Below are 57471 nucleotides of genomic sequence, written 5' to 3'. Positions count from 1 at the left end.
CCGTTCGCCGGATGCCGGGCGCACGCAAGCCTGGCTCGAACGGCAACTGCGCTGCGCCGAGCGCCTGGCCTGGCGCCGCCCTGGCGACAAGGGAGCCCGGTCCGGATGGACACGATCACGCATGCCTTGATGGGAGCGCAGGCCGCGCTTGCCATCCCCATGGCCGAGGTCCCCGGCCGGCGACTCAGCACGCGCGAGCGCCTGCTGCTTGGCGCTGCCGCCGGTGCCTTTCCGGATATTGATTTCCTGGGCTTCCTGGTCCATCCGCTGCGTTTCCTGGCGCAGTGGCACCAGGGGCCGACCCATTCGCTGCTGCTGCTCCCTGCCTGGGGCGCGCTGCTTGCCGGCCTGTTCTGCCTGCTGGCGCGCCGGCGCGAGGCCTGGAGGGAAGCGCTCGCCGTCAGTTGCCTCGGCGTGGCCAGCCATATCGCGCTGGACCTGATCACCGTCTATGGCACCCGCATCTTCTATCCCGGCTCCGAGCGGCGCTTCAGCCTTGGCACCAGCTTCTTGGTCGATCCGCTGCTGAGCGGCATCGTCGTGTCCGGCCTGGTCCTGGCACTGTTCCTGGCGCTGCAGTGGCGCAGTCGGGCAGCACTGGCGGGCATGGCGCTGCTCTGCGCCTATGTCGGCGTCCAGGCCGTGCTCAAGCAACGGGCGCTGGAACTGGGCAATGCATCCTTGCGCGCCGCCGGCATCCAGGCGCAGGGCGTGGACGCGCTGCCCCAGCCGTTTTCTCCGTTCAACTGGAAACTGATCGCCCGCGCGGAGACGGACTACCGCGTCGCCCACGTCAACCTGGCCGGGCATCCGGCCTGGGTGCCGCAATGGCAGGTGCTGGGGCGCCTGCCAGCCATGGCCAGGGCCTACGAGCCGCCCGGGCGCATGGCCTGGACACAGCGGCCGCGGCTGCCGGAGGCGCCGGCTGAGCAGGCGCTGGCATGGCAGCTCTGGGTGCGGCCGGACTTTGCCGATTTCAGGCAATTCGCGGTCTATCCGGCCTTGTCCGCCATCACGGCGATACGGGCAACGCCATCCGTGCCGCCGGGCGAAGCGGTCGCATGCGTCTGGTTCACCGACCTGCGCTACGACCTGCCCGCGATGGAAGACACCTTCCGCTATGGCTATTGCCGCGACAGTGCGCAGGCACCGTGGCAGTTGTACCGGCTTGCCTATTTCAGCCAGGACCAGCGCCAGCGCCTCGACTAGCGTGGCGCCACCAGCAGCGCGGCGCTTGGCCACGCATCGATTTGCCTGTTCCGCGATAGACCTTTAAGGTGTCGGCTTTGGCCGGCGCACACCGGGATTCCGGGGCCCGGCCGGACCGGAGCCCGCCACATGACCACACCCCAGCCCGACGACCGCACCCGCCGCATCATGCTGTGGGTGGTGGCGGTCGGCTTCTTCATGCAGACGCTGGATTCGACCATCGTCAACACCGCGCTGCCGTCGATGGCGCGCAGCCTGGGCGAGAGTCCGCTGCGGATGCAGTCGGTGGTGATTGCCTACTCGCTGACCATGGCGGTGGTCATCCCGGCCTCGGGCTGGCTGGCGGACCGCTTCGGCACCCGCACCATCTTCCAGACCGCCATCGGGCTGTTCGTGGTGGGCTCGCTGCTGTGCGCCTATGCGCCGACGCTGAACTTCCTGATCGGCGCGCGCGTGGTGCAGGGCGTGGGCGGGGCCATGCTGCTGCCGGTGGGGCGGCTCTCGGTGCTGCGCACCTTCCCGCGCGAGCAGTACCTGCAGGCGCTGAGCTTCGTCGCCATCCCCGGCATGATCGGCCCGCTGATCGGGCCGACGCTGGGCGGCTGGCTGACGCAGGTGCTGTCGTGGCACTGGATCTTCCTGATCAACGTGCCGGTCGGCCTGCTGGGCGCACTGGCTACGGTGCGCTATATGCCTAACGCGCGGCTGACCGGCATCGGGCCCTTTGACATCGCCGGCTACCTGCTGCTGGCCATCGCCATGCTGGCGCTGTCATTCTCGCTCGACGGGCTGGCCGGGCTGGGCTTCCAGCACGCCACCGTGCTGATGCTGCTGATCGCCAGCATGGCCGCGCTGACCGCCTACGGGCTGCACGCCAACCGGAGCAAGCAGCCGCTGTTCCCGCTGCGGCTGTTCCGCATCCACAGCTTCAGCGTAGGGCTGCTGGGCAACCTGTTCGCACGGATCGGCAACGGCTCGATGCCGTTCCTGATCCCGCTGACGCTGCAGATCAGCCTGGGCTATTCGCCGTTCAATGCGGGCCTGATGATGCTGCCCGTCACCGCGGCCGGCATGGCCTCCAAGCGCCTGGCCACGCGCCTGATCCAGCGCCACGGCTACCGCCGCGTGCTGGTGGCCAATACCTTCGTGGTGGGGCTGGTGATGGCAGCCTTTGCGCTGATCACGCCGCAACTGCCGCTGTGGCTGCTGGTCCCGCTGCTGGCCGTGTTCGGCATGGTCAATTCGATCCAGTTCACGGCCATGAACACGGTCACGCTGAAGGACCTGAGCGGGGCCGGCGCCAGCAGCGGCAACAGCATGTTGTCGATGGTGCAGATGCTGTCGATGAGCCTGGCGGTGACCTCGGCGGGCGCCTTGCTGGCGACCTTCCAGCACCGCTTTGGCGGCGATACCGCGGCGGTGCTGCCGGCGTTTCATGCCACCTTTATCTGCATGGGGCTGATCACGTGTGCGTCGGCCTGGATCTTCATGCAGCTGGGCGTGCGGGAGGTGGCTTCGGCGGTGCCGGTGCAGCATGGGGAGAAGGAGGTGTGAACGCCTGCGTGACACATGGGCCGCTTTGGGGGGCGGCCGCGAACTTACCCGGCACTTCCCGGCTCCTATCCACATGAGCCGGCAGCGCCCGGTGCAAGGAGGCGCCCATGCAGCCGACAGGCAAGGCCGAGTCCGAACAGGCCATCCCGCCGTCGCCAGGCCCGACTGCCGGCGGCAGCACGGTGCCGCGCACGGCCCCGGCCACCCCTGACGGCGCCGGCGCGGTGCCGGGGCCATCGGCGGCGCCCGGCAAGGTCCATGCGGCGGCGCGGCCAGCGCTGGTGTGTATCGCGGGTTGCTCACGCTGCCCGTCGTGTAACGCGACCTTCCACTTCGCGGTTGCCAGTTCGAGCGACACCGCCAACACCCCCGTGTATGCCTGATCTGTACGCATGATGCTCTCCTATGAGTCAAGCTCGGCAGACTGATTCTAAGCCTTGGCTTGGCAACGGCCTGAATGCTTCATAGGATCTACTTCACCATGGAGGGCCTGGCCGGCAGCGGGTGCGGCGACCTGATGGTGGAGATGGCGCGGAACTTCGCCTACTTGATCGACACGTATGGCCTGGTGCCGAATGGCACGCGCAACTACTACCTGAGCCGCTCGCAGCCGCCGGTGTTTGCGCTGATGGTGGACCTGCTCGAGCGCGAGCAGCTGGCCAGCGCCATCGACTTCCTGCCGCAGCTGCGCCGGGAATACGCCTTCTGGATGGACGGTGCCGACTGCGTGCGGCCTGGCCACGCGCACCGGCGGGTGGTCTGCCTGCCCGACGGCGCGGTGCTGAACCGCTACAGGGACGACCGCCCGTGGCCGCGCGAGGAAGCCTTCCTGGAAGACATGGAGACCGCGATGCGCAGCGGCCGGCCGCATCATCTGGTGTTCCGCGACCTGCGCGCCGCGGCGGAATCGGGCTGGGACTTCAGTTCACGCTGGCTCGATTCGCCATCCACGCCCACCGGCCAGCCCGCGGACCTTGCCACCATCCGGACCACGGCGATGTTGCCGGTCGACCTCAACGCACTGCTCTGGCACCTGGAAACGCGCCTCGCCGCGCTGTGCGAGCAGGTGGGCGATGCCGCGGCAGAGGCTTACCGCGCAGCGGCGCAGCGGCGCGAGGCAGCCATCCTGCAATACATGTGGGACGACCGCGCGGGCGCCTTTGTCGACTACGACTGGTGCCGCGGCGCGCCGCGCCTGTGCCTGACTGCGGCAACGGTGATGCCGCTCTATCTCGGTCTTGCGCGGCCGCCGCAGGCGCAAGCCGTGGCGCAGGCGGTGAAGGAGCGGCTGCTGGTTGACGGCGGGCTGGCCACCACGGAATGCGCTTCCGGGCAGCAATGGGACCATCCCAATGGCTGGGCGCCGCTGCAATGGCTGGCCGTGCGCGGGCTGGCGCGCTATGGCCATGACGACCTGGCGCGCGAGATCGCGCAGCGCTGGCTGGCGACCGTGGCCAGTCTCTACACCCATGAATGCAAGCTGGTGGAGAAATACCGCATCCGGAGTATCGATGGGCGGGCCTTGGGTGGGGGCGGGGGCGAGTATCCGTTGCAGGATGGCTTTGGCTGGACCAATGCGATTGCGGGCGCGTTGATGGCTCTCTATGGAGAGGTGCGGGCAACGTGCCGGGCGGATGATGTGGCGAGCTGAGGTGGGCACACCGCGCTCGCATCGCGCGTACCGTTCGCTTATCGTTGGGGGGGGTGGCATTGCTGCTCAATGCGGTCGGGCGTCGCTCTTGACTAGTGTGGGCTGTTTCGCCGGCGTAGCCGGCGACTTACTTCTTGTCCAAGCGACAAGAAGTAAGCAAGAAACGCGTCGCCTATGCGGCTGGCAATAAATTGCACGGTGTTGGTGGTTCACACGGTGGTGCTTGCCGCTTGGGCGTGGGTGCCCGTTCGACCCTGCTACGCCATGTGAGTCAGGGACAGTGCCTCCGATCACCCACTATTGAACGATCCCCATGCAGGGCGTAGGCCGCCTGCTGCGAGCGGCATTGCGGGGACGCCTACGGCTGCTGCGCAGGCTCAAAATGCGCTGACGGTCATTGGGCGCTTGCGCGGAGCGCAGCCGAAGGCGTTGATGCAGCCACAATTCAAAATTTCACCGCCACACTCATCCAGTACCGGCGCCCATCCTCGACATGCCCATAGTCGGTGTAGTTCACCTGCTTGTCGAAGAGGTTGTAGATGCCGGCAAACACCGACACATTCTTGGTAACCGCATAGGTCGCCCCCAGGTCGACAACGGTGTACGACGGCGCCACCACAGTGCTGGACGACGGCCCCGTGATCGGCTGGCTCTCCTTGCCGCGGTAGTTGACGCGCGCCCAGGCGTTGACCTTCTCGCTCGGCCGCCAGTTCAGCGTGGCCACCAACAGGTGCATCGGCAACTGGTTCAGCGGCTGGCCCTGGTACTGGCCGCTCTTCTGCTCCGACTTGGTATAGGTATAGCTGCCGGTCAGCGACCACGCTTGCGCGATCGGCCAGCGCAGGCTGGCTTCCACCCCGCGCGAGTAGGCGCGGTCCACGTTCATGTAGGTGGTCGGGTTGGCGCCGAACCGGTTGGGGCCGTCGGTGCACTGCGTGGTCGGGCAGGCGACGCGCGTGATCTTGTCCTTGAAGTCGTTGTTGAACAGCGTCACGCCCGCCTGCAGGCCGTTGCCCTTGTCATAGAGCAGGCCCAGTTCCTGCGACACCATGGTCTCAGGCTTCAGGCCCGGGTTGCCGTACATATTGCCGCCGCGGCTGGTCTGGCCCCAGCCGGCCACGGTCTGGCGCAGGTCCGGTGCTCGGAAGCCGGTTGACACTCCGCCCTTGACCGTCCAGCGCTCGGCCGCATGCCACACGCCGTACAAGCGCGGGCTGTAGTGCTGGCCGAAGTTCTGGTCGTGATCCATGCGCACGCCGCCGGTCAGGGCAAAGCTCTGCGCCAGGCGCCACTCGTCCTCGGCAAACAGCGCCCACTGGTAGCGCTCGACCTGGTTTGGGCCGCCGGCGATCTGGTTTCCGGTCTGGTCGCATGCGGTGCTGCGCCGCTTCCACAGCGCCGCGCCCGCCGCGCCCGCACAGACCCCGTGGCTGGAGGCTGGTGCGCTGCGCCTGAACCTGGCGTCCGGCGTAGCCATCCACGGCAACGCCGAGGCGCCTCTGACCGGGGCCGAGCGGCGCGTGCTGGAAATCCTGATGCGGGCGCCGGGCCGGGTGGTCGCGCGCGCCGAGATCGGCCGGTTCGCGCTGGGCCGCGCGCCGGAACGCTACGACCGCAGCCTCGACACGCATATCAGCGCGCTGCGCCGCAAGCTGGCGCTGGACGGCATCACTTCGCCGCTGCTGATCCGCAACCTGCGCGGCCAGGGCTATATGCTGGTGCAGGCGCCGTGAACTGGCGGCGCCGCGTGCGTGCGCTGTTTCCGCTGCCGCTGTTCTGGCGCAACTTCCTGACCTTCTGGCTGGGCATGGCCGCGATCGTCGGCATCGGCATGGCGCTGACGGCCGCGGTGGCCTGGTACCGCTTCGACGCGCTCGATGGCCTGAGCCCCGCGGCGCTGACCGAGGATGCGCTGGAGATCGCCCAGGCCCAGGGGCGCCCCGGGCTCAAGCGCTGGCTGCGGGCGATGGATTCGCACGCCTCGGCGCTGGACATCTACATTGTCGACGACACGCTGCAGGAACTGCTGGGCCGCCCGTTGCCGGCGCGGCTGCGCAACCGCCTGGCCGACCGGCTGGTGCCGATGTGGCGCGCGGGGTTGATCGGCCATGCTGTCGCGCATGTGCCCGGGCCCGGGGCGCGCGTGTCATGGTGGGACCCGCAACCCATCGCGCTGCCGCAAGGCGGCGAGCTGCTGATGCTGTTCCTGCCGTTCGATTCGTCGCGTTGGGAGGTGCTGCACCTGTCGCCTGTGGTGCTCGCCCTCGGCCTGTTCGCGCTGGCCGTCTCGGCGCCGCTGTGCTGGGCGCTGACGCTGCATGTAACCGGCCCCGTGCGGCGCCTGCGCGAAGCCACGCAGGCGCTTGCCGACGGCGAGCTGGCCACGCGCACGCCGCCTGTGCTGGCCCGCCGCGCCGACGAGCTGGGTCAGCTCGCGCGCGATTTCGATGCCATGGCCGACCGCCTGCAGCGCCTGATGGACTGGCGCGAGCAGCTGCTGCGCAATATCGCGCATGAACTGCGTTCGCCGCTGGGGCGGCTGCGCCTGTCGCTGGAGCTGGCGCGGCGGCGCGACGCCACGCTCGACCTGCAGTTCGAGCGCATCGAGCGCGAGTCGGAACGGCTCGATGCGCTGGTCGAACGCACGCTGCAGCTGGCGCGGCTGCATGCGATGGCGCCGGCGCGCGGCCCGATCGACCTGGCGGAACTGGTCGACGTCATCGTCACCGATGCCCGCTTCGAAGCCGCGGCGCGGGGCGTGGCGATCCGCTGGACTCCCCCGGATGAACTGATCGTCGAGGCCGATGCCGCGGCGCTGGGCAGCGCCATCGAGAACATCCTGCGCAATGCGGTCCGGTACACCGATCCCGCTGCGCCCGTGACCGTGACGCTGCAGGCTGATGAGACGGCGATCCGGATCGATATCGTCGACGGCGGGCCCGGCGTTCCGCAAGACGCGCTGGCGAGCCTGTTCGAACCCTTCTATCGCGTGCGCAGCGGTCCGGGGCATCCGACCGGGGCGGGACTGGGGCTCAGCATCGCGCAAGCGGGCATTGCCGCGCATGGCGGCACGGTGTCGGCGCGCAACGTGGCGCCGCGCGGGCTGGCGCTGCAGATTTGCCTGCCGCGCAGGACGTGTGGCGGCGCTGTTTGCACGGCTGAGACTTCGACAAACTAAGAGCGCACGGATGCGGCGGAGATGGCCTTTGCGCCACGTAGACGCTGCAAGTGGCGTGTATGCCTTGGCCGGATCCTGCGCTTCAAGGTGGCAGCCATGATGCAGATTGATCCGGCGCCTGTCTCCTCACCGGCCAAGCGCTTCGCAGGCACATTTGCCCTGCGCCGGCAAGCCGGACTCATGCGTCATGACGCATAAGAACCACTGCGACGCCTGTTCGCCGCAACGGAAAAAATTCTGAGCAAGATCTAAGGCTTGCCTGATTGGTGGCATTAAGTGCCATACATATAGTTCAGCTGTCCCCGGGTCAACCGGCAACTGCAACACAAATCCGGCGGTTCAATGGCGGCACGGGGCGGGGCGGGATCCGTTGGATCCGAAAGCCATCTACCTATCAACCTATTTGAATCACCCATCATGACCCATACCAAGCTCTTCGCTGCTCTGATCGTCGCCGGTGCCGCCATGGGCGCACAGTTTGCACACGCTGCCAATGCCGACGGCCAAATCACCTTCAAGGGCCAGATCACCGCCCAGACCTGCACGATCAACGGCAACGGCACGGGCAGCAAGGACTTTACCGTGACGCTGCCGACCGTTTCGGCCTCCACCCTGGCCCAAGCTGGTGACACCGCTGGCCAAACGGCGTTCTATATCGCCCTGACCAACTGCACGCCGAACACAGCAACGTGCATACCTTCTTCGAGGCAGGCCCGACCACCGACAGCACCACCGGTAACCTGATCGTGGACGCCGGCGGCGCCACCAACGTGCAGATCCGCCTGCTGAACGGCGGCAGCGGTCCCGCCAACCCCATCAAGGCCGGCTTTGCCGACGCTGCGCAGAATTCCGGCGTCGTCGCCATCAACAGCGGCTCGGCCACGCTGCCGTACTACGCACAGTACTACGCAACTGGCGCAGCAACGGCCGGTGCCGCCAACTCGACCGTGATGTACTCGATTTCTTACCAGTAAGCCCTGGTACCACAGGGCGCGGAGCGTGTTACCGGCGCGCTCCGCGCCTTCCGAACATTCAAGTGTGTGCCGGTTTACCTGATCAAGTCCCCCGGTACCACCATGAAAACGACCATCAAGTCCCTGATTTCCGCCGGCGTGATCGCGCTGGGGCTCATGAGCGCGCTGCACGCGCAAGCTTCCGTGGTCATTGCGGGCACGCGGGTCATCTATAACGCAAAAGACACCGAGACCACGATCAAGCTGACCAACGAAGGCCAGTCGCCGGCGTTGACGCAGGTGTGGATCGACAAGGGCGACCCGAAGGCTGCGCCGTCGTCCATCGAAGTACCGTTCACCGTGACGCCGCCGGTGTCGCGCATCGACCCGAAAAAGGGCCAGACGCTGCGCATCCTCTACACCGGCGAGCCACTGCCGCAGGACCGCGAATCCGTGTTCTGGCTCAATGTGCTGGAGGTCCCGCCAAAGCCCACCGCCGAAGAGGCTGATGTCAACAAGCTGCAGCTGGCTTTCCGCTCGCGCATCAAGCTGTTCTTCCGCCCCGCGGGCCTGAAGGGCAACGCCGACGACGCCCCTGGCAGCATCAGCTGGCGCGTTACCCAGGCAGGCGGCAAGCCGGCGCTTGAAGCGAGCAACCCCAGCAAGTATCACGTTTCATTCGCCAAGCTCGAACTGGTTGGCGGCGGCAAGACCGCGAAGTTTGAAGAAGGCGGCATGGTCGGCCCGGGCGAAACCAGGATGTTCCCGCTGACCGGCGATGTTGCGCAAGGCACCGAAGCCAGGGTTCGCTACAACGCCATCAATGACTACGGCGGTGCCGTAAGCGGCGAAGCCGCACTGGGCAACAGCGCCCCCCAGGCCGCTTCGCGCTGACCACACGCCGGGCCGCGCCCGGCGTTCTTCCAAGCTGATTTCTCCGATTGACGATGCCGCAACAAGCGGCAGGGGCAAGTCTTGCCCGCGCATGGCCAGATATGCGGCATAAACCCATGAAAACCCAAAAGACCTCGTCGTTCCCGTCCCGGCTGCGTCCGGCCAGTGCGGTGGTGTTGTCCTTGTTCGCAAGCGTTGGTGCGTGGGCAGCACCTGGCGGTACCGGCGGGTCGCCGCTGCTGGCGGAAGTGGAGTTCAACGACACCTTTCTGCAGCAGCCCGGCGGCAGCCGCATCGATGTGAGCCGCTTCAACAAAGGCAACGTGGCCTTGCCGGGCAACTATCGCGCAGAGCTGTACGTCAATGAAGTCTGGTTGGGCCGTGCCGAAGTGACGCTGCGCCAGGTGGGCGAAGACAGCCGCAACGTGCAGCCGTGCTTTGACCGTACCGCGATCCAGCGCATGGGCGTGGACCTGACCAAGTTGTCACCGGAGGCGTCGGCGCGGCTGGACACGGGCTGCGTATCGCTGCCCGACCTGATCCCCGATGCCACGGCCGCCTTCGACAACGGCGAGCAGCGCCTGGACGTCTCGGTGCCGCAGATCGCCATGTCGCGCTCGGCGCGCGGCTATGTCGATCCCAAGTACTGGGACGAAGGCGTGACCGCGGCGCGCGTGCAGTACAACGCCAACGTCTATCACTCCGATTCGAGCGGGATGTCGACCACGCAGAGCTACGTCGGGGTGAACGCCGGACTCAACTTCGGTGGCTGGCGCTTCCGCCATCTGGGCAACCTGACGCACGGCGACGTCGAGGGCACGCGCTACCAGAGCGTGCAGACCAGCCTGCAGCGCTCGATTGCGCCGATCAGGAGCCAGCTGATCATCGGTGATGCCTTCACCGACGGCACCATGTTCGACAGTTTCGGCTTCCGTGGCGTGCAGATTGCCAGCGACGACCGGATGTACCCGGAATCTCAGCGCGGCTATGCGCCGGTGGTCCATGGCATTGCCAACAGCAACGCCCGCGTGCAGATCCGCCAGGGCGGCAACATCATCTACGAAACCACGGTTGCCCCCGGCGCATTCGAGATCAATGACCTGTATCCGACCGGCTACGGCGGCGATCTCGAGGCGGTGGTCACCGAAGCCGATGGCAGCGTGCATACCTCGCGCGTGCCCTACGCCGCAGCCGTCAATGCGCTGCGCCCGGGCGTCACGCGCTACAGCATGACCGTCGGCCAGTACCGCAATACGTCGATCCAGAGCAAGCCGATGATGATGCAGGCGACCGTGCAGCACGGCATCAGCAATATGGTGACCGGCTACGGCGGCTTCATCGCGGCGCAGGATTACACGGCGGTAATGGGCGGCGGGGCGCTGAACACGGACGTCGGTGCCTTCGGCGCCGACGTGACCCAAGCCTGGACCAACCTGCAGAATGCGTCCAACCGGAGCGGCCAGAGCGTGCGGCTGTCGTACAGCAAGCTGGTGGCACCGACCAATACCAACCTGACGCTGGCCGCCTACCGCTATTCCAGCAGCGGCTACCTGAGCATGACCGATGCCATGGCGCTGCGCGACCTGGACCAGCGCGGCCTGGGCCCTGGCATGTTCCTGAGCGGCATCCAGCGCGGGCGCCTGCAGATGACCATCAACCAGATGCTGCCGCAAGGCTACGGTTCGTTCTACCTGTCCGGCTCCACGCAGAACTACTGGAACCGCGGCGGTTCCGATACCCAGTTCCAGGCGGGCTATAACAACAGCTACAAGCGGATCAACTATGGCGTCTCGGCGTCGCGCCAGTTCAACGTCGGCTCAGGCAAGTGGGACACCCGGGTGATGCTCAACGTGGGTATCCCGCTGGGCAAGGGCCAGCACGCGCCGTACTCGATGACCAGCCTGAGCCACGATTCCACCGGCGGCACGTCGCTGCAGGAAACAGTGACCGGCACCCTGGGCCAGGACAACGCCTTCACCTACGGCGTGAACGCCGGCTACACCGGTGGCGGCAACACCAGGGATGCAGCCTCTGTCGGTGCCAACGTCGGCTATGTGTCGCCGATTGCTACCATGACGGCCAGCGCCAGCACGGGCCGCAACTTCTCGCAGGCAGGCCTGGGCATCAGCGGCGGCATCGTGGCCTATGCGGGCGGCGTGGCGTTCACCCCGACGATGGGCGACACCATGGCCATCATCGAGGCCAAGGATGCCGCGGGTGCGCGCCTGGCCAACGGCAGCGGCCTGCGCGTGGACCCCTGGGGCCACGCCGTGGTGCCGACCCTGACGCCATTCGCCACCAACCAGATCGAGATCGACCCGAAGGGGCTGCCGATGAGCGTGGAGCTGAAGACCACGCAGCAGAACGTGGCGCCGACCGCGGGCGCGATCGTGAAGATGAAGTTCGAGACGGACAACCCGGGGCGCGCGGCGCTTCTGCGGGCCAACGGACCGGATGGGAAGCCGCTGCCGTTTGGGGCGGAGGTCTTCGATGCACACGGCCAGAGCGTTGGCACTGTCGCTCAGGGCGGTCGCATCATCGCGCGCGGCCTGAAGACGGATGCCGGCCAACTGAGCGTGAAATGGGGTAGGGCCGTTGCGCAAGCATGCAAGCTGGACTATGTCCTGCCGAAGGTTGAAAAAGACGCGAATGCCTCGTATCAGACCGCGGAGGCGGTTTGCCGCTAGGGGTCGAGCGAATGGCGCCGCCCGCAATTGCATTACTGCATGCCAGCCACGGCATGCGCAGGACATCAAGATGTTGAATCTGCTAAACCCCTATCAAAGCCATCGCAGTGGCGCCGTGCATAAGGTACTGCCTATCCTCAGGCGATCAGGGGGTAGAGGCGGGGCGACAGCCAAGCCATGGCACGGAATTCTGAAGGCGGCTGTGCTGCTGCTTTGCCTGGCATTGCATGGACAGTCGTTCGCCGCGACATTCTCCTGCACACCGAGTGCCAGTGCACTGAACTTTACCGTGCCCACTGGTACATACGGCGTGCCGCGCGATACCCCGGTGGGCACGCGGATCACGCCGTTCACGGCCTTGCAGAAGACCTATCCGACTGAGTGGACCTGCAATTTACTGCAGCCGAATGTCTATTTTGGTGTCGCCTATCATTCCACGCTGGCATCGACTGGCATGACCTACTCTGAGGGCGGCATCAACTATACGGTCTATCAGACAAACGTTGCAGGTGTCGGCCTGATCATCGGGGCGGCCAGTGCCCTTCCAAGCGGCGGCTGGACTTCGCCGCGGAATGCTCCCGCGGCCTGGGAAGTCTGGACTGCATGGACTAACAGCAGCGCGATCAACGGGGTCAAGTTTGGCATCGGCTTTACCTTTGCCTACGTCAAGACCGGGCCGATCCAGGGCGGCACCGTATCGCTCGCCGGAACCATTGCGGAGGCAGGCATGGCCCAGCAGTACCAGGCTTCAAACGCAACCAGTGTCGTGCCAGTGGTTGTCACGGGCAATGCCACATTCGCGGAACTTGCCTGCAAGACTCCTGACGTGACAGTCAATCTGGGCACGCATCAGAACAAGGAGTTTGCCGGGCCGGGCACTTATACGTCATCGACGGGATTCAATATCGCGCTGAACAACTGCCCGGCCGGCATGAATTCGGTGAACTATCGCATTGACGCCGTGACCCCGGTTCTCGATGCTGCGAACTCGGTGGTGTCGCTCGATGCCTCTTCGACGGCATCCGGCATCGGCGTGCAGTTGCTCGATAGTTCCGGCAATGTTTTCCCGCTGGGGACAACAAAGGTCTTGAGCGACTATAGCGGCAGCACTGGTGGCAGCTACGTCATTCCACTGAAGGCACGCTACTACCAGACCGGAAGCACCGTGACGGCCGGAGCCGCCAACTCAGGAATGACGTTCACCATGACCTACCAGTAGGGACGAGCCCCTCCGCGTAATGACAATGAGCGCCCTGTGCGGCGCTGCATGCGGCCGCGCTGGGCTCTTGTTTTGGCCGGCGATGGATTCGGTGAGGACATCTGTCGTGCTGCAATGTGATGCATAATCCCGAAGGCAGTATTTCACTCACCTTGGGCGCTTGCTGATCCCCGCGCTGGGCGCTGGCGGCGTCAGGCAGGCAGCCGAGACGGAGCCCGTCAATGGTCAACTGGCTGTCGCGCGCGAACCGGCAGGTGCACAGCCGCCTGCTCACCGTTGTCGTTAGCCTGCTGATCGTCGTGATGAGCAGCTTCCTTGCCCTGTTTCTCCATAGCCTGTTCCAGCGCATCCTGTGGGAACAGGCGTCGGCCAACCGCCTGCATTTCGGCGCGGTGCTGGAGGTAAAGGCTACGCACGAGTATTTCATCCGGCGCATGGCAGAAATCTCCGGGCCGGAGTATCGGCTGGTGCGCAGCGACCGGCTGGCTGGCCAGCTCGAAGCCATGCTGACGGGGGTGCCTCCAGGCAGTGCCCGTACCGTCGAAGTGCCTGGCCTGACCAATCCGGCCACCATGCTGATGGGCACGCCCGTGCCAGCGGCGGAGCGTCCCGCCACGGTTTCGCACATCGTTCGATTCGCCATCTTCGAGCGCGCGTACTGGGGTAAGGCGCCGCAGGGGGTGCGCTCGGCTTTCGTGGCTGCCGACGGGAGCCAGGCATTCGTGACACCGGCGCTTCCGGGGGCGCTGGCGTTGAGCGGGCCGCTGCTTGCTGATGTTGTCAGCAACTGGGCCAAAGCGCTGGCGAACCGGTCGCGCGAAGCGCAACCTGAGACGCCGGTCGCCTCACCGCTGTGGACCGGGCCGTACCAGGGCACCATCGAGCCGGGCCCGATGCTGAGCTGCTTCCTGCCAGTCCGTGACGCCAGCGGCAATCTCGTGGCGTATGCCGCGACTGCCATTCCTGCACGCGCGCTGATGGGCGACGTCAGCATCCCGGGTGCCACGCACGCCGCGTCAGGCAGGCGGGCAATGTTCTTCGATGCGCAAGGGCGACTGCTGTACCAGGGCAGCGACGCCGGCTGGCTGCGCCCGCAAGCGCTGGGTGAGCGGGTGGCGCGTGAGTTGGGCAGCAGCCGGCAAGGCGTAGCCTACTGGTTCGAGCAGGGCAGCCTGATGATTGGCAGCATGGCACGCGACCATGGCTGGCGCGCGGCCTACGCCTATCCGCTGTCGCAGGCGCTGGCGGATCATGGCCCGGCGCTGGCGGCTGCGCTTTTGCTCTACGGGCTTGGTGTGCTCGCGGTGCTGGCCGGTGCCGGCATGCTGCGGCGCCGGGTGTTGGTGCCGATGCAGCAAAACGCTGAACGGATCGAGGACAGCGAACGCTTCAACCGTACCGTGATGCAGGCCGCGCCGGTCGGCCTGCGGGTGGTGCGCACAGCCGATGCGCATGTACGGGTCGAGAACGCGCTCGCCGCGCAATGGCTGCCGCTCGACACCCGCACGGCGGGCCGCCCGTGGCTGGACGAGATGCTGGCGCGGCGGGGCGACCAGCCCGCGCGGCTGGAGCTGCAGGTGCCTTCCGGCCACGGGGGAGCACGCGACGTGCTGGTAGTCGGCCGCCACACCCGCTTCGAGGGTGAAGACGTACTGCTGTGTGCGATCCACGATGTCACCGGCGAACGCGAAGCGCACCGCGCTCTCTCGCGCGCACGCCAGCTGGCGGATGAGGCAAGCGCCGCCAAATCGCAGTTCCTGGCCGCCATGAGTCATGAAATCCGGACGCCGCTGTACGGGATGCTGGGCACGCTGGAGCTGCTGTCCCTGACAAAGCTGGCGCACAGCCAGCGCGAGATGCTGTCGACCATCCAGTCCTCATCGCAGGTCCTGCTGCAGATACTGGATGACCTGCTGGACTACTCCCGCGCGGAAGCCGGCCAGATCGAACTGGACGCCGTGCCGTTCGATCCGGTCGACCTGCTGGAATCGACGGTTCGCGCGCAGGCGCCGATCGCGCTGCAAAAAGGCATTGCGCTGCCGTCCTATCCACAGCCCGGCTTGCCTTGCCTGATCGGGGATCCGGTGCGGGTGCGCCAGATTATCGGCAACCTGCTCGGCAACGCGCTGAAATTCACGGCAGAGGGCCATGTCATCGTGCGCCTGCAGCGCGCGCCGCAGAGCGAAGCGCCCGATGCGGACGGCAGGATCGGCATCCAGCTTGAGGTGGCGGATACCGGGCCAGGCATTGCGCCAGAGGTCCAGGCGCGGCTGTTTGAGCCTTTCGTGCAGGCAGATGCTTCCACCGCAAGGCGGTTTGGCGGGTCGGGCCTGGGCTTGTCGATCTGCAGACGCCTGGCCGCCCTGATGGGCGGCAGCATCTCCGTGCAGAGCGAACCGGGCCAGGGCAGCGTCTTCCGGGTATTGCTGAGGTTGCCGGAAGCCGGGCCGCGCGGACAGGTGGAGCCGGTGCTGCCGCCGGTGGCCGTGCTATCGGAAAATGATGAAATCCGCAACAATGCCATCGACAATCTGCGCGCCATGGGCTGCAGGGCGGTCGCTTGCCGTGGGCCGGCGCCGGAACCGGGGATGGTGTTGCTCGTTGCCACCCGCCACATCGAGGCCATCCCCGAAGGCTATGCCGGCGTGGTCTTTGCGCGCGCCGATGGCCCGGCGGAACCACAGCTGATCGCCGGCAGCTGGCTGGTCAGTGCCTATCATCAGGCGGGCATCCTGCGGGCGTTCTGCAAGGCGGCCGGCATGACGCCGGTCAGTGCGCCGCCACTGGCTGGGCCTGTCGACCCCACGCCGCAGTTGGGGCTGGAGATACTGGTGGTCGACGACCATCCCTACAACCGGCTGCTGATGCAACAGCAGCTTGAGCGCCTTGGCTGCCGGCCGACGCTTGCCGCCAGTGGCGAAGAAGGGCTTGCAGTGTTGCGCCAGCACAAGTTTGACCTGATGCTGACGGATGTCCACATGCCCGGCATGGACGGCTACGAACTGAGCCGCAGGCTGCGCGCGCAGGGGGCAACGCTGCCCATCGTCGGGCTTACCGCGAGCATCGCGCAGGGTGAGGCCGAGCGCTGCCTGGAAGCCGGCATGAATCGCTACCTGTCCAAGCCCATCCTGCTGGGCGACCTGGCCGAGTGTCTGCGCGCGGTGCTGCCCGCGCATGCACCCGGCCTGGCACAGAGTGCCGCGGGCGCGGCTGGCTCCGCCCGTGTGGAGGATGACGTTGCCAGCATGGCGTTGCTGGAGCGCACCATGCGCGAGGATTTCAAGCGACTATCCGCGGCGGCAGCCAGCGGGGAACTGAAGGCGATCCGCCATCATGCCCATCGTATGCGGGGGGCCATGGCGCATGCCGAAGATGGCGAGGAGATTGTCGAACTGTGCCGGGAACTGGAGCTGGGTGCGGCCCAGGCGCTGGCAGTCGTGCAAGCCCAGGTCGATAATCTGGCGTTGTATCTTGCCGCATACTTTGGCTTTCCTGAAAGCCATGAAGGCAGCCAGGATGCGGCCCGACGCGATTGGCCGAGTACTATTTAAGGAATACCTTAATTCGGGTTTTTCGGAAGACTCCTAATATTCAGAGCAGCGAAGATGACCGGCATTGAATGCCGGCACGGTTCTGCGGCGCACCGGTACGCGGCCGCAGAACCGATAAAAACAAGGGGGATCGTAAATGATCAAGGTAATCATCGCAGATGACCACCCCGTCGTCCTTGACGGGATGAGCCGGGTGCTGGCGAATGAAGTGGGCATGCAAATCGTCGGAAGTGCCGCAAATTCCACCCAGTTGGTGGAGTTGCTTGAAAGCACGGATTGCGACGTCATCGTGACCGACTACTCCATGCCGGGCGGCCAGTTTGGCGACGGCCTGCCGATGCTGCAGATGCTGCGCCGCCGTTATCCCACCACCCGGATCGTGGTGATGACCATGCTGGATAATCCGGCGCTGATTCGCAATATCCAGAAGGTCGGCATTTCCGTGATCCTGAACAAGACCGATCCGGTCCAGGAACTGGTGCCGGCGGTGCGTGCCGCGTTCAGCGGGCTGAGCTACCAGCCGGCATCGGTGCGTGCGATCCTGGCTTCGGGCGGCCTGGATGAGCCGTCGCACCGGCCGGTCCTGACGCGCCGCGAACTGGAAGTGATACGGCAGTGCGCAGCCGGTGTCCCGGTCATCGAGATTGCGCGCCAGGCCAACCGCAGCAGCAAGACCATCAGTGCGCAGAAGAGCATTGCCATGAAGAAGCTGGGCCTGACCAACGACTACGAGCTCTACGAGTACGCCAGGACAAACGGCCTGCTGGGCGGCACCTGATCCTGGCGTCAACCCTCCCTTGCGGGCCGATCCCCCGGGCCGCGTCGCATTTCCCCTCCCTCCGCTGAATTGCACGCCAGGCGGCGCTGACGCCGGCCATCTCCTGCCGTGCGGCGGCACGTGCGCTATCCATCTGCTCGGAAGTTTCCCTGCTTATTTCAGGCTTGGCTGATTTCGAAAGCCAGGCGCATGGTTCATCCTGAATGCAGGAATGACAACGCTGGAGCGTAAGGTGGCCATGGAAAAAATCCGGGTGATCGTCGCGGACTCGCAACCTGTCATGCGGCGCCTTCTGGGCCGGCGGCTCGCGGCCAGCGCCTGCATCGAACTGGCTGGCCTGGTGGGCGACGAACCGAGCCTGGTGCAAGCGCTGCTGCAAGGCTCGTGTGATGTCGTGGCACTGCGTTACCCGCTTCGGGACACCAATGACCGCGATCCTTCCGGCTACGCACGCCTTGGCACGCGGCTCGCCGAGCTGGGCGGGCAGCGCGTGGTCGCGATCGCCAACGTCGCCGACCGTGCCGGCGTGCTGCAGCTGCTCAAGGACGGCTGCCGCAATGTCGTGACCGCCAGGGACAGCGTCGACGAGGTCATGAAGGCGGTCTGGATGGCATATCTGGGGCTGGCTTCCGTATCGGAAATCGCTTGCGCGCTGATCTGGAGCAGGCCCTGCGGCGGTCCGTCGGACGGCGGCGATTGGGCAGAGTTGCTGACCAGGCGTGAAAGCGAAGTGCTGCGGCTCTACCTGTCGGGCATGTCCGTTACCGGGATCGCCATACGCACCGGCCGGACCGTCAAGACGATCAGTACGCAAAAGCAGAGCGTCATGCGCAAGATCGGCGCCGAGAACGACGTGGAGCTTGCCGCCTTTGCCATCCAGCGCGGCATGTTGTGAGGCGCGGCACGCCGCTTGCCGCCACCCGCACTACGACCCATGCACTGGCCGGATGCTCCGGACAGTCGCGATATCAAGACGAGGTATGCAATGAAACGGCTGATGTCGATCGACAGCAGCTCTGCGTTGCCGTTGAGCATTCGCCAGATCCGTTATCTGGTCTACCTGTTCTCGGCCTGCGTGCTGGGACTGACCGTACTGTCCTGGGGGGTGCTGCTGCGCTATCGCCTGCACGAGGCGGTAGAGCGGCAGGAGATGGTGCTGCAGTCGCAGTCCGAGCAATTGCAGGCAAAGCTGCATTGGGCCGAGGCACTGACCGTGCGCGCGCAGGGATCGCTGACGCGGCTTTCCGAGATCGGCCTGGCCGATGAGCTGGCTGCGGTCAGCGATGAGCAATGGACCGACCGCCTGCAGCGCCGGGGCGACCGCCAGTACATCCCGTTGCTGGTCCCGCCAGCCCACGCCAAGGCGCCGGGCGCCAGGCTGAAAAGCCTGGCCGACATGATGACGTTCACTTTCCGCGTCAACAACCTGCAATACCGCGACGTGCAGAACGCCTACCTGGTCGACCTGCAGGCCGATCAACTCTATGTCATCCCGCGCCGGCTGGGCCCGGCACGCGCGCTCATGCAGCGCGATGGCGTGCGCCAGACCTTCCTGCGCGACACGCTCGCGCGCCTGCGCAATGACGCGCTGGTCGCACGCCTGCGCGCCCACCCGGGCCAGGCTGTGGTGCTGCCGCCGGCGCTGGACTGGGTCAGCGGCATGCGCACCGTCACCTTCGCCACACTGGTGCAAGCCGGTGGCGAGCCGGCCGCGGTGCTGGCCATGGAGTTCCCGCTGACGCCGATGCTGCCGGACGGACAGACCATTGACGGCGATTTCATGCTGGTGACCGATGCCGGCATGGTGCTGAGTGCGGATGGCATGCCGGCCGGCACGCTCGACCAGCCGGTCGCGGCATCGCTGGCAGCGAACGGTGCGCGCCCGGGCAGGGTGAGTTCGGCGCTGGTATGGCAAGGGCTGCTTGACCATGTCGTCGTGCTGGAATACCAGCTGGACGCGTGGGGCTGGCGCACGGTCGGCGTGATCGGACTGGGCCACGTATGGCACCAGTTCCGGCAGAACGCCTTGTGGATGCTGGGCCTGAGCGGCTCGCTGTCGGTGCTGATCCTGGCGTGGATCTGGCTGATCGACCGCCGCATCATGCGCCCGGCGCAGCGCCAGTCCTTGCGCCTGCAGGAAAGCGATGCGCTCGGGCGCTTCGTGATTGAAGTGGCCGGCGTGGGCCTGATGATCGTCGAGCGCAGCACGCGGCAGGTGCTGCTGGCCAACGCCGCCGCCAAGTCGATCGTCGATCAGGCCACTGCCGCCGGCCTGGCGCAACTGCAGGATGCCTGCGACGCGCGCTTGACCAGCGGCCACGCCAATGCTGAAGGCCCGCCGCAGGTACTGCCCCGTTTCGATGTGGACATGGCCGGCCGCAACGGCGAGATGCGGTCCCTGGAGGTGCGGCTGGTAGAGATTACCTACGAAGGCCGTGCCGCCGTGCTGTACGCCCTCAACGACGTCACCGAGGCGCGGCGCAGCGAAGCGCGCCTGCGCGAGGCGATCCGCGCGGCGGATACCGCCAACCATGCTAAGTCTTCGTTCCTGGCCACCATGAGCCATGAAATCCGCACGCCGCTCAATGGCATGCTGGGCAGCATCGAGCTGCTTGGCATGACCCGGCTCGATCTGCGCCAGCGCGACCAGCTGGCGGTCATGCAGCACGCGTCGCAGTCGCTGATCTACATCATCAATGACGTGCTGGACTTCAGCAAGATCGAGGCCGGGCAGATGTCATTGCAGCTGCGGCCGTGCCGCGTCGAGGAAGTCATCGAGGACGTGACCCGGCGCTTTGCGGCAGAAGCGGCGCGCAAGCAGTTGCGGCTGCTCTGCATCAATGATCCTTCGCTGGTTGAGCCGGTGATGGCTGACGTGGTCAAGCTCGAACAGATCCTGACCAACCTGGTCAGCAATGCGGTGAAGTTCACCGAGCAAGGCAAGGTGATCGTCACGGCCATGCGCAAGCCGGGCGGCGGCGTGGAAATCCGTGTCATCGACACCGGCATCGGCATCGCCGGGCGAGACCAGATCCGGCTGTTCGAGCCCTTCGTCCAGGCCGAGCAGCCGGACACGCGCCACTACGGCGGCACAGGCCTCGGGTTGTCGATCTGCCGCCGGCTGGTCGAACTGATGTCTGGCGAGATACGGGTGGTTAGCGAGCCCGGCCTGGGCAGCTGCTTTACCGTCAGCCTGCCGCTGGCCAGCGCCGGTGCCGCGGCGTCAGCCGACGCCTGGCCGCGGACCGCGCTGCGGGGACTGACGGTCGGCCTGACTGTCACCTTGCGCGAGCTCTACCAGGGCGTGGAGCAGTTGCTGCAGTTCTATGGCGCACGGGCGGTCAAGTATGACCCCGACGCGCCGCCGGCTACGCCGGTCGATGTCCTGGTGTGCGATGAGCAGGCCATGCCGCGCTGCAACGACGCCGATGTGGTGGTGTCGGCCATGGCGCCGGCAGTGCCGGACCTGACGCAGACGCCGGTGGTGGCATCGCCCTATGCATGGCGCGGCTTGCTGGCGGCGATCGCGGCAGCGGCAGGCGTGGAGGTGACGGAAACGCAGGCGCCACTGTCGGCGCGCGAGTATGCGCCTGCCGCGCAGTTGGCGCTGCTGCTGGTGGAAGACCATCCGATCAACCAGGTGGTGATGCGGGAGCAGCTTGAAAACCTGGGGCAGAAGGTCGATCTGGCCAGTGACGGGCCCGAGGCCCTGTTGATGGCATCGGGCCGGCACTACGACCTGGTCCTGACCGATCTGCAGATGCCTGGCATGGACGGCTTCACGCTGGCGCGGCGCCTGCGCGATGCCGGCCTGGCCACGCCGATCGTTGCCGTCACCGCCAGCGTGGGGCCCGATGTGGCCGAGCGATGCCAGCAGGCCGGCATCGACCGATGCCTGACCAAGCCGGTGGGGCTGGTGACGCTGCGCAAGCTGCTGGAAGACCTGTCCGGCGCCCATATGGCAGCGCGGGCAGCGCCGGGCCAGCATGCAGGCGGCGACACGTTGCTGCATGCCGACGCGCTGCGGCGCGACCAGCGCGCACTGGCCGAGGCGCTGCTGGCGGGCGACGCCGAAGCGTTTGCCCAACGTTTGCACGGATTGGCCGGGGCGCTGTCGGTGATGGGCCATGCGCTGCAGAGCCAGGCGTGCCGCTGGCTGGAGCAGGCGGTCCGGTGCTCGGGGCTGGTTGCCATTGGTGCGGACTGGCAGGCCTTCCATGCCGAACTGGAACAGCTGGCAGACGGGCTGGAGTCGCACGGCGGCACGCAGGGTGCCAACTACACGGCGGATTTAAGGCATGCCTGATGGAGCGGTCACGCGCCGGGGCGCGATACTGCATCCGTGGAGCGTCCTCCCCGTCGCTCCGCATTCTCCCGGGTGCGTCCCGTCGCGAGAACTTTCCCTGCCGCCTGCTTCCCCAGCAGGCGTTTTTTTGCGTGTTTCACAAATTCGTGAAATGAAAGCGCTGGTGGACCGGCGCCCAGATGACCGTGGCCCTGGCGCAGGGCCAACTGATCGAGGTGACGAACCATGGCTAGCAAACTGCTGAAGACCCTTCACGAGACTGCTCAGGATTTCGCGGAAGGCGGGCTCATCGATGCACAGACGATGCGCGAGTTCGACGCGCTCTGCCTGCCGCCGGTGCGCACTACACGGCCGAGGAGATCAAGGCGCTGCGCCTGCGTACGCGGGCGAGCCAGGCGGTGTTCGCCGCCTACCTGAATACCAGCGCGACAACTGTGCAGAAGTGGGAGCAGGGGCAGAAGCACCCGAGCGGGCCGTCGCTGAAGTTGCTGGACCTGGTTGAGCGCAAGGGTCTGGAGGTTTTGGCCTGACCGATTGAAATCGGCGAAGCAGACCTCTGGATCGGCCTAACGCCACACGCTCGGGCTCAACCAGGCGCGTGCCAGCATCACCGCAAAGCGCATGTTAGTCATCAGATAGCGCTTCCACATGCGCTTCGGCTCCTGCCACACCCGGAACAGCCATTCCAGTCCGCTGCGGCGCATCCATACCGGCGCGCGCCGGACTCGGATTGGCTTACCTGCGGACTTCCCAGCAGATGTTGGATCTTGCCCCTCTAAGCTTGCTTTCAATATCGGGCGCCCAATAGCACGAGGAGATGCCCAGCTCGGCGCCTTCGAACCTGCCAATGATGAAGATGTTTCCCGAGGCGCCACTGAGGAAGACTTTCTCACCATTGCTCTGGATGATGACCCGATTCAGCACCCTGCTGGTTTCGATGGCAACATCCCGATAGGGCTTAAGTGCCTGTTGCAGGGCAAAATCGGCAAGCTGTGGTTCGTTATTGAATGCCTGATGGATGAGAAAGCGACGCAAGTGGTCGCCAGACAGAGGGTTCATGCCATCAAACAGGCTTTGAACCAGTGGTTTCGGGCTGACGGCGAGGCGGTTGTAATCCGCCAGGGTTAGCTGTATGCGCAGGAAATCCCACCAGAACATGGTTTCGGCAACGCCGACTTCGAGCAGCAACGGTTGCCGGCAGACATGCTTCAACGCATGGGCGCGCAGGTTGGCGTCGGGATTGCCATGGTCGCCCGGCCCCCAGCGCGTATAGCCCATGAATCCGCTCAACGGAGGATGCGCACGCAGCATCCTGACCAGCGCAACAATGGTTCTGGACGTGATGCCGGCAGCGTTGCCGCCGTTTTGCATCACGGCTTTCATCACGCGCAGCGCATCATCGCCCATGCCTTCTTTGTTGGCGGTGTAAAAGATTTCCTCGATATCCGACAGTGCGCTTCGGGCATTGCGAGTTCGATAGAAGCGGTCGAGATAGATCCTGTCCTGCGGTGTCACGCGAGCGCATGCCTCGCCCAGCGCCTTCCATCGCGAAAGGGAATTGATTTCCGGGAGGGCGCTTGCCGTGATGTTGAATGCGGTATTTATCCGCTTGATCGCGTTGACCTTGATGGTAGCGAACTGGCTGGGCCGCAGATAATCCAGGAAAGAGACCAGCCACTGGTACTTTCTGTCACAGCGGAAATCCCTGAAATCGGGTAGACCGAGGCGCGGGGGCTGCTGTCGAGATGTATTGAAGGTTGAACCGCACATCCTTGCCGGACAAGGGGGACAAAGCCGTAGGTTCCCAGAGCTTTGAACCCCTGATTCATTCTTCGGCCAATGAACGCTGTTTCCACTTTGAAACTGGCGCCCACTGCCACCCGGGCAAGCCTTGGCGCCGTGCCGCGTCTGCGTCCCGACAGCCTCGGGAATTGCGAATCCGGCGCCATCGCGCACACCGCGCCTTAGAGGGCGGCATTGTCCAAGTTTGCCGAACCCTGCGTACAACCCGTGACGGCTGCCCAATCGGTATCTGCCGTCATAAGCTGTTGCACAGGAGCGGCAATGCGCTGTTTCCACATGCCTATTTCAAACTGGAGAGGACAATGTTAGTGCTCAAAGGATTTCATCATCTGACCCTCGGCGTAAGGCACGCGCAGGAGGATGTGGACTTCTACGTCAAGCTGCTCGGGCAGAGCCTCGTGAAGAAGACCGTGCTTCTCGACGGCGAGGATCCCATCTACCACCTCTACTACGGCAACGCGAATGGCGATCCTGGGACCCTGGTGACGTCGTTCCCGTTCCGCCAGCGGGGCGTCATGGCGCGTCAGGGGTCGGGCCAGGTGCGGGTCATCAACTACTCGGTTCCCAAGGGCTCGCTCGAATACTGGCGCAGCCGCTTCGATGCCATGGACGTGCCGTATGACAGCGAGATCGTCGAGCGCTTCGGCGAGCGCCGCCAGCGGTTCCAGCATCCGTGCGGCATCGAGTTCGATCTCGTCGAAACGGAACTCGATCCGCGTCCGGCTTGCGTGGCCAGCGGTATCCCCGAAGCCCATGCTATCCGCGGCGTGCACAGCATCACGCTGTCGCTGCGGGAAGTCGCCGAATCGATCCGCTTCATGAGCGAAGCGATCGGTTTCCGGAACGCAGGCCAGGCGGGATCCTACTACCGCTTCGAGACGTATAACGGCGGCCCGGGCATGATCGTCGAGTTCCTGCATGAGCCGGATCGGCACCAGGGTTCGTCGATCTACGGCGAAGGCACGGTCCACCATGTGGCCTTCGCGGTGGACAACGTGGAGCAACAGGCGATCCTGAAGGAGAGAATGTTCGCCCTGGGCTACATCGATACGTCCGAATCGGTGCACCGCAACTACTTCCGCTCGATGTACTTCAAGATGCCCGGCGGCGTGATGTTCGAGGCGACGACCACCGACATCGGCTTCGCGATCGATGAAGAGCCCGGCCATTTTGGCGAGGAGTTCCAGCTCCCGCCGTGGCTGGCTGATCGCAAAGACGAGTTGCTGGGCCGGCTCGAGCCCATCTCTGTATGACATTGCCGGGGATCACCATGCATAAACCGAAAGTACTGATTGTCTTCTACTCACGGAACAGCTCCACCGAGATGCTGGCCAAGGCTGTCGCCGAGGGGGCCCTCGAGGCTGGCGCGGAAGTCCGCATGCGGCGTGTGCGGGAGGTCGTCGGCCCCGACGTCATGCGGCAGGCGCCGGGCTGGCTCGAGAACGCCACGGAGATGAACGCGAAATACGAGGCGCCGACCGAAGCCGATGCCGAGTGGGCTGACGCCATCGTGTTCGGCACGCCGACGCGGTTCGGGTCGATCTCGGCCGAACTCAAGGCGTATATCGACGGGCTCGGCGGCCTTTGGTTCGCGGGCAAGCTGAACGGCAAGGTGGGCTCCGTCTTCGGCTCGACGTCCTCGCGCCACGGCGGCAATGAAGCCACCCTGCTGGCGACCTACGCGCCCATGGCGCACCTGGGCCTGATCATCGTGCCGCTGGGCTATGCCGACGCGGCGATGTTCAAGGCCGGCACCCCGTACGGCGCGACTCACGTCTCGCAGCGTGACGCCGTGAAGCCCGACGACGATCACCTGGCGGTGGCCCGGTTCCAGGGCCGCAGGGTGACGACCGTCGCCCGTGCCTTGCACGTCCAGCCGCAGCCCGTGGCAGCCTGAAAGTAAAAGCCTGATAGTAAAAAAGGGCGGAGACTCGCAGTCTCCGCCCGATTCCTGCATCGGCACAGGCTGATGACACGGTGGCAGCCAGCTCAGGCTGGCGCAGTCTCCGTCTTCAACACATCTTCCACGTGATGGCGCGCGGTGCGCTGGAATGCGGCATCGCGGCGGACCGCAATGCCGCCTCCTCCCTTTGCGATCCTGGTGCGGCAGGCGGCAACAAGTCCTGCGTCGCCGGCATGGTTGACGATCATGGACTCGAGCGCCGCGATCTTGTGATCGTAGACCGTTTCCATGACCGTCTTGAGCGCGTCACTCCGCAGCCCGGGCGTTTCCCTGTCCGCGGGCGTGCGGACACACCGCAGGCGGATCGCCGATGAAGCCGCGCGCAGACCAGAGTTCCGGGAACGGGATCTCGTTCATGGTCGGCAGGAGCCAGGCAATGCCCTCGGTGCCGAAATAGGCCGGCCGGGCGCCGAACGTCCGGCGTGTTGCCATCAGGTGCAGGTGCTTCCACGTGGAGAATCCCTCCGCGATATCGGCCAGCGTCTCGCCGAGCTGCTGCAGTTCCCGGTGCTCGTCCGGGTCGGCGTAGACGTCGCGCCAGACGTTCTCGACCGCCTTGTCCGGCGTGTAGGGCACACTGAAATCGCGGTCGAGTACCACCGCCGGCACGGCGAAGCCCTTGCGGCTCAGGTGGGCGAGCGCGTCGTCATACAGGCTCGGCTCTGCCAGCGCCTTGCTGAGTTGTTCCCAGCGCCGGGGTTGCGGCAGGAAGTGCTGCAGGTGCTCCCCCTGCTTGATGCCGAGCAGGTAGACCATCTGCCGGTACGTCCAGCCCTGGAGGGCGGTGTCCTTGCCGAACTTCGGGCCAACGCAGGACAGGATGGCCAGCAGGTCGACAGGCGTCATCCACGCGATGGAGCGCCATGTGGCATTGAGCGGCTCGTGGTGGGCGACGACGCGCCGCAGCGTCCGGCAGGCCCCGGTCAGGTCATCGGCACGCAATTGCGCCTGCGCGGCCTGTATTTCCTTGATGATCAGCATCCAGTAGAGCTCGGACACCTGCGCCGATACGATCCAGGCGTGCTCGCCGGGATGATCGCTGACCGGGTGCTGCAGCGAGTGGAGCACGTCTGTCTGTAACCAGTCACTGTATGGCGTATGCCCGGCTGGCGTTCCGGCCGGCGCCGGGGATGCGGGCTTGACGGTATCGTTCACTTTGGTCTCCTCGTGGTGGTGGGGTCAGGCAAGTTTTGTGGAAAGGCGACCATGCGCAGCATCGGATGGCTGGCCGGTCATTACCACAGGCTCTCCAGCAGCGCATCCAGCTTCGTGCCGGCATCCTCGCCAAGGTCGCCGACCTCGGAGGGATAGTTCTGCTTGAGCAGGGCCGCCATCTCGGGAAGCTTCGCGCGATCGAAATCGAGGTCGCCAAGCCGGCTCGGCAATTCCAGTGCGTCCACGGCTGCCTCAATGCGGTCAGCGAGGAATGCGGCGGGCGTGCGGCTGCCACGGTCTGTGGAGAAAATCTCAAGCTTTCGGCCATAGACGTCGGCGCAGGCGCGGATGACGGGCGCCAGCGCAATGCACGATGTCACGCTGTGCGGTACCCCGAAGGTCCCGCCGAGGATGTGCCCGATGCGATGGCTCAGGCCGTAGATGACCGAAGCAGGATAGAAGTAACACTGCCACGCGGCGAGCTGAAGCTGCAACAGGTCGTCGGTCGACACGTGGCCGCCCGCGATGGCCTCGGGCGTTTCGAGCTTGCGCGGCCACTTCTCCAGCACGGCAAGGAAGCGCTCCACGCCCCTGGCGGCCAGGATGGCGTGAGGGTGGTCCACGTCGACCCGGCGCATGCCTTCCACCGCATGGTCGATCCCCTTGATGGCCGAACTCAGCAGCAGCATACGTGGCGTGTCGACAATCATCCTGGGGTCGATCACCACCAGCCTGGGCGTCGTTTCGCGCACGGCATAACTGCGCTTGAACTTCTGGGGACCGTCCGTTTCCGTCACGCCGAAGTAGTGGGAGAACTCCGAACCCGACAGGGTCGTCGGAATCGCGGCAATGGGCAGGTAGCGGCCTGTCTGCTGGAAATGCCGGTAGGAGACTGCCTTCGCGGCATCGAGTACAGAGCCGCCGCCGAGGGCGATGATCGATCCCGCATTGGCCTCGATGCATGCACGCAGTCCGTCGCGTACGGCGAAATCGGGCACATGCGGCGGCAGGCCGGTGAAGGTGCCCACGCCGTCGCCGATGGCAGGCTGCAGGTGCTCGCGGTTCAGGGCCTCAAGGAATTCCACGGTGAACGTCATCGGACGGCGGATACCGTAGTTCCCCATGGAGGGGGCGACGGTTTTCAGCACGTCGTGTCCCCAGACAATCTCTTCCTGCGGCAAGCATTTCAACTGGTTCATTCCACTTCTCCACCATGTTTTCGTACGCGATCGGGGGCTCCGATCCCGAGTAGGAAGATAGGCGAATCGGGTTCGCGCGTGCGCGCGGGATTTGAGAACAGAGCGTCCAGGATTTTGGACGCCGCACATGTGCGAATGGGGGCCTGTCGTTCGTTGTTTCCGGACGAAGCTTTCAAGTTTTGCCGTCTTCACAAGGCAGGGGACGTGTCTATGATCCTTTCCACCGTAGCGACCCCCACCACGAGATCGGAGACATGAAGATGGAGGCAATCCAGATGACAGAAGCGCTGATTCGCGGACGCCACAGCAAGCGCGGCTTCCTTGACCAGCCGGTGCCGACGGAGACTGTCAGGGACATCCTGTCGGTCGCGAAATACGCGCCGAGTTCGAGCAACACGCAGCCCTGGCGCTGCTATGTACTGACCGGAAAGGCTCGCGAGAAGATTGCGGGAGCCGCGGTCGAGGCGTATCGCGCCGATCCTGAGGGACTGGCGCCCGATTACCCGTTCTTTCCAAAGGAATTGCCGGCGCCATTCTCGTCGCGCTTCAATACGTTTCGCGGGATGCTGGGCGATGCGCAGGGCGTGCACAGGAGCGATATCGTCGGGCGCCGGCGCGACGTCGAACGGCAGTTCCGGTTCTTCGATGCGCCAGTGGGACTGATCTTCACCATGGACCGGCGCCTGGAATGGGCCAGCTTCATCTGCTACGGCTGCTTTCTCCAGAACATCATGCTGGCCGCGCGCGCACGGGGGCTGGACACCTGCCCGCAGCAGATCTGGTCGCTGCAATCAGCGGTGCTTCGTGAAGGCCTCGCCATTCCCGACGAGGAGATGATCGTGGCCGGAATGTCACTCGGCTATGCAGACAACAATATTCCGGAAAACAACATGGAGCTTAGCAAGCTGGAACTGGACGAGTTCGTCTCGTTCGTCGATTGCTGACCCCCGGACCCGTCCGGGTCGCTCCTTGACCTGGAAAAGCGCGAAGAAGCGATAGCCATCGTTAGCGAGTCTCGGCAAGTTGCGGAGATGTCGAATACTTAACGTAGGCGCGCTTGACCGGCTGATGCGGATGCCCGGATGGCAATGGCGGTCATTGGGGGCGTCTGACCGTGGCACTGCGCGCACCCCTTGCAGTACCATGCGATGGAAGCAGACACCATTGGCCCAAGCCCAACCGCTACCAAGGCAGCCAGATGCTGGACCTGAAAGACGTTTTTCACTTCGTGCAAGTGGTCGACCGCGGTGGCTTTACGTCTGCCGGCAACAGCCTGGGGCTGCCCAAGTCCACGTTAAGTCACAGGGTCAAGGAGCTGGAGGCTTCGCTGGGCGTTCGCCTGATCAACCGGACCTCGCGCCAGTTTGCCTTGACCGACGTAGGCGCTGAGTTCTACCAGTACGCTGTCGCCTTGCTGCAGAGCGCCGACGTCGCGGAACAGGCGATGCGCCAGAGGCTCGTGGAACCCAGCGGGATCATCCGCGTGACGGTAGCGGTCGAGCTTGCGCAGTTTGCGCTGCGACAGGTCCTGCCGACGTTCCTGAGCAGCCATCCCAAGGTCAGCATCGTGGAAATCGCCACGGACAGGCTCGTCGACGTTGTCGGCGAGGGCTTCGACCTGGCGCTGCGCGGACATACCTCGGCACTGCAGGATTCCAACCTGGTCCAACGGCCCATTGTCAGGGCTCCATGGTACCTGTTTGCGGGTGCGGACTACCTCGAACGGATGCCACTCCTGGAGGCACCGGAGCAACTTGCATCCCATGCCATCGTCTCGATGGTGCGCAAAGGTCCGCTGCAGTGGCAACTGCGAGGCCCCGACGACAGGCTCGTCACCATCCCGATCGAGCCAAGGTTCCAGAGCAACAGCATGATGTCCCTGAAGGAGGCAGCCTGCGCCAACGTTGGCGTGGCAGCCCTGCCCGGGTATATCTGCCGGTCCGAGCTGCAGGCTGGCGTGCTGCGGCAAGTCCTGCCGGGCTGGATCGCCGCGGATGCGCGCATCTCCGCCCTCATGCCCTATCGGACCGGACTGCTGCCCGCGGTGCGGTCGCTGGTCGATTTCCTCGCCGCAGAGCTGCCCAAGGTCACCGCGTTCGACGGCCGCTGACCCGGCACTACCTCCTCTGCCTCCAATGCCACGCGGGCCACGCCCCGTGTGTCCCGCCGGGCGTTCCATATTCATGGACGCTGCGTTCGGCGCCAGCCAGCTTCCAAGGCCGAGCCGATCAACTATCGTTTCCAACCAGGGATAAGCCAACCGCAACGTCACCCTGGAGTGGAATCCATGAACCAGTTGAACTGCCAGCCACAAGACGCGATCTTCTCTGGCCACGACATACTTCCGACGGCTGTCGCGTCGCTCGACCAGCACGGCATCCGACGCCCATCCCGAACGACGGCCCCGCATTCCATGGGCTTGCGCAACGCGCTGGATGCCCTTGCCACGCGGCAAATCACCGCGACGGCATTGACGGAGCAGGCACTCGAACGCGCGGAAGCCAGCAAGCGGCTGCTCAATGCATTCTCGGCGATCGATTGGGACCGTGCCCTGAAGGCGGCCGCGGAAAGCGATCGCCGCTATGGCGAACGCCGGCCGCGGCCACTGGAAGGACTGCCCATTGCGGTCAAGGATCTGATCGACACCAAGGGCATGGAGACCCGCTACGGTTCCGCAGCCTATCTCGGTCATGTGCCAGCCGCCGATGCGGACATCGTGAAAACGCTGGTGGAGCGCGGCGCGATCATCATCGGCAAGACCACGACCCACGAATTCGCGTGGGGCGTGACAACCGCCAGCGCCAGGTTTGGCGATACCCTGAATCCGCTGGACCATACACGCATACCCGGGGGTTCCAGTGGTGGCGCCGCGGCGGCGATTGCGCACGGTGCCATCATGGCGGGCGTGGGCACGGATACCGGCGGCTCGGTCCGGATTCCCGCCGCGCTGTGCGGCGTCGTCGGATACAAGCCCACGCTCGGCACGTTATCCACGCGCGGCGTGTTCCCCCTGGCGCCCACTTGCGACCACGTTGGCCTGCTCGGCGAGCAGGTCGACGACGTGCTGTTGCTCGCCGATGCCATTGACATCAAGGTTCCCGAGAGCGATGCGTGGCTGTCCGCAAGGCTGGGCGTCATTCGTGACATTGCACCGGTTCCACTCAGTCCGGAAATTGCGGTGGCATTTGATGGCGCGATGAAGCGGCTGGCGCAAGTCTTTTCCTGTGTGAACGTCAGCACGTCCGGCCTGTTCGATGCGGTATTCGGTGCCTTCGCGAGGATCGTCCTGATCGAAGGCGGCATCGAGCATTTCCGCCGCAACGACTGGGACCGTATCTCGACGCACTACAACCCGGAAACCGTCGACCGGCTGAAACGCGCCGAAACCATGGACCTGCGCGCCTATGCGGCGGCCCAGCAGGCCAGGCGAGACTTCACGGCAAGGCTGCACGAGGTGATGTCGACGGTTGACTATCTCGTGCTGCCGACATGCCCGTGCACCGCACCGCATCTCGATGCCGGCACCGTCAGCATTGGCGCCTGGACCGGCACTGTCCGCGAGGCGCTGATGACCTATACGGCACCGTTCAATGTCGCGGGATTTCCTGCCATTTCGATTCCCCTGGCGACCGGCGAACGCAGCCTTCCCGCTGCCTTGCAGATCGTCGCGAAGCCCGGCGACGACGGTGCGCTGCTGCAGATTGCACAGCAGATGGAGCTGATGCTGCGAACGGGCACCGCCCACAAGAGTTGCTAGACGTCAACCCCAAAACCAGGAGACAACGATGAACGATAGCGCCAAACCTGAGTGCCAGGAAACCAGCAATGAGCCATGACAGCTTGACGAATATGGCGGCCGGTGCCCGCGCCGCCATCGCGGACCCCGCGCGAATCTCTCTCGTGGGTAGTGACGCCAACCCGCGCTTCGAACTGTTCCACGCGGCCAGTTCGCTCTGCTCGCAGAAGGTGCGCACGGTATTGTTCGAGAAGCAGTTGCCGTACCGTTCGAACAATATGATGATCCTCGGTTCGATGGGTCCGGATGGCCTTGTTCCAGCCGAGCACTACCATCCGCCCTACGTCCGACTGCGGTTGCTTGCACGCCGGGAAGTGGGGCGGGAACTTGTCAGCGGCTATAGCGGGCGCACTTCGGTGGAGACCGAAGGCTTTGATCCCTGCGCGGTCCCGTTGCTTGTGGACTACAAGGCTGGCCGTGTCATTGCCGATTCCAGACGGATCTGCTGCTATCTCGATGCGGTGTCGCGCGATCCCATTCATCTCGTGCCGGAAGATGCCGATGCGCGTGCCCAGGTGATGCATCAGGTGAGCATCGTCGATCGGATCCCGAACGGCACCTTGCTCTACGGCTTTCATCCCGATGCCGACCTGCGGCCTGAAGCGCTCAAGACGGTCATGGAAACGGTCTACGACTACAAGATCAAGGCGCTCGAAGCCATGATTGACGCCAATGCCGACGATGCGGAACTCGTTGCGGCGTATCGCGCGAAGATCGCGAAGGAGCGGGGCGGCAAGTCGGTCTGCCACGATGCGGCATTTCAGCGCGCCGCACGTCGGCACGTCGCGGGCCTCTTGACGGACCTCGACCATGCGCTTGGTTCGTCGTCACCGTACCTCAGGGGGGAATCATTCTCGCTCGGCGATGTGCTGTGGGGTGTCAACCTGGTCCGGATGGCTTATCTGGGGCTTGCGTCGATGTGGGAAAACCTGCCCAACGTCGAGCGATATGTGGATGCGCTGGTCAGGCGTCCGTCCCTGTGCAAAGAAGCGGTCCAGGCCACGGTCGATTCCATGCCGCCTTCGCGTTATATGCATGTCATGGCCGGCTGCGAGGAGGCGGTGCCGGTGTAGTTCTCCAGCCCGTTGGCACCGATCAATGCCGGTGCCTGTGGCAAGAGGCGAATGGGCGGAGACTCTGCATCTCCGCCCATTTGCTTTCTCAGGCTCTCACGGGCCGGATCCCGGTGGATGCGCGCCCTGGGGTATGATCGGAGGTCAAGATCACACCCACATCCGACCCGTTGCCACCGCCGGCAATGATTCGCGTTCCCATGCATCGGCGTTGCGGCACTGCCCGGATACGTCTGCCAGGCTATGACGAAGTCACCGGCTCAGGATCCATCCAACGCAGCGCCGCTGCATGAGCAGATCTACGCTCGGATTCGTGCCTCGATTCAGCAAGGGCAACTGAAACCCGGGCAGCGGGTGCCATCCTTGCGTGCGTTTGCGGGCGAGCTCGGCGTGGCGCGCGGGACCGTTCAGGTCGCCTATGAGCGGCTCTTGGGCGAAGGTTACCTGATCGCCAGAGGCCCTGCGGGGACGTTCGTTTCCGAGCAAATTGCGCCATCGCGCCCCCACCGCGTGGCCGCAGCGGCTGGCTCCAGCCGCACGCCACCGGACCAGGAACTTGCCGAGTTTTCGATCGAAACGGATGGTGGAATCCCCGCGCCGTTGCAACTGGGGCTTCCCGCGCTGGATGAGTTCCCGCGAAAACTATGGACGAGGTTGATGGCGCGGCAAATACGCAGCGCCGGCTCGCTGACCAGGCCGGTGTCAGCCGGATTTGGCCCGCTGCGGGAAGCGTTGGCCGCTTACCTGCAACGCTCACGGGGCATCGACGCCCAGCCGCACCAGGTGTTCGTCGTGCCGGCATATACGGCCAGCCTTGCGCTGATTGTGGATGCGCTCAGGCTGGCGGGCGCAAGCGCCTGGGTTGAGGATCCCAGCTACCCTCCGACAGCCCAGTCACTCAGGCGCCTGAACCTGCAGGTCCGGAATGTGCCAGTGGATGATCATGGCCTCGACGTCGAATTTGGGCGTCAGCATTTTCCAGAGGCGCGCCTGGCCATAGTGACGCCATCGCACCAGAGCCCGACTGGCGTGGCACTGACACTGCAACGTCGCGTCGAACTGCTCGACTGGGCCGGTGAGCGGCGCGCATGGATCATCGAGGACGACTACGACGGCGAGTTTCGTTACCGCGGCCACCCGTTGCCGGCCTTGAAGAGCCTGGACACATGCGACCGGGTGATCTATTGCGGCACGCTTAGCAAGGTGCTGTACCCGGGGCTACGGCTCGCTTACGTGGTCGTGCCACAAAGTCTGGTGCCGACCATGGATCTGGCCTGCAGGCGCACGGTGCATGGCGGCTGCCCCGAACTCTTGCAAGCCGTGGCGGCGGAGTTTATTGCGCAGGGGCACTTCGCCCGGCACATCAAACGCATGCGCACGCTTTACGCGCGACGACGCGCAATGCTGGCAGAGGCGCTGGCTCCATACAAAACGGACGGCTTCACTGTTTGCCTGCAGGATGGCGGCATGCACCTTCTGGTCGACGTCAGGGACGATCTTGACGATCTGGCGATGGCCCGTCGTGCGCGCGAGGCAGGATTCGCCGTCCATTCGCTGACCGCCTGGCGGTATGGAGCGCCAGGGCGGCGTGGCTTGATGATGGGCTTTACCAATCTGCGCAGTCAGACTGAAGCCGATCGCCTGGTTGCCGAGCTGATGCGCGCGCTGAAAGCATAGACGGTCGCCATCGGGGCTTGACAAATAACCAACCAGTCGTCTATTGTCATTCCCATCTGCTCACTTACTATTGCAACGTGCCAAGACCCGCTAACCCCGAAATCCGTAGCCGGCTGCTTATCGACGGTGGTCGTGTGATTCACAGCGCCGGTTTCAACGGGTCCGGCGTGCAGGACATCGTCGCTGCCGCCGATGTTCCCAAAGGATCTTTCTACAGCTATTTCGACAGCAAGGAAGCCTTTGCCGCAGAAGTGCTCGAAACCTATTGGGAGTCCATTGAACAACGCCATGGCAAAGTGATGTATGACGCGCGCATCACGCCGTTGGCCAGGATCGAAAAGTTGTTCGAGTTGCTGGTGGTGGACCACGCGGCACAAGATTTCAGGCTCGGGTGCCTGGTGGGCAACCTTTCGCTCGAATTGTCCAATACCAGCGGTGAAGTCCGAACGGCTCTGGAGCGCATTCTGGCGCGCTGGGAAGGCATCATCACAGCCTGCCTTGATGAGGCCAGGCTGCGCCAGGAAATGCCGGCGGACGGTGATTCCGCGCAGCTCGCGTCCATCATTATCGAAGCCTGGGAAGGGGCGGTCCTGCGCAGCAAGGTCGAGCGCAATGGCGACGCCTGCCGACGATTTCTGCAAGTCACCCTCAAGCGCTTGCTGTACTGAAATTTTTTTGCGGTTTTAAATAGACGACTGGTCATTTATATTCAAATCATGGCCTAGTTGAAAACGATAAACATGTGCCTGTTGACTGTGTCATCGCCCAACTACATTGAAGCCTGCTCAAACCAGCACGCATCGGCACCATGACCAAGAACCTGACGCTCAGACCTATTCAAGGCAACGCGCGCACGCGCCAATAAAGGAGTCTCACCATGTCTTCAGATCGCAGCCTCGACCAAGGCGTATCGCGACGTAACCTGCTGTTGGGCAGCGCGGCCGCAGCCAGCGCGCTGGTGGCTTCCGGCTTGCCCGGACCTGCGGCGGCAGCACCGTCGGCAGAAAAGGCGAATACCGCAAAGGCAAGCGGCAAGGCTTCAGGCAGCTACATCACGGCAAAGGACGGCACCCAGCTCTATTTCAAGGACTGGGGCGCCGGTCGCCCCGTTGTATTCAGTCATGGCTGGCCACTGAGCTCGGACAGTTGGGAGTCCCAGATGATCCTCGTTGCTTCGGAAGGGTACCGTGCCGTTGCGCATGACCGTCGTGGCCACGGCCGTTCAAGCCAGCCATGGAATGGCAATGAGATGAACACCTATGCCGACGATCTGGCCACGGTGTTCGAGACGCTCGACCTGCGGGACGCCATCCTGGTGGGCTTCTCCACGGGTGGTGGCGAGGTGGCCCGATACATCGGCCGGCACGGTACGCGACGCGTTTCAAAGGTGGTGCTGGTTTCAGCCGTGCCGCCTTTGATGGTGAAGACCGCCGCCAATCCGCGCGGACTGCCAATTGAAGTGTTCGACGGCCTGCGTGCCGCACAACTTGCCAATCGGTCCCAGTTCTACAAGGACGTGCCGGCGGGGCCGTTCTATGGCTTCAACCGTCCCGGTGCAAAGCCGTCGCAGGGGTTGATCGACGCATGGTGGGCGCAGGGCATGCAGGGTGGACACAAGAGTACGTACGACTCGATCAAGGCATTTTCTGAGACCGATTTCACCGAGGATCTCAGGAAGATCGATGTGCCTACCCTGATCATCCACGGTGACGACGATCAGATCGTGCCGATCGACGCCGCTGGACGCGCATCGGCAAAGCTCGTCAGGAACTCGAAGCTGATCGTCTACCCCGGTGCGCCGCATGGGCTCACCGACACCCACAAGGACAGATTCAACGCCGACCTGTTGGCATTCATCCGTAGTTGAAACGACGCCGCATCTGCCGGACCCCACGAAGGCGCCGGCAGACTGGGCTCACCATAAGAGGTACTTCCCATGTGCAACCACCACACCCCCTATGCAGATCCCGTTGATCCGGCTCTGCCGAAATCCAGCATTACGCTGGACCTGCCACGCACCGCGCTCGTCGTGATTGACCCGCAGATCGACTTCATGAGCCCCGAAGGCCGCAGCTGGGGCGTGGTCGGAGAAAGCGTGACGGAGCAGAACCTCGTGGCCAACCTGGTCCGTCTGTTCGAGGCCGCAAAACAGGCGGGCATCACGGTCGCCATCTCTCCCCACTATTACTTTCCCCATGATCACACATGGAAAGTGCAGGGCCCCGCCGAAATGTTCCAGCATGCCATCGGCATGTTCGACCGTCCGGGCGCGCTGAACCTGGACGGATTCCGTGACTCGGGCGCCGACTTCATGCCGGAGCTCAAGCCGTATATCGAGGATGGCAAGACCATCATCTGCTCCACGCACAAGCTGTACGGTCCGCAGGCCAACGACCTTGTCCTGCAGTTGCGCAAGCAGCGCGTCGACCAGGTGATCCTTGCCGGCATGGCCGCCAATCTGTGCGTCGAATCCCATCTGCGGGATCTGCTGGAGCAAGGTTTCGAAGTTGCTGTCGTGCGCGACGCCGTAGCAGGGCCGAAGCTACCGGAAGGCGACGGGTATCACGCGGCACTGGTCAACTTCCGCTTCATCGCAAACGCGCTGTGGGATACCAACGAAACCGTGCAGCGGTTGGCAGGAAAGATTGAAGCAGCCGCGTAGCGCCTTTTCATGCGCCAGGGGCGACAGCGCCTGGCGCGGCAATGGCAGGGTGCATCAATGTCTGGTTCAAAGAATGCATAGAGGCGACTCATATGCCTAAGATTCCTTCGCGCTACAGCTACTTCGCCTATGGCGTTATCCAGGCCGGCTTGACCTGCTCCATCGCTGCTGCCATCGCAAGCATTCCATTTGCAGAAGAAGGCCTGTTCTTTCAGCACTGGCTAAGGTCCTGGAGCGTTTCCTGGCTGACCATGCTGCCGGTCGTCGTGTCGGCCACGCCCATCATTCGCCGCCTGGTCGATCGCATGACAAACCACTCTTAGGTCATACCGTCATATGTCGATGGTCGATGGACTAGTTGAAAACGATAAACATGTGCCTGTTGACTGTGTCATCGCTCAACTACATTGAAGCCTGCACAAACCAGCACGCATCGGCATCATGACCAAGAACCTGACTCTCAGACATGCGGAAACGGAGGCCGAGATCCGTGCCTGCTTCCCGGTTATGCGGCAACTGCGCCCCAAGCTGCAAATGCCGGAAGACTTTCTCGACACCGTCATGCTGCAAAGCGGACAAGGGTACCGGCTGCTCGCGCTCTGGGACGATGGCAAAGCTGTTGCGCTGGCCGGATATCGGCGTCTTGACAACCTGATCCACGGGCGCTTTCTGTACGTCGACGACCTGATCACCGACGCCGAAGGCCGGGGGCAGGGTCACGGCGAGCGTCTGCTGCAAGCGCTTTGCGAGCTTGGACGCACAGAAGGCTGCCAGCGACTTGTCCTCGATACCGCACTCGCGAACGCGCTGGCCCAGCGCTTCTATTTCCGTTCCGGCCTGCTCGCCAAGGGCCTCCATTTCTACATGGAGCTGCAATGAAGCCCCTCAACCTGCTGCTGCTCGATTGCAGCCCGCGCCGTGACTATTCCACGAGCCGGCGCTCCGAGCCGATCTGGCGCGGGGATGCGGCGTTCCCTAACATGGAATCGTTCCACCTTCCTCAGCATGGAGAAGCATCATGAAGATTGTCATCATTGGCGGGACCGGCCTGATCGGCTCGAAGACCGTCGCCATTCTGCGCCAGGGCGGCCACGAGGTCCTGGCCGCCTCGCCCAGGAGCGGTGTCAACAGCATCACTGGCGAGGGGCTCCAGGAGGCCCTGACTGGCGCCCAGGTGGTGATCGACCTTGCCAATTCCCCGTCGTTTGAAGACAAGGCGGTGCTGGAATTCTTCGAGACCTCCGGCCGCAACCTTCACGCGGCGGAGACCGCAGCGGGCGTTCAGCACCATGTCGCGCTGTCCATCGTCGGCACCGACCGGACTCCCGAAAACGGCTATTTCCGCGCCAAGGTCGCGCAAGAAAAACTGATCGAAGCCTCCGGCATCCCCTACACCATCATCCGCTCGACCCAGTTCATGGAATTCATCGGCGGCATCGCCGATTCCAGTGTGCAAGGAAATATCGTCCGCCTTTCGCCTGGGCTGTTCCAGCCGATTGCGGCGGACGACGTCGCCGCCCTCGTTGCCGATGTAGCGCTCGCGCCACCGCGAAACGGCATCGTCGAGATCGCCGGCCCGGAACGAGCCCCGTTCAACGAGGTCGTCGCCCGCTATCTCAAGGCGGTTGGCGACCCGCGTGAAGTCGTGCGCGATCCCGAGGCCCGCTACTTCGGCGGCCGGGTCGAGGAACATTCGCTGGTGCCGTTGGGCGAGGCGCGCCTCGGGCGCATCGGCTTAGAGGAATGGCTGCGTCAATCGCAGCGACGATAGTCCGCAGGGCGCATGCCCACGTAAGCAGCACCGGTTTCGTCAGTACCACATTGAGCAGATCACCAGGAGCAAACATGACCCAACGTACGAATTACTTCCAGCAATCCCCGGAACTGTCCAAGAAGCTCATGGAGTTCGGCGCGCTGTTCCAGAAGACCACGATCGAAGAGCCCATTCGCGAGCTCGTCGAGATTCGTGCATCGCAGCTCAATGGCTGCGCGTTCTGCGTCGACATGCATATCAAGATGGCAAAGATCCACGGCGAGCGCGAATTACGACTGCATCATGTGGCGATCTGGCGCGAGTCGACGCTGTTCTCGCCGCGCGAACGCGCCGCGCTGGCCTGGACCGAGGTGCTGACCAGGCTTCCCGCCGACGGCGTGCCCGACGATATCTATGAGCGCGTGCGCACCCAGTACAGCGAGAAGGAACTGTCGGACCTCACCTTCCTGGTGGGGGCGATCAATACCTGGAACCGCCTGAACGTGGCGTTCCGCATGGTGCCTGGTTCGTCGGACAAGGCGTTCGGGCTCGACAAGGCCAACCTGGAGTGATGCCATGAAGACGGTCACTTCCGTTGCGGCAGCACTTGTGTTGTCGTGCCTGACGGTTGCAAAGCCGGCCGCCGCCGCGCCGGAGGCGAGTGTCACGCCCCTGGTCAAGGAAGCGTTGCCCGAATATCCGGGGAAGGAAGCCGAGATGATCATCGTGGAGTATCCGCCGGGCAGCGCCGATCCCGTGCATCGCCATGACGCCCACGCCTTCGTCTACGTGCTCGAGGGCAGCATCGTCATGGGCCTCAAGGGCGGAAAAGAGGTAACGCTCAAAGCGGGCGATACCTTCCACGAAGGTCCCAACGATATCCACACCGTCGGACGCAATGCCAGCAAGACGCAGCCAGCAAAGTTTGTCGTGTTCCTGCTCAAGAAAAAGGGCGCGCCGATCCTGACGCCGGTGAAGTAGCCGCCGTCCATGCAGGCACCGGCAATGTCGGTGCGCACTGTCCGGCCGGCAAGAGCGGCGCTACCGCATGCTCTTGCCGTGCCGCTGTTTTCCAGGGTGGCGTGAAGGGTTGGGACGGAAATTGATACTACGCCGGTTTCTTGGCAATATCACCATGACAAAACCAGGTCCTGGGCAGCGATCTGGTTAGTGGTGAGGGCGGTTGGCCGTACTGCCTGCCGGCAGTTCGGACCTCGGACCTGCGACCTGCCGCACCGCCGCGAGATGCGCACCATGCACCTGGGAAAATCGTACTCAATATCCGAGTTCACGTTCTGGTCGAGACGGCAACTTTATGCCTCGCTAGCATGCGGTTCGCTGGCCGTAGTCCTTTATCAGTTTTTCGGGCTGAAATGGCTGTCAATCCCGGTCTCGGTTGTGGTGCTGCTGGGCACCGCCACGTCATTCATCGTGGGTTTCCGGAACGTGCAGACCTACAGCAGGGCCCTGGAGGCACAGCAGATCTGGACTGAGATCCTGAACGGCAGCCGGTGTCTGGGTGTGATGAGCCGGGACTTTCTGGCAGGGCAGGCGGCCGGGCGGGATCTGGTTCTCCGGCATTGCGCGTGGCTGACGGCGCTCCGCTATCAACTGAGAACCCCAAGGATCTGGGAAAGCGCGGGCAAGGCATCCAACATGGAGTACCGGAAGTACTACCGTGTTCCAGAGTGGGAGACTCCATTGGACGAGGCGCTTGCGCGGTATCTGCCACAGGCCGAACTCGACTCGCTTGCGCACGCCGAGAGCAAGACAAGCCGGTTGCTGGGAATGCAGTCAGCGACGATCAGGCGGTTCCTTGACGCTGGCGAGATCGGCAATGCCTTCTATCTGGAGTTGGTAGGATCGATCAGAGGCTTCTTCGCGCAGCAAGGACGGGCGGAGCGTATCAAGGACTATCCGTATCCCAGGCAATATGCGGTCATCAACAAGCTCTTTGTCCGTACTTTTTGTCTGCTACTGCCTTTTGGCATTCTTACGGAGTTCGAAAAGCTCAATGCCAGCGTTTCAGGCGTCATGCATGGCAACATGATCTGGCTGGTCATTCCATTTAGCACGATGATCTCCTGGATGTATCTCGCGCTGGAGCAAGTGGGCGAAAGCACGGAGAACCCGTTCGAAGGAAACGCCAATGATGTGCCCATGGCACAGATCTGCCGGAAGATCGAACACGAACTCATGGACATGCTTGGCGAGAAGTGCGATATCCCCGCGCCGACGGCCGAGCACGGTATTATCCTCTGACCACTCAAGCTTATCGCTTTCCCACCTCCGACCATTTAGTCAGGCATCCTGTCCTGTCTGCGGGGCGTGCGTCGTCTTATCGCTCAGTGCGCAGCCGCAGCGGCGGCCGCGGAGCCGCCCCTGGCGGGCTTCGTAAACCAGATCAGCGGCACGAAGAACACCGCAAAGGCGACCGAGATGGCCACGGTGCCGGCCAGGAAGTTGCGGCCCTTGAACAGGCGCAGGTCGATGATCGGGTTCGGCTCGGTCAGCTCCCAGATCACGAAGAAGATGAAGCTGAGCAGCGCGACGATGCCCAGCCCGATGATGACGGGCGAGCTGAACCAGTCCAGGTCCCTTGCCCTTGTCGAGCATGATCTGCAGCGACGCAACCCAGGTGACCAGCGAGGCCAGGCCCACCACGTCGATCGACAGCTTGCGAGTCGGCGTTTCGCGGTCGCGGTAGATCGCCCAGGTAACGGCGGCGGCGAACAGGCCGACCGGCACGTTGATGTAGAAGATCCACGACCACGCGTAGCTGTCGGTTAGCCAGCCGCCCAGCGCCGGGCCGGCGATGGGGCCGAAATTTCCATCCGACCGACTTTATTTCTCGCGATCACAGGGCCGTGACGCGGCTGGCCGATCTGCCCCTATAATGCTTGATAACGCAACGATTGATCGAGCAATAAAAGTGACCCCACAGCCAGAAAAGTCCGACGCCAACGGCCAGGTGCTGCCGTTTCGCGAGTCCCTGCTGGCCATGCTGGGCGTGGCCTTTGTCGTGATGCTGGTGGCGCTGGACCAGACCGTGGTCGGCACGGCGCTGCCGACCGTGGTGGCCGAGCTGCAAGGCTTCGAGTACTACGCCTGGGTTGCCACGGCCTACCTGCTGACGTCGGTGATTACCGTGCCGGTGTTCGGACGGCTGGGGGACTATTACGGGCGCAAGCCGTTCGTGCTGGCATCGATCGTGGTCTTCTCGGTGGCCTCGGCGCTGTGCGGCATGGCGCCGAGCATGCCGTTCCTGGTGCTGGCGCGCGCCCTGCAGGGGATTGGCGGCGGCATGCTGGTCGGCACCGCCTTTGCCTGCATTGCCGACCTGTTTCCGGATGCGCATGTGCGGCTGCGCTGGCAGGTGATGCTGAGCGCGGCATTCGGCATTGCCAATGCGGTGGGGCCGTCGCTGGGCGGGCTGCTGACGGAGTGGTACGGCTGGCGCGCGGTGTTCTATGTCAACCTCCCGGTTGGCGTGCTGGGGCTGTGGTTTGCGTGGCGCTACCTGCCGCACCTGCGCCAGCAGGCGCACAGCGGGCCGATCCGAGTGGACTGGCTCGGTGCCTTGCTGATCGCAGCCGGGCTGGGGTGCGTGCAGCTGAGCGTTGAACTGCTGCCGGCGCGCGGGTTCGATGCCTATACCGGCGGCTTGCTGGTGCTGGCGTCGGTGGCATTGGTGGCGCTGTGGCAGTGGGAGCAGCGTTGTGCCAACCCGATCCTGCCGGTAGAGATGTTCCGCAACCCAGGGCTGGCGCCGTTGTTCCAGCTGGCGGTGTTCACGGGCTTCACCATGTTCGCGCTGCTGCTCTATGCGCCGCTGCTGTTCCAGGGCGGCTTTGGCTATTCGCCGAAGGAGGCGGGCATCCTGATCACGCCGCTGGTGGTCTGCATCACTGCTGGCAGCATTCTCAATGGCCGCATCGTCACGCGCATCCGCCGCCCGAATACCATGCTCTATGCCGGCTTCGGCATGCTGGCGGTGTCCTGCCTGGGCCTGTCGCAGGCCACGCGCAGCATGCCGCACGGCGTCTTGCTGACGATCATGCTGATCGGCGGGTTCGGCCTCGGCTTCATCATGCCGAACCTGACGGTGTTTGCGCAGCAGACGGCAGGGCGCGAACACCTTGGCATTGCCACGGCCATGCTGCAATCGCTGCGCATGGTAGGCGGTATGGTGGGCACCGCGATCGTGGGCACGCTGGTCACGCGCAGCTATACCGGTGGTGTGGAACACGCGCTGTCCGCCGCCAATGCCGGACAGTGGACGGCGCGCATGGCGGACCCGCAGGTGCTGATCGACAAGGCGTCGCAAGTCGCGTTGCTCGGCCAGCTGGAGCAAGCCGGGCACAATGGCGCCCTGCTGCTGCAACAGGCGCGCGTGTCGCTGGTCAGTGCCATCCACCTCGGCCTGGTGGTGGCTGCGGTGGCCGCCGCGCTGGGCGTGTGGTGCGCCCGCCGGGTACCGTCGATCAAGCTGACCCGGGCGCCGGCGCCCGCCATGGCCGCCGACTGACGCGCCGGCCTGCAATGTAACCTGAGGAAAACGGATGGAACTGGAGCGACAAAGCGTGGCCGTACTGCAGCAGTTCGGCCGCACCTACCGCGCCTACGCGGCCGCGTTCGAGCAGCGCCTGGGGCTGCCGCTGCCCCGCTGGCGCATCCTGCATGCGCTGCATCACCAGGAGGGCGCGATCGGCCAGAAGGCGCTGGCTGACCTGGTCGGCATGGACCCCGGCGCGCTGACGCGCCAGCTCAAGGCCATGCAGGAACTTGGCTGGGTGGAGCGCAGCACCTCGGAACGTGACAACCGCGTGACGCATGTCACGCTGTCACGGACCGGCCAGCAGGTGGTGGCGCACGCCATGCCGCTGCGCTCAGCCTTTCTGGAAGATGTGCTTGCCGAGGTGTCGCCGTCGACCATGCGCGAGCTGTCGCGCGGCCTGGCGCGGCTGGAGGCCGGCATCGCATACGCGCAGGCCCACGCGGCACAGGCAGCCGACGCCGCCTGATACGGCTGCGCCCGTGCCGCTGGCGCTCAGGCAGTCAGCAGCATGCCGTTAAGCGCCGCAAATTCGAACAGTTCCCGGTCGTTGGTGACGCCGAGCTTCTGCATGGCGCAGTTCTTCTGCCGGCTGATGGTCTTGACGCTGCGGCAGATCAGGATGGCGATCTCGCTCACGGACCGTCCTGTCAGGTACAGCCGCAATACTTCCATTTCACGCCGGGACAGGCGCTCCGCGCTGGCCTGGCCAGGTGCGACCGGGTTGCCCGGATCGGCCTGCGACAGCACTTCCAGCGCGGATTTGCCGATGTAGTGGAAGCCCCGCTGGATACGGCAAACCACGGTCACCAGTTCTGACAGCGGCGAGTCCTTGAGCAGCAGGCCGTGCACCTGGGTGTCGAGGATGGAGCGCAGCACCAGCGGATTGGTGATCATGGTCAGCACGATCACGGCCAGCGACGGATGCCGCCGCCGCAGGCTGGCAAGCAGGCGCAGGCCGTCGCTGTTGCCCTCGCCCTGCGCGGGCATGTGGTAGTCGGTGATCACGACATCGGGACGCAGGCTTTCCACGCTGTTCAGCAAGGCCGTCGCGCTGGTCACGCTGCCGCATACCTCCCACCCGGTCTAGGTATGCAAGCGGTCCGCGACGGCCGCGCTGACCAGGGGGTGGTCGTCGGCAAGCAGGATCCTCAATGTCATCTGGTTGCTCCTCGATTCTTGTTCGTGGCAGCGCCGGCATCAAGAAAACGCCGCACGTCAGCGAGACGTGCGGCGCAAAAACGACGCCAAACAATACGACGCCAGACAACTGCGTGCATTGCCCCGGGACCGGGCCAAACGGGAGACGGCCGGACCGCAGCAATGCCATTGCAGGATATCGGCAGCGCGGTCTGGCGAAACTAGGAGGATTCGCAAAGCGCCGCCGTGGCGCGGCGGCCTGCGCCGGCCAAAGTCGCGCGAGTGTAGCGCAAGGTCAGCGCTCGGAAAAATGTCTCAAGACTGTAATAAAAACGCCGCCGCTGCTGCGCAGCCAAAGAAAAAGGCGCTGGCGCCATGCGGCTGCCAGCGCCTTGCGGGCGCCTGTGCTGCGGGAGTTGCGTCAGGCCAGCGCGGGCTGCGCGTGGGCTGCGGGGCGCCCGTTGCGGCGGCCGTCGATGGCCTTGAGCGGGTCGCGCAGCACGGCGCTGCCGACATCCATGATGTCGCGCAGCACGCCCTTGTCGCCGTTGCGCTCCGGTGCCCAGAAATGCAGTGCGGCCCATTCCGGGAAGCTGCTTGGCGGTGCCAGCAGGCGCGTCTTGCGCTCACGCGTGACCAGCGGCACGTTGAAGTCCAGCACCGGGCAGATGCCCCCGGCTGAATGCAGCAGCGTGATCTGGGTATGCCATGACGGGACCACGGTCTCGCGATGCCCCGGAGTGCTGGCCTGGCGGCTCAGGAAGGTCCGCAGCGGGCTGCCGGCCTCGCAGTCTTCCTGCAGCAGGATCCAGTCGCTTTCGCCTTCGTCATGGCTGCCGCCGCGCGTGGCGCTGACCAGCCGGCGCGGCGTGGCCATGATGTTGTGCTGGCGCACGCGTTCGGGATTGTGGCCGCTGTCGACGACGAAGGCGCAGTCCAGTTCGCCGCTGCCGAGATGGCCGGCAAGGGCGGCGCCGGCAATCACCGGACGCGTGACAAAGCTGTCTTGCGGAAACTGCTCGCACAGTGCCGTCAGGATCTCGGTGATGACCGGGTCGCCGATCGACGATGAAAAGCCGATCGAAACGCGCCTGCCGTCGTCACGGCGCTTGCTCAGGCCAGGCTCGCCGGGGCGCACCAGCTGGTTCCATTTGGCCAGGATCTGCCGCGCCGTCTGCTCCAGGCGCAGGGCGTGCGGAGTGGGTTCGAGCATCCCGTTGCGCTTGACGAACAGCGGATCGCCGGTGATTTCGCGCAAGCGCGCGAGGCTGTAGGCCACCGTGGGCACGCGTCCCTGCGTGCAGGCCGCAACGGCGCTGAGGTCCCGGTATTCCATGACGAGGACAAAGACATGCAACAACTTCGTGCTGACGTGACGCATTCCGACTTCTCCCGATCCACGACTTTGCTTTCGTTTTTTTCTTGTTGGTCCGACGCGTACAGCGCTGCGTCGGACACGGGGCGCAAGAGCGGCCAGGTGTCAGGGCAATGATCCGGTCCCTGACAGTGACAGGCGCAAACGGCATGCACGGCGCGCGATGCGGGCATGTCCGGATGAGAACCAGGCGGGCAAAGGCCCGGGCAGGATGCTGCGAAAACGCATGGCACGACTCCTAAATGTCCGACTTGCGTCGACAAATGGCGCAGTGGCGACTCGATCCTTCAGGCCCGGTACATGTTGGCAGCGTGGAATGCGCACCGTACAACGTCAGGGTGGTGCGGGCTGCCTGGCCGCTCTTCTGCCGGCGCCGCCAGGGCGCCGCGCGAAGGCGTGCGAAATTTAGTTGTGCCGAGGAATCTTAATACATGCTCAGCGAAAGTCATAGAAACTTGAATTGATGGCAGTCTTCTAATTTTCTTTAGTACGTCTTTGTCTGTACATCAATACATGGCTTGAAATCGCGGTTGCGGGGCGATTCATGGACGACCACCCCGTGCGGAAGGTCGTCATGCCCATGTGTTATGGGGGGCTGGCATCTCCGTTTCCGCGATGCGCAGCGCCAATGGTCTAACTAGATTCCAAATTGGCTTAACGAAATTTGGCAATGCGCGCCGGCGCCGGCGCCAGCTTGCGCAGAGATAATTTTCTTAACTCGCGCAGCGAAGACACTAAATTGCCTTTTGCCGCGGCCCTGGGCTAACGTAGCGCCAGAGTCGGCACGGTTGGCGGCGCGGCTGGCGTCGCTTGTGGCCCGCCGTTGTGATGCGGAGAGATTCGTGAACAGACGGTATTCGGAAGAGCAGATTCGCAGCTACCTGGCCGAGGCGGCCAGTGGCGTGCCAGTGCGTGAGCTGTGTGCGCGCTATGGTTTCAGCGATGCTTCGTTCTACGGATGGCGTGCCCGTTACGGCCAGCCCAACCAGGGTGATGCGCGTGACGGCCGCAAGTTGCGCGAGCTGCAGGAAGAGAATGCCCGGCTGAAGAGTATGCTTGCGGACGCGCTGCTCAAGCTTGAGCTGATGCGCAACCGTACCGGCCGCCGCAATGGCACTGGCAAGGATCGCTAGCGGCGGACGGTTCTTGCAATGCGCCGCGGTGTCGGTTCCACATACCGCGGAGGGTTCTGGAGTATTGGTTTGACGAAGTTTCTGATCAAGGCGGGCGTGCTGGCATGCGCCGCCATGGTGGTTGTCCCGGCGTGGGCGGCCAGTGCTGCATCGGCGGCCGCGGCCGCCGGCACCCCGATGGTGGCCCCGCCGCCGCCTCGGATGCTGGACGAAGCCACGGCCGTGGTGGAAGGACCTGATGGCACGTTGTCCGCGTCACAGCGGCAGCACTGCCAGTCATTGCTGGACCAGATCAACGCGCTGCCCGGCGGGCCGCAGTGGTCCACCGGCAAGTCGTCGGTAGCCACTGCCGACGGGCGCACCTATCCGACACTGGAACGCCAGGCAGATCGCAAGCGCCTGGAAGAGGCGTATCGCCAGGAATGCGCGCAACAGCGCCGCTGAGGCGCCCCCCGGGCAGCAGGCCGTCACCTGCGAATTTGTGGAGAGCCGACGTGCACAGTTTCAAACACCTCTTCGCATGGTGCCTGGCACTGATGCTGATGGCGCCGCTCGGGCCAGCGATGGCGCAGTCCAAGCTGAGCAATGCCCAGCTTGACCAGCTGACCGCGCCGATTGCGCTGTATCCCGATGCGCTGCTGTCGCAGGTGCTGATGGCGGCCACCTATCCGGCTGACGTCGCGGCTGCGGCGCAATGGTCCAAGGCCAATCCCAGCCTGTCTGGCGATGCCGCGACCAAGGCGGTCGCCAGCCAGGCCTGGGACCCCAGCGTGCAGTCGCTGGCCGCGTTTCCGTCCGTGCTCGACATGATGGGCCGCCAGCCACAGTGGGTGCAGTCGGTCGGGGACGCGTTCCTGGCCCAGCCCAACGACGTGATGGATTCGGTGCAGCGGCTGCGGGTGCAGGCGCAGAAAGCTGGCACGCTGAAGACGACCGAGCAGCAGAAGGTCGTGACGCAGACCACCGGCGGCACCACGATCGTGCAGATCGAGCCGGCCAACCCGCAGGTGGTGTACGTGCCGGCCTACAACCCGACCACGGTCTACGGCACCTGGGCGTACCCCGCGTATCCGCCGGCCTACTACCCGCCGCCGCCCGGCTCCGTGTTTGCCACGGCATTGGTAGCGGGCATCGGCTTCGGGCTTGGCGTGGCGGCGGTCGATGCGATGTGGGGCGGGTTCGACTGGCATGGCCACGATGTCAACATCAATGTGAACCGCTACAACAACATCAATGTCAACCAGCGCCTGGACGTCAATCGTGCCAACGTGAACTGGCAGCACAACCCCGCCAACCGCGGCAACGTGCCCTACAACAATGCGGCGGTGCGCGGTCGCTATGACCAGCAGCGCCAGTCTGGCCTTGCCAGCCGCCAGCAGGGTGCGCAACCCGGCCAGCGCGTGGGGGCCGCTGGCGGCGGGGTGCAGCGCCAGCCTTCCCAGCGCGACCAGGCGCGTGAGCGCGCCGCGCAGTCGTTCGAGGGCCGTACCGGACAATCCATCCCGGGCCATGCGGGCGGGGCGGCAGAGCGCTCGCGGCCGGGTGCCGCCGGCGGTGGCGTGCAGAATCCGCGGCCGGCCGGTGCCGACCGCCAGCGCGCAGACCAGGCCCAGGCCCGCGACCGTGCCCACAGTGCCAACCGGGACAGCGCGTTGCGCGATGCCGGCAACGGCGACCGCGTACGCCAGCAGACCCAGCGCGCGGCGACGCCGCAGCGGGAAGCGCCGCATGCGCACCCGGCCGGGCTCCACCAGGACGGCGGCGCGCGCCAGGGTGGTGGACTGGGCGGCGGCGGTGGAGGCCGGCCCAGCGGCGGCGAACATTTCGGCCATGGGCGGAGGTAAATCATGATGCACATGACCGGTAATCCCTTCTCTGCGGCTGCGGCTGCGGGAGCGCGCGCGCTGCGCACGCTGGTGGCGGCCGCGGCCCTGTCCCTGGGCCTGCCGGCGATGGCCCAGCAGGTCTTCCCGAGCCCTGACGCGGCCGCCGAGGCGCTGGGCGATGCCATCGCGCGCAGCGACGGCGACGCCCTGCAGCGCGTGCTGGGCAAGCAATACCAGTCGCTGGTGCCGGAGGGCTCCATCGACCGGGACGACGTCTACGAATTCCTTGGCGCCTGGGCGCGCCACCATGCCGTGCAGCCCGATGGCGAGCGCCGCGCGCTGATCGCGGTCGGGCAGAGCGGATGGACATTCCCCGTGCCGCTGGCGAAGCAGAAGGACGGCTGGCAGTTCGACCTGCGTGCCGGCCAGCAGGAAGTGCGCCGCCGCCGACTCGGCCGCAATGAACTGGTGACGATGGAAACGCTGCTGCAGCTGGCCGATGCCCAGCAGCGCTACGCGGAGCAGGTGGGGCAGGGGCGCCCCGCAACCCAGTTGATCAGCGCGCCGGGCAAGACCAACGGCCTGTACTGGCCCGCGGCCATCGAGCAGGACGCCAGCCCGATCGGCCCCGATGCGCTGGCGATGGGCCCGGAAACGCCCGCCGCAGACGCTTTCTACGGCTACCACTACCGGATCCTGCCGCCGGCCAAGGGCAGCGGCGCCAAGTACGGCCTGATTGCCTGGCCGGCCCGCTATGGCGATACCGGCGTGCACACCTTCATGCTCGGCAGCGACCGTGTGTTCTATGAGCGCGACCTCGGGCCCGGCACGGCATCGCGCGCCAAGACCATCCGCAGTTTCTCGCCGGCCGGCTGGCAGCGCGTCGCGGACCGCTGAGCCCTCAGCCCCTGCGCCCCGGCCAGCCGCCTAGGCCAGCCGGGGTTCGCCGAACTCCCCGCCGTAGGCTTCTGATCTGGCCGCCGCCTGGCGCGGGGCCGGATCCAGGTCGGCATAGACCGAGGCCAGCCCGTCGCGGTCGATGATGCGCAGGTGCCGCTGGCGCACCGAGATCAGCCCGACCGAGGCAAATCGCGACAGCATCCTCGACACCGTTTCCAGGGTCAGCCCGAGCAGGCTGGCGATGTCCGTGCGCGACATGGCCAGCGTCAGCGCGCCGTCGCGGTTGCCGTCGCGGCGCGCCTGCTCGCCGGCCAGGTCGAGCAGCAGCATGGCCAGGCGCTGCGGCGCCTTCATCGATCCCACCGCCACCAGCAGCACGCGTTCGCGCTCGGCATTGCGGCGCATCGCTTCCAGCACCGTTTCACGGAATGGGGCGGCCTGCATGAGCGTGCGCAGGGATTCGACCGATACCGCACAAACCACCGCATCCTGCAACGCGATGGCACCAGTCCCGTGGACCGGGCCTTCGTGCGGCTCAAGCCCCAGCACATCGCCGGGCAGCGAAAAACCCGTTACCTGCCGCCAGCCCAGCGGCGATTCATAGACCTGCTTGGCGCTGCCATGGCGCAGGGGGTAGACCGTCAGCGCAGGGCGGCCCTGGCGGAATACAGGCTCGCCCGTGCGCAGCTCTACCCGCTCCGGCAGCAGCGCCATCGGCGCGTGCGACAGGGGGGCTTGCGCACCGGCGTTGTGGCAAACGTGGCGAAAGAGGCAGAGCAGGCAGGCTGGGGCGCCGCTGTCCGGCATGGTGTCATTGTCCTCCGGTGGCGATGGCCAAGTATAAAACGCCGGCAACGCAAGCCATCTCGCTGCGATCTGCATTCTTTCGTATTGCTAATTTAAAAATTTCGCATCGCGGGGGCGAGACTCGTTGCGTTTGTGCCATAACGGCGGGGGCACGCCGGCGGGCGTCATGCTGATTGTGATATGCTGCAACGCAACAATAAAGGTGTAGGGGGAGATTCCGTCACACGACCAGGAGTCCTCATGACCAAAAGCCTTGCCGCTGACTGGCATGCGCAGATCCGGCGACTGAGCCGAGCGCACGCACGCACGGAAGCCCAGGTGAAGTCCTGGCTGGACCGCATGGATTCGCTGAATCCGCTCACACCGGCTCGGCCTGCCGGCCCGCCGGGCAAAGTCCGGCCCGCCCGGCCGGCACCCGCGCCGGGTTCCCTGCCTGGTACCTGGCAGGCGCACAGGCTGCGCCTGGCGCCGCTGCCGGGCGAACTGGTGCCGCAACTCGCGTATCACCTCTACATACCGTCCAAGGCCCATCGCGGCCCGTTGCCGGTGGTGGTGGTGCTGCATGGCTGCCGCCAGACGCCGGATGACCTGTCGGCCGGCACCCGCATGAATGCACTGGCCGAGCGCGAGGGATTTATCGTGGCCTACCCGCAACAGCCCTTGCGGCGCCAGGTGCAGCGCTGCTGGCAGTGGTTCGACCTGGGCGCTGCCGAGGGCGGACGCGAGGCGCAGGCGGTGGCCGCGCTGATCGATACGCTGGCTGCGCGCCACGACGTGCGCGAGCGCGAGATCTACCTGGCCGGCATGTCCGCCGGCGCGGCCATGGCGGCGGTGGTGGCGTTGCGCTACCCGGGCAAGGTGGCGGCCGCGGCCCTGCATTCCGGCGTGGTCATCGGCGCGGCCGACAACCCGCGCGCCGGCCTGCGGGCGATGCAGCAGGGCTCGGCGGCCGATCTGTCATGGCTGCTGGATGCCGCCGGCGTGACGCCGGGCGGTCCCGAGATGCCCGCGCTGGTGATCCACGGCCTGGCCGACGATGCCGTGCATCCGGTCAATGGCCGTCTGCTGGCGCGGCAGTTCCTGGCTTACAACGGCCTGGAAGACCGGCTCGCCGGTACGCCCGCGCAGTCCAGCCCGGAGGACGAACCGCCGGGCCGGTCCCATGAATACCGCTTCGGCCGCTGGCGCCGCGACCTGGTGACGCTGGTGGAAGTGGAGGGCCTGGGCCACGCCTGGAGCGGCGGCGACGCCAGCTATGGCTACCACAGCGATATCGGCCCGGATGCCAGCACGATGATGTGGCAGTTCTTCAGCCAGCACCGGCGCTGAAGTCCGGCAGCACAAATGCGCATGAAGCGCGCATGAAAAAAGGGAGGGCGCCTGCCCTCCCTTTTTCTTTGCAGCAGCAGCGTCACCCGCGCGAGCGGTCCTTGACGAACAGCGCGGTCACCATGCCCAGCACGCACAGCGCGACCACATAGTGCGCCGGCGCCAGCGGATCCTGCTTCAGCATCAGCGTGACGACCATCGGCGTCAGCCCGCCGAAGATCGCATACGACACGTTGTACGAGAATGACAGGCCCGAGAAGCGCACCTGCGCCGGGAACGCATTGACCAGCACGAACGGCACCGCGCCGATGGTGCCGACCAGGAAGCCGGCCAGCGCATAGAGCGGCAGCAGCAGGTCGGGGCGGGTGAAGATCGTGGTGTAGAACATGTAGGCGCAGATGGCCAGCAGCAGGCCGCCGAAGAACAGCGTGCGGCGCGCGCCGATGCGGTCGGCCAGCGCGCCGGAGACGACGCAGCCGACCGTCAGGCACAGCGTGGCAACGCTGTTGGCGACCAGCGCCGTGCGCGCGTCAAAGCCGTACAGCTTCTGCAGGAAGGTGGGCGTCATCAGGATCACCACCACGATGCCGGCCGACAGCATCCAGGTCAGCAGCATCGATACCGCGACACTGCCGCGGTGGTTGCGCACCACCGACTTCAGCGGCATTTCAGCGGCCAGCGCCTTGCGCTTCTGCAGTTCGGCGAAGACCGGCGTCTCATGCAGCCAGCGCCGCAGGTACATCGAGGCGATGCCGAATACGCCGCCGATCAGGAACGGCACGCGCCAGCCGTAGTCGGCCAGCTCGGCCGGGGTGAAGACGCTGTTGATGCCGGTGGCGACCAGCGAACCCAGCAGGATGCCGGCAGTCAGCCCCGCGGTCAGCGTGCCGCAGGCATAGCCGACATGGCGCGCCGGCACGTGCTCGGATACGAACACCCAGGCGCCAGGCACTTCGCCGCCCACGGCCGCGCCTTGCAGGATGCGCAGCACCAGCAGCAGCACCGGCGCGGCCAGGCCGATCGACTGGTAGGTGGGCATCAGGCCCATCAGCAGCGTGGGCACCGACATCAGCAGGATCGACAGCGTGAACATCTTCTTGCGGCCGAGCAGGTCGCCGAAGTGCGCCATGATGATCCCGCCCAGCGGCCGGGCCAGGTAGCCGGCCGCGAAAATGCCGAAGGTCTGCAACTGGCGCAGCCAGTCCGGCACCGACGGCGGGAAGAACAGCTGCCCGATGACCGTCGCGAAAAATACGAAGATGATGAAGTCGTAGAACTCAAGGGCGCCGCCAAGCGCGGCAAGGGCAAGGGTCTTGTAATCCTGGCCGGTCAGCGGGCGCGCGCTGGCTCGCGGCGCGCCGACATCTGCGGCGGTACTGCTGGTGGTAGACATGAATGGACTCGCATGGAAGGGATCGCATGCGAAGCGCGCAGCACGGAATACGTGATGGGTGTGGCCGGAGGGTACAGCGCAGGGGAGGCAGGCACGATGTGGCGGGTAAGCCGCAGGCTTGCGACGAAACGCTTCGCAAAGGACGTAAAGATACCAGATCGGCCCATGCGGCGTTGAGGGGTCAATTCTGATTTCTTTGCTTTGTCCGAAAGCGTTGCCATAATGTCGGAAAATGTGAAATCCGGGGCACAAACCATCGTGCAGCGCCGGAATGCGGGGTCAGATCTTCTGGAACGACATGGCTTTCAAGCAATCCATCCAGGCAGTGGCTGCCACGCCACGCGGTCGGCTGGCGACGCGAGTCGCCGGCGGCGTGGTCGCGGCGCTCGCGGTGTTTGGGCTGGCGGGGTATTTTGGCGGCCCGCCGCTGCTCAAATACCTGATTGAAAAGAACGCGACCGAGGCGCTGGGGCGCAAGGTCACGCTGGGCAAGGCCCACGTGCGCCCGTTCGAGCTGGCGGCCACGCTGACGGACCTCACTATCTATGAGCGCGACGGCAAGACCCCCGCGCTGACGCTGGGCGAGGCCGAGGCCAATACCTCGCTGGCCTCGGTCTGGCACCTGGCGCCGGTGGTGGACAACCTGCATGTCGACCGGCTGGCCGTGCACGTGGTGCGCGGCGCCGACGGCCGCCTGAGCCTGGCCGATGTCCAGGACAAGTTCGCGGCCATGCCGCCCAAGCCGGCCGATGCCAAGCCGGCGCGCTTTTCGGTCAACAACATCGCGGTCACCGGCAGCAGCTTCAGCTATGACGACAAGCTGCTCGGTTCCAGCCTGCGCATCGACCACCTGACGCTGACCCTGCCGTTCCTGTCGAACCTGCCGCATGACGTCGAGATCGTGACGCGGCCCACGCTGAGCGCTCAGGTCAACGGCACGCCGCTGGCGCTGGACGGCGAGGTGCTGCCGTTTGCCGATTCGCGCCAGACCCGGATCAACGTCAACCTTGACGGCCTGGAGGTCGCGCGGCTGATGGCGTTCGCGCCGCCGCTGCGCGATGCCGAGGTCAAATCGGGCAAGCTCGATACGCGCCTGACCGTGGCCTTCCGCCAGCAGAAGGACACGCAGGAGATGCTGGTGATGGGCACGGCTGCGTTGCGCGATGCCGAGGTCGTCACGCGCGCCGGCAAGCCGCTGGTCAAGAGCGGCCGCCTGGCGGTGGATATCGGCAAGCTCGAGCCGCTGGCCCACCGCGCGCAGCTGCGCAGCGTGGAGATCGAGGGGCTCGGCGTGGAAGCCGCGCGGCGCGCGGATGGCTCGCTGAACCTGGCCACGGCGTTCCTGCCGCAGGCGGTCAGCAAATCCACGGATGGCGTGGCGCCCGCGCCGGCGGCTGCCCCTGCTGCCGCACCGGCGCCGGCCTCGGCGCCCGCAGCGGCCGCCGCCTCGGGTGTGCAGGCGGCGCCGGCCAAGGCGGCGCCAAAAGACGTGCCGTGGCGCTACGCGGTCGACCGCATCGTCGTCAAGCAGGCCCGGCTGGGGTTTGAAGATGCGCTGGCACCGTCGGGCCCGGGCAAGCTTGCACTCGGCACGCTCGATGCCGAGGTCAAGGGCTTTGCCGGCACCGACGGCGACAAGCCGGCCAGGATCGAGGCCACGCTGGCCGTGGCCGACGGCCAGACCCTGACCCATACCGGCGACCTGCTGCTGCGCGACGGCACGCTGGCCGGCACGCTGGAAACCACCGGCCTGCGGCCGCAGGGGTTTGCCGCATGGTGGCCGCGCGAGCTGCGCAGCCAGTTCGGCTCGACCGCGGTCAATGCCGAACTGAACTACCGCATGTCGTGGGGCACGCCGCAGTTCCAGTTCGTGCTGGAAAAATCGCGGCTGGAACTGGCGCCGCTCTATGTGGCCACGCGCGATCCGGTGACGATGCCGGTTTCGGCCGCCGCACGCGATGCCGATGCCAGCGCAACACCCGCCGGCAACGACAATGCCGCCCCGCGCACCGCACGCCGCGCGCGTGAGCGCGCCGCCGACCGCGAGGGCGCCAACCTGCCGCTGCTGCAGGCTGAAAAGCTGGTGCTGGACGATATCCAGTTCGACCTGGCCAAACAGACCTTCGCTACCAGCCAGGTCACCCTGGCCAAGCCGCAGATCGCTGCCACGCGCGACCATCACGGCGAGCTGATCGAGATGGCGCGGCTGTGGGCCGCCGAGTCGGCACAGCAGGCGCGCGCCACGCCGCGCCGGAATGGAGCGGCCGCTGCAACCGCCGCCAACGGCAAGCCAGCGGGTGGCGGCTGGAAGGCAGACATCGGCAAGGTCACGGTGGAAGGCGGCAGCGCCCGCCTGGCTGACTACCAGCCGGCCGGGGCCAACCGCGGCCGCCCGGTGATCCACGAGTTCCGCAATATCGCGCTGAGTACCGGTGCCGTCGCCTGGCCGCTGACGCCGGCGGCGGTGCCGCTCAAGCTGCATGCCGAATCCGGTCGTCGCGGCGTGATCGGCGTCGATGGCACGGTGTTGCCAGCCGTCCCTGCCAGCCGGCTGCAGCTGGACCTGCGCGAGGTGGAGGTGCGCCCGCTGCAGCCCTACCTGGCTGACCGCTTCAACGCCGCCCTGCGCACCGGCACGCTGACGGTAAAGGGCAAGCTCAATGTCGATGCGCCAACCGGCAAGCCCATCGCCGCGCAGTTCAGCGGCAACGTGCAAACCGGCAACGTGCGCACGGTGGACCGCGTCAGCGGCGACGACTTCCTGCGCTGGCGCTCGCTGGCGGTGTCGGGCATCGACTTTGCCATGGACGAGAGCAAGGGGCCGATGCGCGTGAGCCTGGGCAATATCGCGCTGTCTGACTTCTATGCCCGCGTGATCCTGAACGCCAACGGCCGCCTGAACCTGCAGGACGTGATGGCCGGCGGCGCCGCGAAGGGCGAGGCAGCGCCGTCCACCAGCCTGACGCAGGCCAGCCCGGCATCGGCGCCGGCAACGCCGCCGGTGCAGACCGGCGCTACGCGCACGGCCCAGGTCGAGCAGAAGCCGGGCGGGCCCAAGCCGCAGGTGCGCATCGGCGGGGTGTCGCTCGAGAAGGGCAACATCAATTTCTCGGACTTCTTCGTCAAGCCCAACTACACGGCCAACCTGACCGGCATGCAGGGCAAGGTGTCCAAGGTGTCGTCGGGCGACCCCACGCCGGCCGACCTGGTGCTGGATGGCCGCATCGACGACGATGCGCCGGTCAATATCAGCGGCAAGCTCAATCCGCTGGGTGAGCAGCTGTTCCTGGACATTGCCGCCAAGGCCTCGGGCGTGGAACTGACGCGGCTCACGCCGTATGCGGCCAAGTACGCCGGCTACCCGATCACCAAGGGCAAGCTGACAGTGGACGTGGCCTACAAGATCGAGAACGGGAAGCTCGATGCGAGCAACCACCTGTTCCTGGACCAGCTCACCTTCGGCGAGCGCGTCGACAGCCCGGATGCGACCAAGCTGCCGGTGCTGCTGGCGGTGTCGCTGCTGAAGGACCGCAACGGTGTGATCGACGTGAACCTGCCGGTGTCGGGCTCGTTGTCGGATCCGGAGTTCAGCATCGGCGGCGTGATCGTGCGCGTGATCGTCAACCTGCTGACCAAGGCGATCACGTCGCCGTTCTCGCTGATCGCCTCGGCCTTTGGCGGCGGCGGGGGCGAGGAGCTGGGCTATGTCGAGTTCGCGCCCGGCACCGCGACGCTGACGCCGGCGGCCAAGGACAAGATCGCCAAGCTGGGCCAGGCGCTCAATGACAGGCCGTCGCTGCGGCTGGAAATCAGCGGCCGCATCGACCCGGCCACCGACGAGGCCGGCGCGCGCCGCGCGTGGCTGGATGCGCGCGTGGCCGAGCAGAAGCGGCGCGACCAGCGCGACAGCGCACAGGCAGGCGGCGAGGCCGGCAACGACGAAGCCGGCGAG

At 65.3% G+C, this 57471-nt stretch carries 47 protein-coding genes and 5 pseudogenes (2 of these 52 only partly in view); 40 read left to right on the top strand and 12 right to left on the bottom strand.

What is annotated here, in order from left to right; translation table 11 throughout:
• The 3 genes from ACW4E8_RS00780 to mdtD form a co-directional block, all read left to right on the top strand.
• A protein-coding gene (locus ACW4E8_RS00780) for a hypothetical protein (protein ID WP_456802769.1) crosses the window boundary here: on the top strand, positions 1–130 show its end. It extends 494 nt beyond the left edge of the window; 130 of the gene's 624 nt are visible here — the last part of the coding sequence; its start codon lies off the left edge, out of view; its stop codon occupies positions 128–130.
• The gene (locus tag ACW4E8_RS00775) at positions 106–1209 is read left to right on the top strand and encodes a metal-dependent hydrolase (RefSeq protein WP_456802768.1); all 1104 of its coding nucleotides are present in this window, start codon (positions 106–108) and stop codon (positions 1207–1209) included. Before ACW4E8_RS00780 ends, ACW4E8_RS00775 begins: the two co-directional genes overlap by 25 nt.
• A 129-nt stretch (positions 1210–1338) precedes the next feature.
• A complete protein-coding gene (gene mdtD / locus ACW4E8_RS00770) occupies positions 1339–2763 on the top strand; it encodes a multidrug transporter subunit MdtD (protein WP_456802767.1) in 1425 nt (474 codons plus the stop codon).
• A gap of 274 nt (positions 2764–3037) precedes the next feature.
• On the opposite strand, the pseudogene ACW4E8_RS00765 reads toward mdtD, so the two are convergent.
• A pseudogene (locus ACW4E8_RS00765) lies at positions 3038–3157 on the bottom strand (IS110 family transposase); the annotation flags it as partial.
• 63 nt (positions 3158–3220) lie between these two features.
• Between ACW4E8_RS00765 and ACW4E8_RS00760 the strand changes: the two are divergent.
• Entirely contained in the window at positions 3221–4414 is a 1194-nt protein-coding gene (locus ACW4E8_RS00760; protein ID WP_456802766.1) for a trehalase family glycosidase, read from the top strand.
• Between the two features lie 445 nt (positions 4415–4859).
• On the opposite strand, the pseudogene ACW4E8_RS00755 reads toward ACW4E8_RS00760, so the two are convergent.
• Positions 4860–5855: pseudogene (locus tag ACW4E8_RS00755) on the bottom strand (TonB-dependent receptor domain-containing protein); the annotation flags it as partial.
• Between ACW4E8_RS00755 and ACW4E8_RS00750 the strand changes: the two are divergent.
• From ACW4E8_RS00750 to ACW4E8_RS00700, 11 genes and pseudogenes are all read left to right on the top strand, one after another.
• Positions 5791–6147 carry a winged helix-turn-helix domain-containing protein gene (locus tag ACW4E8_RS00750; protein ID WP_456802765.1) on the top strand — a complete coding sequence of 119 codons (357 nt, stop codon included), beginning with the start codon at positions 5791–5793 and terminating at the stop codon, positions 6145–6147. The pseudogene ACW4E8_RS00755 and the gene ACW4E8_RS00750 overlap by 65 nt on opposite strands.
• A complete protein-coding gene (locus ACW4E8_RS00745; RefSeq protein ID WP_456802764.1) occupies positions 6144–7592 on the top strand; it encodes a HAMP domain-containing sensor histidine kinase in 1449 nt (482 codons plus the stop codon). Before ACW4E8_RS00750 ends, ACW4E8_RS00745 begins: the two co-directional genes overlap by 4 nt.
• Positions 7593–8009: 417 nt before the next feature.
• Positions 8010–8566, top strand: a pseudogene (locus ACW4E8_RS00740) (fimbrial protein).
• Positions 8567–8668: 102 nt separating this feature from the next.
• The gene (locus tag ACW4E8_RS00735) at positions 8669–9439 is read left to right on the top strand and encodes a fimbrial chaperone (protein ID WP_456802763.1); all 771 of its coding nucleotides are present in this window, start codon (positions 8669–8671) and stop codon (positions 9437–9439) included.
• 116 nt (positions 9440–9555) lie between these two features.
• Positions 9556–12126: a fimbria/pilus outer membrane usher protein gene (locus ACW4E8_RS00730; protein ID WP_456802762.1), complete on the top strand. Its 2571-nt coding sequence runs from the start codon at positions 9556–9558 to the stop codon at positions 12124–12126.
• Between the two features lie 70 nt (positions 12127–12196).
• A complete protein-coding gene (locus ACW4E8_RS00725) occupies positions 12197–13345 on the top strand; it encodes a fimbrial protein (RefSeq protein ID WP_456802761.1) in 1149 nt (382 codons plus the stop codon).
• A 221-nt stretch (positions 13346–13566) separates the two neighbouring features.
• Positions 13567–16896: an ATP-binding protein gene (locus ACW4E8_RS00720; RefSeq protein ID WP_456802760.1), complete on the top strand. Its 3330-nt coding sequence runs from the start codon at positions 13567–13569 to the stop codon at positions 16894–16896.
• A 136-nt stretch (positions 16897–17032) separates the two neighbouring features.
• On the top strand, positions 17033–17674 hold the full coding sequence (locus ACW4E8_RS00715) for a response regulator (protein ID WP_456802759.1): 642 nt from the start codon (positions 17033–17035) through the stop codon (positions 17672–17674).
• A gap of 211 nt (positions 17675–17885) precedes the next feature.
• Entirely contained in the window at positions 17886–18569 is a 684-nt protein-coding gene (locus tag ACW4E8_RS00710; protein ID WP_456802758.1) for a LuxR C-terminal-related transcriptional regulator, read from the top strand.
• A gap of 90 nt (positions 18570–18659) precedes the next feature.
• Positions 18660–21980, top strand: a complete 3321-nt coding sequence (locus tag ACW4E8_RS00705) for an ATP-binding protein (RefSeq protein ID WP_456802757.1) — start codon at positions 18660–18662, stop codon at positions 21978–21980.
• Positions 21981–22378: 398 nt separating this feature from the next.
• On the top strand, positions 22379–22510 hold the full coding sequence (locus ACW4E8_RS00700) for a helix-turn-helix domain-containing protein (RefSeq protein WP_456802756.1): 132 nt from the start codon (positions 22379–22381) through the stop codon (positions 22508–22510).
• 36 nt (positions 22511–22546) lie between these two features.
• On the opposite strand, the gene ACW4E8_RS00695 is transcribed toward ACW4E8_RS00700, so the two are convergent.
• Entirely contained in the window at positions 22547–22771 is a 225-nt protein-coding gene (locus ACW4E8_RS00695) for a WecB/TagA/CpsF family glycosyltransferase (protein WP_456802755.1), read from the bottom strand.
• Entirely contained in the window at positions 22716–23750 is a 1035-nt protein-coding gene (locus ACW4E8_RS00690) for a hypothetical protein (protein ID WP_456802754.1), read from the bottom strand. The genes ACW4E8_RS00695 and ACW4E8_RS00690 overlap by 56 nt, the downstream gene beginning before the upstream one ends.
• A gap of 335 nt (positions 23751–24085) precedes the next feature.
• Between ACW4E8_RS00690 and ACW4E8_RS00685 the strand changes: the two genes are divergently transcribed.
• The gene (locus ACW4E8_RS00685; RefSeq protein WP_456802753.1) at positions 24086–25036 is read left to right on the top strand and encodes a ring-cleaving dioxygenase; all 951 of its coding nucleotides are present in this window, start codon (positions 24086–24088) and stop codon (positions 25034–25036) included.
• Between the two features lie 17 nt (positions 25037–25053).
• The gene (gene wrbA / locus ACW4E8_RS00680) at positions 25054–25680 is read left to right on the top strand and encodes an NAD(P)H:quinone oxidoreductase (RefSeq protein WP_456802752.1); all 627 of its coding nucleotides are present in this window, start codon (positions 25054–25056) and stop codon (positions 25678–25680) included.
• A 92-nt stretch (positions 25681–25772) separates the two neighbouring features.
• On the opposite strand, the gene ACW4E8_RS00675 is transcribed toward wrbA, so the two are convergent.
• The 3 genes from ACW4E8_RS00675 to ACW4E8_RS00665 form a co-directional block, all read right to left on the bottom strand.
• Positions 25773–25976, bottom strand: coding sequence for a hypothetical protein (locus ACW4E8_RS00675; RefSeq protein ID WP_456802751.1), 204 nt, complete (start codon positions 25974–25976; stop codon positions 25773–25775).
• A 16-nt stretch (positions 25977–25992) separates the two neighbouring features.
• Complete coding sequence (locus ACW4E8_RS00670) at positions 25993–26901, bottom strand: tryptophan 2,3-dioxygenase (RefSeq protein ID WP_456802750.1); 909 nt, start codon at positions 26899–26901, stop codon at positions 25993–25995.
• Between the two features lie 80 nt (positions 26902–26981).
• Complete coding sequence (locus tag ACW4E8_RS00665; RefSeq protein WP_456802749.1) at positions 26982–28100, bottom strand: iron-containing alcohol dehydrogenase; 1119 nt, start codon at positions 28098–28100, stop codon at positions 26982–26984.
• A 260-nt stretch (positions 28101–28360) separates the two neighbouring features.
• Here ACW4E8_RS00665 and ACW4E8_RS00660 point away from each other — a divergent pair, with 260 nt between their 5' ends.
• The 15 genes from ACW4E8_RS00660 to ACW4E8_RS00590 all read left to right on the top strand — a co-directional run bounded on the left by ACW4E8_RS00660 (position 28361) and on the right by ACW4E8_RS00590 (position 41323).
• Positions 28361–29044, top strand: coding sequence for a nitroreductase (locus tag ACW4E8_RS00660; protein WP_456802748.1), 684 nt, complete (start codon positions 28361–28363; stop codon positions 29042–29044).
• A 254-nt stretch (positions 29045–29298) separates the two neighbouring features.
• Complete coding sequence (locus ACW4E8_RS00655) at positions 29299–30210, top strand: LysR substrate-binding domain-containing protein (RefSeq protein ID WP_456802747.1); 912 nt, start codon at positions 29299–29301, stop codon at positions 30208–30210.
• Positions 30211–30387: 177 nt separating this feature from the next.
• On the top strand, positions 30388–31857 hold the full coding sequence (locus ACW4E8_RS00650; RefSeq protein WP_456802746.1) for an amidase: 1470 nt from the start codon (positions 30388–30390) through the stop codon (positions 31855–31857).
• Between the two features lie 68 nt (positions 31858–31925).
• A complete protein-coding gene (locus ACW4E8_RS00645) occupies positions 31926–32969 on the top strand; it encodes a glutathione S-transferase family protein (protein WP_456802745.1) in 1044 nt (347 codons plus the stop codon).
• Positions 32970–33212: 243 nt separating this feature from the next.
• Positions 33213–34646, top strand: a complete 1434-nt coding sequence (gene pdxR, locus ACW4E8_RS00640; RefSeq protein WP_456802744.1) for a MocR-like pyridoxine biosynthesis transcription factor PdxR — start codon at positions 33213–33215, stop codon at positions 34644–34646.
• Between the two features lie 134 nt (positions 34647–34780).
• On the top strand, positions 34781–35314 hold the full coding sequence (locus ACW4E8_RS00635; RefSeq protein WP_456802743.1) for a TetR family transcriptional regulator C-terminal domain-containing protein: 534 nt from the start codon (positions 34781–34783) through the stop codon (positions 35312–35314).
• Positions 35315–35523: 209 nt separating this feature from the next.
• The gene (locus tag ACW4E8_RS00630; protein ID WP_455287477.1) at positions 35524–36513 is read left to right on the top strand and encodes an alpha/beta fold hydrolase; all 990 of its coding nucleotides are present in this window, start codon (positions 35524–35526) and stop codon (positions 36511–36513) included.
• 69 nt (positions 36514–36582) lie between these two features.
• Positions 36583–37308, top strand: a complete 726-nt coding sequence (locus tag ACW4E8_RS00625; RefSeq protein ID WP_456802742.1) for a cysteine hydrolase — start codon at positions 36583–36585, stop codon at positions 37306–37308.
• Positions 37309–37400: 92 nt separating this feature from the next.
• A complete protein-coding gene (locus ACW4E8_RS00620; RefSeq protein WP_456802741.1) occupies positions 37401–37631 on the top strand; it encodes a DUF2798 domain-containing protein in 231 nt (76 codons plus the stop codon).
• A 118-nt stretch (positions 37632–37749) separates the two neighbouring features.
• Positions 37750–38187: a GNAT family N-acetyltransferase gene (locus tag ACW4E8_RS00615; RefSeq protein ID WP_456802740.1), complete on the top strand. Its 438-nt coding sequence runs from the start codon at positions 37750–37752 to the stop codon at positions 38185–38187.
• On the top strand, positions 38184–38330 hold the full coding sequence (locus ACW4E8_RS00610; RefSeq protein ID WP_456802739.1) for a hypothetical protein: 147 nt from the start codon (positions 38184–38186) through the stop codon (positions 38328–38330). The genes ACW4E8_RS00615 and ACW4E8_RS00610 overlap by 4 nt, the downstream gene beginning before the upstream one ends.
• On the top strand, positions 38327–39079 hold the full coding sequence (locus ACW4E8_RS00605; RefSeq protein ID WP_456802738.1) for an SDR family oxidoreductase: 753 nt from the start codon (positions 38327–38329) through the stop codon (positions 39077–39079). Before ACW4E8_RS00610 ends, ACW4E8_RS00605 begins: the two co-directional genes overlap by 4 nt.
• A gap of 74 nt (positions 39080–39153) precedes the next feature.
• Positions 39154–39633: a carboxymuconolactone decarboxylase family protein gene (locus ACW4E8_RS00600; protein WP_318232496.1), complete on the top strand. Its 480-nt coding sequence runs from the start codon at positions 39154–39156 to the stop codon at positions 39631–39633.
• A 4-nt stretch (positions 39634–39637) separates the two neighbouring features.
• The gene (locus ACW4E8_RS00595; protein ID WP_456802737.1) at positions 39638–40042 is read left to right on the top strand and encodes a cupin domain-containing protein; all 405 of its coding nucleotides are present in this window, start codon (positions 39638–39640) and stop codon (positions 40040–40042) included.
• 273 nt (positions 40043–40315) lie between these two features.
• The gene (locus ACW4E8_RS00590) at positions 40316–41323 is read left to right on the top strand and encodes a bestrophin family protein (RefSeq protein ID WP_456802736.1); all 1008 of its coding nucleotides are present in this window, start codon (positions 40316–40318) and stop codon (positions 41321–41323) included.
• A 140-nt stretch (positions 41324–41463) separates the two neighbouring features.
• Here the strand turns inward: ACW4E8_RS00590 and ACW4E8_RS00585 are convergent.
• A pseudogene (locus tag ACW4E8_RS00585) lies at positions 41464–41884 on the bottom strand (MFS transporter); the annotation flags it as partial.
• Between the two features lie 178 nt (positions 41885–42062).
• Between ACW4E8_RS00585 and ACW4E8_RS00580 the strand changes: the two are divergent.
• Positions 42063–43589, top strand: a complete 1527-nt coding sequence (locus ACW4E8_RS00580; protein WP_456803017.1) for an MFS transporter — start codon at positions 42063–42065, stop codon at positions 43587–43589.
• A gap of 34 nt (positions 43590–43623) precedes the next feature.
• Positions 43624–44085 (top strand): MarR family winged helix-turn-helix transcriptional regulator, encoded by a 462-nt coding sequence (locus ACW4E8_RS00575; protein ID WP_010811054.1) that lies wholly within the window; start codon positions 43624–43626, stop codon positions 44083–44085.
• Positions 44086–44111: 26 nt separating this feature from the next.
• Here ACW4E8_RS00575 and ACW4E8_RS00570 read toward each other — a convergent pair.
• Positions 44112–44777, bottom strand: a pseudogene (locus ACW4E8_RS00570) (response regulator).
• A gap of 400 nt (positions 44778–45177) precedes the next feature.
• Positions 45178–46137, bottom strand: a complete 960-nt coding sequence (locus tag ACW4E8_RS00565) for a LysR substrate-binding domain-containing protein (protein ID WP_456802735.1) — start codon at positions 46135–46137, stop codon at positions 45178–45180.
• 836 nt (positions 46138–46973) lie between these two features.
• On the opposite strand from ACW4E8_RS00565, the gene ACW4E8_RS00560 reads away from it, so the two are divergent.
• The 4 genes from ACW4E8_RS00560 (at position 46974) to ACW4E8_RS00545 (ending at position 49987) form a co-directional block, all read left to right on the top strand.
• Entirely contained in the window at positions 46974–47264 is a 291-nt protein-coding gene (locus ACW4E8_RS00560; protein ID WP_035824154.1) for a transposase, read from the top strand.
• A 69-nt stretch (positions 47265–47333) separates the two neighbouring features.
• Entirely contained in the window at positions 47334–47708 is a 375-nt protein-coding gene (locus tag ACW4E8_RS00555) for a hypothetical protein (RefSeq protein WP_456802734.1), read from the top strand.
• A gap of 50 nt (positions 47709–47758) precedes the next feature.
• Complete coding sequence (locus tag ACW4E8_RS00550) at positions 47759–49108, top strand: DUF3300 domain-containing protein (protein WP_456802733.1); 1350 nt, start codon at positions 47759–47761, stop codon at positions 49106–49108.
• 3 nt (positions 49109–49111) lie between these two features.
• Positions 49112–49987 carry a DUF2950 domain-containing protein gene (locus ACW4E8_RS00545; RefSeq protein ID WP_456802732.1) on the top strand — a complete coding sequence of 292 codons (876 nt, stop codon included), beginning with the start codon at positions 49112–49114 and terminating at the stop codon, positions 49985–49987.
• Positions 49988–50017: 30 nt separating this feature from the next.
• Here the strand turns inward: ACW4E8_RS00545 and ACW4E8_RS00540 are convergent, their stop codons facing one another.
• Positions 50018–50797, bottom strand: a complete 780-nt coding sequence (locus tag ACW4E8_RS00540) for a Crp/Fnr family transcriptional regulator (protein WP_456802731.1) — start codon at positions 50795–50797, stop codon at positions 50018–50020.
• A gap of 240 nt (positions 50798–51037) precedes the next feature.
• Between ACW4E8_RS00540 and ACW4E8_RS00535 the strand changes: the two genes are divergently transcribed.
• The gene (locus tag ACW4E8_RS00535) at positions 51038–52126 is read left to right on the top strand and encodes an extracellular catalytic domain type 1 short-chain-length polyhydroxyalkanoate depolymerase (RefSeq protein WP_456802730.1); all 1089 of its coding nucleotides are present in this window, start codon (positions 51038–51040) and stop codon (positions 52124–52126) included.
• 82 nt (positions 52127–52208) lie between these two features.
• Here the strand turns inward: ACW4E8_RS00535 and ACW4E8_RS00530 are convergent, their stop codons facing one another.
• Positions 52209–53519 (bottom strand): MFS transporter, encoded by a 1311-nt coding sequence (locus ACW4E8_RS00530; protein WP_456802729.1) that lies wholly within the window; start codon positions 53517–53519, stop codon positions 52209–52211.
• Positions 53520–53790: 271 nt separating this feature from the next.
• Here ACW4E8_RS00530 and ACW4E8_RS00525 point away from each other — a divergent pair, with 271 nt between their 5' ends.
• Positions 53791–57471: the 5' portion of a DUF748 domain-containing protein gene (locus ACW4E8_RS00525; protein WP_456802728.1), read on the top strand. The gene runs 336 nt beyond the window's last position; the window shows 3681 of its 4017 coding nt (coding positions 1–3681); it begins with the start codon at positions 53791–53793; its stop codon lies off the right edge, out of view.

The sequence above is a fragment of the Cupriavidus sp. CP313 genome, from assembly GCF_054072015.1.
The sequence above is the reverse complement of the archived record's forward strand: the minus strand, read 5'-3'. Positions and strand labels throughout refer to the sequence as shown.

Excerpts from the sequence above, each read along its gene's own strand:
- ACW4E8_RS00775 (WP_456802768.1), top strand. The coding sequence starts at position 106 with ATGGACACGATCACGCATGCCTTGATGGGAGCGCAGGCCGCGCTTGCC.
- mdtD (WP_456802767.1), top strand. The coding sequence starts at position 1,339 with ATGACCACACCCCAGCCCGACGACCGCACCCGCCGCATCATGCTGTGG.
- ACW4E8_RS00760 (WP_456802766.1), top strand. The coding sequence starts at position 3,221 with ATGCTTCATAGGATCTACTTCACCATGGAGGGCCTGGCCGGCAGCGGG.
- ACW4E8_RS00735 (WP_456802763.1), top strand. The coding sequence starts at position 8,669 with ATGAAAACGACCATCAAGTCCCTGATTTCCGCCGGCGTGATCGCGCTG.
- ACW4E8_RS00730 (WP_456802762.1), top strand. The coding sequence starts at position 9,556 with ATGAAAACCCAAAAGACCTCGTCGTTCCCGTCCCGGCTGCGTCCGGCC.
- ACW4E8_RS00725 (WP_456802761.1), top strand. The coding sequence starts at position 12,197 with ATGTTGAATCTGCTAAACCCCTATCAAAGCCATCGCAGTGGCGCCGTG.
- ACW4E8_RS00720 (WP_456802760.1), top strand. The coding sequence starts at position 13,567 with ATGGTCAACTGGCTGTCGCGCGCGAACCGGCAGGTGCACAGCCGCCTG.
- ACW4E8_RS00715 (WP_456802759.1), top strand. The coding sequence starts at position 17,033 with ATGATCAAGGTAATCATCGCAGATGACCACCCCGTCGTCCTTGACGGG.
- ACW4E8_RS00710 (WP_456802758.1), top strand. The coding sequence starts at position 17,886 with ATGACAACGCTGGAGCGTAAGGTGGCCATGGAAAAAATCCGGGTGATC.
- ACW4E8_RS00705 (WP_456802757.1), top strand. The coding sequence starts at position 18,660 with ATGAAACGGCTGATGTCGATCGACAGCAGCTCTGCGTTGCCGTTGAGC.
- ACW4E8_RS00690 (WP_456802754.1), bottom strand. The coding sequence starts at position 23,750 with ATGTGCGGTTCAACCTTCAATACATCTCGACAGCAGCCCCCGCGCCTC.
- ACW4E8_RS00685 (WP_456802753.1), top strand. The coding sequence starts at position 24,086 with ATGTTAGTGCTCAAAGGATTTCATCATCTGACCCTCGGCGTAAGGCAC.
- wrbA (WP_456802752.1), top strand. The coding sequence starts at position 25,054 with ATGCATAAACCGAAAGTACTGATTGTCTTCTACTCACGGAACAGCTCC.
- ACW4E8_RS00675 (WP_456802751.1), bottom strand. The coding sequence starts at position 25,976 with ATGGAAACGGTCTACGATCACAAGATCGCGGCGCTCGAGTCCATGATC.
- ACW4E8_RS00665 (WP_456802749.1), bottom strand. The coding sequence starts at position 28,100 with ATGAACCAGTTGAAATGCTTGCCGCAGGAAGAGATTGTCTGGGGACAC.
- ACW4E8_RS00660 (WP_456802748.1), top strand. The coding sequence starts at position 28,361 with ATGGAGGCAATCCAGATGACAGAAGCGCTGATTCGCGGACGCCACAGC.
- ACW4E8_RS00655 (WP_456802747.1), top strand. The coding sequence starts at position 29,299 with ATGCTGGACCTGAAAGACGTTTTTCACTTCGTGCAAGTGGTCGACCGC.
- ACW4E8_RS00650 (WP_456802746.1), top strand. The coding sequence starts at position 30,388 with ATGAACCAGTTGAACTGCCAGCCACAAGACGCGATCTTCTCTGGCCAC.
- ACW4E8_RS00645 (WP_456802745.1), top strand. The coding sequence starts at position 31,926 with ATGAGCCATGACAGCTTGACGAATATGGCGGCCGGTGCCCGCGCCGCC.
- pdxR (WP_456802744.1), top strand. The coding sequence starts at position 33,213 with ATGACGAAGTCACCGGCTCAGGATCCATCCAACGCAGCGCCGCTGCAT.
- ACW4E8_RS00630 (WP_455287477.1), top strand. The coding sequence starts at position 35,524 with ATGTCTTCAGATCGCAGCCTCGACCAAGGCGTATCGCGACGTAACCTG.
- ACW4E8_RS00625 (WP_456802742.1), top strand. The coding sequence starts at position 36,583 with ATGTGCAACCACCACACCCCCTATGCAGATCCCGTTGATCCGGCTCTG.
- ACW4E8_RS00620 (WP_456802741.1), top strand. The coding sequence starts at position 37,401 with ATGCCTAAGATTCCTTCGCGCTACAGCTACTTCGCCTATGGCGTTATC.
- ACW4E8_RS00615 (WP_456802740.1), top strand. The coding sequence starts at position 37,750 with ATGACCAAGAACCTGACTCTCAGACATGCGGAAACGGAGGCCGAGATC.
- ACW4E8_RS00610 (WP_456802739.1), top strand. The coding sequence starts at position 38,184 with ATGAAGCCCCTCAACCTGCTGCTGCTCGATTGCAGCCCGCGCCGTGAC.
- ACW4E8_RS00605 (WP_456802738.1), top strand. The coding sequence starts at position 38,327 with ATGAAGATTGTCATCATTGGCGGGACCGGCCTGATCGGCTCGAAGACC.
- ACW4E8_RS00600 (WP_318232496.1), top strand. The coding sequence starts at position 39,154 with ATGACCCAACGTACGAATTACTTCCAGCAATCCCCGGAACTGTCCAAG.
- ACW4E8_RS00595 (WP_456802737.1), top strand. The coding sequence starts at position 39,638 with ATGAAGACGGTCACTTCCGTTGCGGCAGCACTTGTGTTGTCGTGCCTG.
- ACW4E8_RS00590 (WP_456802736.1), top strand. The coding sequence starts at position 40,316 with ATGCACCTGGGAAAATCGTACTCAATATCCGAGTTCACGTTCTGGTCG.
- ACW4E8_RS00580 (WP_456803017.1), top strand. The coding sequence starts at position 42,063 with ATGCTGGGCGTGGCCTTTGTCGTGATGCTGGTGGCGCTGGACCAGACC.
- ACW4E8_RS00575 (WP_010811054.1), top strand. The coding sequence starts at position 43,624 with ATGGAACTGGAGCGACAAAGCGTGGCCGTACTGCAGCAGTTCGGCCGC.
- ACW4E8_RS00565 (WP_456802735.1), bottom strand. The coding sequence starts at position 46,137 with ATGCGTCACGTCAGCACGAAGTTGTTGCATGTCTTTGTCCTCGTCATG.
- ACW4E8_RS00545 (WP_456802732.1), top strand. The coding sequence starts at position 49,112 with ATGATGCACATGACCGGTAATCCCTTCTCTGCGGCTGCGGCTGCGGGA.
- ACW4E8_RS00540 (WP_456802731.1), bottom strand. The coding sequence starts at position 50,797 with ATGCCGGACAGCGGCGCCCCAGCCTGCCTGCTCTGCCTCTTTCGCCAC.
- ACW4E8_RS00535 (WP_456802730.1), top strand. The coding sequence starts at position 51,038 with ATGACCAAAAGCCTTGCCGCTGACTGGCATGCGCAGATCCGGCGACTG.
- ACW4E8_RS00530 (WP_456802729.1), bottom strand. The coding sequence starts at position 53,519 with ATGTCTACCACCAGCAGTACCGCCGCAGATGTCGGCGCGCCGCGAGCC.